The 57,671-nt window shown below is 59.1% G+C and carries 48 protein-coding genes and 1 pseudogene (2 of these 49 cut by a window edge); 33 read left to right on the top strand and 16 right to left on the bottom strand.

The features are described from left to right. A protein-coding gene (locus KBP52_RS12815) for a class I SAM-dependent methyltransferase (RefSeq protein WP_176091694.1) crosses the window boundary here: on the top strand, nucleotides 1-42 show its final stretch. It extends 738 nt beyond the left edge of the window; 42 of the gene's 780 nt are visible here — the last part of the coding sequence; its start codon lies off the left edge, out of view; it ends in the stop codon at nucleotides 40-42. A 115-nt stretch (nucleotides 43-157) separates the two neighbouring features. On the opposite strand, the gene KBP52_RS12810 is transcribed toward KBP52_RS12815, so the two are convergent. Next, nucleotides 158-793, bottom strand: coding sequence for a TetR/AcrR family transcriptional regulator (locus KBP52_RS12810; protein WP_212622883.1), 636 nt, complete (start codon nucleotides 791-793; stop codon nucleotides 158-160). 94 nt (nucleotides 794-887) lie between these two features. Between KBP52_RS12810 and KBP52_RS12805 the strand changes: the two genes are divergently transcribed. The 3 genes from KBP52_RS12805 to KBP52_RS12795 all read left to right on the top strand — a co-directional run bounded on the left by KBP52_RS12805 (nucleotide 888) and on the right by KBP52_RS12795 (nucleotide 7,891). After that, on the top strand, nucleotides 888-1,988 hold the full coding sequence (locus KBP52_RS12805) for an efflux RND transporter periplasmic adaptor subunit (RefSeq protein ID WP_212622882.1): 1,101 nt from the start codon (nucleotides 888-890) through the stop codon (nucleotides 1,986-1,988). A 6-nt stretch (nucleotides 1,989-1,994) separates the two neighbouring features. Then, nucleotides 1,995-5,063, top strand: coding sequence for an efflux RND transporter permease subunit (locus KBP52_RS12800; protein WP_212622881.1), 3,069 nt, complete (start codon nucleotides 1,995-1,997; stop codon nucleotides 5,061-5,063). A 1,436-nt stretch (nucleotides 5,064-6,499) separates the two neighbouring features. Next, on the top strand, nucleotides 6,500-7,891 hold the full coding sequence (locus KBP52_RS12795) for a Fic family protein (RefSeq protein ID WP_212622880.1): 1,392 nt from the start codon (nucleotides 6,500-6,502) through the stop codon (nucleotides 7,889-7,891). Here KBP52_RS12795 and KBP52_RS12790 read toward each other — a convergent pair. The 3 genes from KBP52_RS12790 to plsB form a co-directional block, all read right to left on the bottom strand. Continuing rightward, nucleotides 7,888-8,577, bottom strand: a complete 690-nt coding sequence (locus KBP52_RS12790; protein WP_016985113.1) for a DUF4197 domain-containing protein — start codon at nucleotides 8,575-8,577, stop codon at nucleotides 7,888-7,890. The two genes, KBP52_RS12795 and KBP52_RS12790, sit on opposite strands and share 4 nt — an antisense overlap. Nucleotides 8,578-8,617: 40 nt before the next feature. Further along, nucleotides 8,618-9,016, bottom strand: coding sequence for a YbaY family lipoprotein (locus KBP52_RS12785; RefSeq protein ID WP_016985112.1), 399 nt, complete (start codon nucleotides 9,014-9,016; stop codon nucleotides 8,618-8,620). Between the two features lie 131 nt (nucleotides 9,017-9,147). Next, complete coding sequence (plsB, locus tag KBP52_RS12780; protein ID WP_212622879.1) at nucleotides 9,148-11,649, bottom strand: glycerol-3-phosphate 1-O-acyltransferase PlsB; 2,502 nt, start codon at nucleotides 11,647-11,649, stop codon at nucleotides 9,148-9,150. Between the two features lie 238 nt (nucleotides 11,650-11,887). On the opposite strand from plsB, the gene KBP52_RS12775 reads away from it, so the two are divergent. Further along, the gene (locus KBP52_RS12775) at nucleotides 11,888-12,097 is read left to right on the top strand and encodes a cold-shock protein (protein WP_007908870.1); all 210 of its coding nucleotides are present in this window, start codon (nucleotides 11,888-11,890) and stop codon (nucleotides 12,095-12,097) included. A 130-nt stretch (nucleotides 12,098-12,227) separates the two neighbouring features. On the opposite strand, the gene KBP52_RS12770 is transcribed toward KBP52_RS12775, so the two are convergent. The 4 genes from KBP52_RS12770 to KBP52_RS12755 all read right to left on the bottom strand — a co-directional run bounded on the left by KBP52_RS12770 (nucleotide 12,228) and on the right by KBP52_RS12755 (nucleotide 17,471). Next, a complete protein-coding gene (locus KBP52_RS12770; RefSeq protein WP_212622878.1) occupies nucleotides 12,228-12,605 on the bottom strand; it encodes a hypothetical protein in 378 nt (125 codons plus the stop codon). A 75-nt stretch (nucleotides 12,606-12,680) separates the two neighbouring features. Next, nucleotides 12,681-13,490: a putative RNA methyltransferase gene (locus KBP52_RS12765; protein ID WP_064120730.1), complete on the bottom strand. Its 810-nt coding sequence runs from the start codon at nucleotides 13,488-13,490 to the stop codon at nucleotides 12,681-12,683. After that, nucleotides 13,490-14,641: a succinyl-diaminopimelate desuccinylase gene (gene dapE, locus KBP52_RS12760; RefSeq protein ID WP_116028736.1), complete on the bottom strand. Its 1,152-nt coding sequence runs from the start codon at nucleotides 14,639-14,641 to the stop codon at nucleotides 13,490-13,492. The genes KBP52_RS12765 and dapE overlap by 1 nt, the downstream gene beginning before the upstream one ends. A 238-nt stretch (nucleotides 14,642-14,879) precedes the next feature. Next, nucleotides 14,880-17,471: a glycosyltransferase gene (locus tag KBP52_RS12755; RefSeq protein ID WP_212622877.1), complete on the bottom strand. Its 2,592-nt coding sequence runs from the start codon at nucleotides 17,469-17,471 to the stop codon at nucleotides 14,880-14,882. A 214-nt stretch (nucleotides 17,472-17,685) separates the two neighbouring features. Between KBP52_RS12755 and tcdA the strand changes: the two genes are divergently transcribed. After that, on the top strand, nucleotides 17,686-18,504 hold the full coding sequence (gene tcdA / locus KBP52_RS12750) for a tRNA cyclic N6-threonylcarbamoyladenosine(37) synthase TcdA (protein WP_116028737.1): 819 nt from the start codon (nucleotides 17,686-17,688) through the stop codon (nucleotides 18,502-18,504). Nucleotides 18,505-18,606: 102 nt separating this feature from the next. Here tcdA and KBP52_RS12745 read toward each other — a convergent pair whose 3' ends face one another. From KBP52_RS12745 to KBP52_RS12730, 4 genes are all read right to left on the bottom strand, one after another. After that, complete coding sequence (locus KBP52_RS12745) at nucleotides 18,607-19,011, bottom strand: SufE family protein (RefSeq protein ID WP_212622876.1); 405 nt, start codon at nucleotides 19,009-19,011, stop codon at nucleotides 18,607-18,609. Next, nucleotides 19,008-20,213 (bottom strand): cysteine desulfurase, encoded by a 1,206-nt coding sequence (locus KBP52_RS12740; protein ID WP_212622875.1) that lies wholly within the window; start codon nucleotides 20,211-20,213, stop codon nucleotides 19,008-19,010. The genes KBP52_RS12745 and KBP52_RS12740 overlap by 4 nt, the downstream gene beginning before the upstream one ends. Before the next feature lie 133 nt (nucleotides 20,214-20,346). Further along, nucleotides 20,347-21,381, bottom strand: coding sequence for a 2,3,4,5-tetrahydropyridine-2,6-dicarboxylate N-succinyltransferase (gene dapD, locus KBP52_RS12735; RefSeq protein ID WP_212622874.1), 1,035 nt, complete (start codon nucleotides 21,379-21,381; stop codon nucleotides 20,347-20,349). A 33-nt stretch (nucleotides 21,382-21,414) separates the two neighbouring features. Further along, entirely contained in the window at nucleotides 21,415-21,777 is a 363-nt protein-coding gene (locus KBP52_RS12730; RefSeq protein ID WP_116028741.1) for an ArsC family reductase, read from the bottom strand. A 78-nt stretch (nucleotides 21,778-21,855) separates the two neighbouring features. On the opposite strand from KBP52_RS12730, the pseudogene KBP52_RS30750 reads away from it, so the two are divergent. Continuing rightward, nucleotides 21,856-21,942: pseudogene (locus KBP52_RS30750) on the top strand (metal ABC transporter ATP-binding protein); the annotation flags it as partial. Between the two features lie 106 nt (nucleotides 21,943-22,048). Beyond that, a complete protein-coding gene (locus tag KBP52_RS12725) occupies nucleotides 22,049-23,680 on the top strand; it encodes a Na+/H+ antiporter (protein WP_116028742.1) in 1,632 nt (543 codons plus the stop codon). Nucleotides 23,681-23,725: 45 nt separating this feature from the next. On the opposite strand, the gene dapC is transcribed toward KBP52_RS12725, so the two are convergent. From dapC to map, 3 genes are read right to left on the bottom strand one after another with little or no spacing between them, the layout of a single operon-like run. Continuing rightward, nucleotides 23,726-24,925 carry a succinyldiaminopimelate transaminase gene (gene dapC, locus KBP52_RS12720; protein WP_212622873.1) on the bottom strand — a complete coding sequence of 400 codons (1,200 nt, stop codon included), beginning with the start codon at nucleotides 24,923-24,925 and terminating at the stop codon, nucleotides 23,726-23,728. Nucleotides 24,926-24,968: 43 nt separating this feature from the next. Then, nucleotides 24,969-27,671 (bottom strand): [protein-PII] uridylyltransferase, encoded by a 2,703-nt coding sequence (locus KBP52_RS12715; RefSeq protein ID WP_116028744.1) that lies wholly within the window; start codon nucleotides 27,669-27,671, stop codon nucleotides 24,969-24,971. 41 nt (nucleotides 27,672-27,712) lie between these two features. Then, on the bottom strand, nucleotides 27,713-28,495 hold the full coding sequence (map, locus tag KBP52_RS12710; protein WP_016985097.1) for a type I methionyl aminopeptidase: 783 nt from the start codon (nucleotides 28,493-28,495) through the stop codon (nucleotides 27,713-27,715). A 373-nt stretch (nucleotides 28,496-28,868) separates the two neighbouring features. On the opposite strand from map, the gene rpsB reads away from it, so the two are divergent. The 23 genes from rpsB to ispD all read left to right on the top strand — a co-directional run bounded on the left by rpsB (nucleotide 28,869) and on the right by ispD (nucleotide 54,991). After that, the gene (rpsB, locus tag KBP52_RS12705; protein ID WP_003222119.1) at nucleotides 28,869-29,606 is read left to right on the top strand and encodes a 30S ribosomal protein S2; all 738 of its coding nucleotides are present in this window, start codon (nucleotides 28,869-28,871) and stop codon (nucleotides 29,604-29,606) included. Nucleotides 29,607-29,796: 190 nt separating this feature from the next. Beyond that, the gene (gene tsf / locus KBP52_RS12700) at nucleotides 29,797-30,660 is read left to right on the top strand and encodes a translation elongation factor Ts (RefSeq protein ID WP_077571318.1); all 864 of its coding nucleotides are present in this window, start codon (nucleotides 29,797-29,799) and stop codon (nucleotides 30,658-30,660) included. A gap of 209 nt (nucleotides 30,661-30,869) precedes the next feature. After that, nucleotides 30,870-31,613 carry a UMP kinase gene (pyrH, locus tag KBP52_RS12695; protein WP_003222124.1) on the top strand — a complete coding sequence of 248 codons (744 nt, stop codon included), beginning with the start codon at nucleotides 30,870-30,872 and terminating at the stop codon, nucleotides 31,611-31,613. After that, the gene (frr, locus tag KBP52_RS12690) at nucleotides 31,610-32,167 is read left to right on the top strand and encodes a ribosome recycling factor (RefSeq protein ID WP_007908855.1); all 558 of its coding nucleotides are present in this window, start codon (nucleotides 31,610-31,612) and stop codon (nucleotides 32,165-32,167) included. The genes pyrH and frr overlap by 4 nt, the downstream gene beginning before the upstream one ends. Nucleotides 32,168-32,181: 14 nt before the next feature. Next, on the top strand, nucleotides 32,182-32,937 hold the full coding sequence (gene uppS, locus KBP52_RS12685; protein ID WP_007908854.1) for a polyprenyl diphosphate synthase: 756 nt from the start codon (nucleotides 32,182-32,184) through the stop codon (nucleotides 32,935-32,937). After that, nucleotides 32,937-33,743, top strand: a complete 807-nt coding sequence (locus tag KBP52_RS12680; protein WP_038357900.1) for a phosphatidate cytidylyltransferase — start codon at nucleotides 32,937-32,939, stop codon at nucleotides 33,741-33,743. The genes uppS and KBP52_RS12680 overlap by 1 nt, the downstream gene beginning before the upstream one ends. Beyond that, on the top strand, nucleotides 33,740-34,930 hold the full coding sequence (ispC, locus tag KBP52_RS12675; protein WP_116028745.1) for a 1-deoxy-D-xylulose-5-phosphate reductoisomerase: 1,191 nt from the start codon (nucleotides 33,740-33,742) through the stop codon (nucleotides 34,928-34,930). Before KBP52_RS12680 ends, ispC begins: the two co-directional genes overlap by 4 nt. A 54-nt stretch (nucleotides 34,931-34,984) precedes the next feature. Beyond that, on the top strand, nucleotides 34,985-36,337 hold the full coding sequence (rseP, locus tag KBP52_RS12670) for a sigma E protease regulator RseP (RefSeq protein WP_116028746.1): 1,353 nt from the start codon (nucleotides 34,985-34,987) through the stop codon (nucleotides 36,335-36,337). 74 nt (nucleotides 36,338-36,411) lie between these two features. Continuing rightward, nucleotides 36,412-38,787, top strand: coding sequence for an outer membrane protein assembly factor BamA (gene bamA, locus KBP52_RS12665; protein WP_212622872.1), 2,376 nt, complete (start codon nucleotides 36,412-36,414; stop codon nucleotides 38,785-38,787). Nucleotides 38,788-38,832: 45 nt separating this feature from the next. After that, nucleotides 38,833-39,336, top strand: coding sequence for an OmpH family outer membrane protein (locus KBP52_RS12660; protein ID WP_007908849.1), 504 nt, complete (start codon nucleotides 38,833-38,835; stop codon nucleotides 39,334-39,336). A 3-nt stretch (nucleotides 39,337-39,339) separates the two neighbouring features. Further along, nucleotides 39,340-40,395 (top strand): UDP-3-O-(3-hydroxymyristoyl)glucosamine N-acyltransferase, encoded by a 1,056-nt coding sequence (gene lpxD, locus KBP52_RS12655; RefSeq protein ID WP_077571322.1) that lies wholly within the window; start codon nucleotides 39,340-39,342, stop codon nucleotides 40,393-40,395. 106 nt (nucleotides 40,396-40,501) lie between these two features. Next, a complete protein-coding gene (gene fabZ, locus KBP52_RS12650; protein ID WP_003222142.1) occupies nucleotides 40,502-40,942 on the top strand; it encodes a 3-hydroxyacyl-ACP dehydratase FabZ in 441 nt (146 codons plus the stop codon). After that, a complete protein-coding gene (lpxA, locus tag KBP52_RS12645; protein ID WP_007908847.1) occupies nucleotides 40,939-41,715 on the top strand; it encodes an acyl-ACP--UDP-N-acetylglucosamine O-acyltransferase in 777 nt (258 codons plus the stop codon). Before fabZ ends, lpxA begins: the two co-directional genes overlap by 4 nt. 2 nt (nucleotides 41,716-41,717) lie before the next feature. Then, on the top strand, nucleotides 41,718-42,848 hold the full coding sequence (gene lpxB / locus KBP52_RS12640; RefSeq protein WP_212622871.1) for a lipid-A-disaccharide synthase: 1,131 nt from the start codon (nucleotides 41,718-41,720) through the stop codon (nucleotides 42,846-42,848). A gap of 11 nt (nucleotides 42,849-42,859) precedes the next feature. Beyond that, nucleotides 42,860-43,486 (top strand): ribonuclease HII, encoded by a 627-nt coding sequence (gene rnhB, locus KBP52_RS12635; protein WP_007908845.1) that lies wholly within the window; start codon nucleotides 42,860-42,862, stop codon nucleotides 43,484-43,486. Nucleotides 43,487-43,562: 76 nt separating this feature from the next. Then, on the top strand, nucleotides 43,563-47,084 hold the full coding sequence (dnaE, locus tag KBP52_RS12630) for a DNA polymerase III subunit alpha (RefSeq protein WP_077571324.1): 3,522 nt from the start codon (nucleotides 43,563-43,565) through the stop codon (nucleotides 47,082-47,084). Nucleotides 47,085-47,223: 139 nt separating this feature from the next. Next, a complete protein-coding gene (locus KBP52_RS12625) occupies nucleotides 47,224-48,171 on the top strand; it encodes an acetyl-CoA carboxylase carboxyltransferase subunit alpha (RefSeq protein WP_038357918.1) in 948 nt (315 codons plus the stop codon). Nucleotides 48,172-48,303: 132 nt separating this feature from the next. Continuing rightward, a complete protein-coding gene (tilS, locus tag KBP52_RS12620; protein ID WP_212622870.1) occupies nucleotides 48,304-49,632 on the top strand; it encodes a tRNA lysidine(34) synthetase TilS in 1,329 nt (442 codons plus the stop codon). A 274-nt stretch (nucleotides 49,633-49,906) separates the two neighbouring features. Next, nucleotides 49,907-51,538, top strand: a complete 1,632-nt coding sequence (locus KBP52_RS12615; protein ID WP_007908841.1) for a CTP synthase — start codon at nucleotides 49,907-49,909, stop codon at nucleotides 51,536-51,538. Between the two features lie 5 nt (nucleotides 51,539-51,543). After that, nucleotides 51,544-52,389 (top strand): 3-deoxy-8-phosphooctulonate synthase, encoded by an 846-nt coding sequence (kdsA, locus tag KBP52_RS12610; RefSeq protein WP_077571326.1) that lies wholly within the window; start codon nucleotides 51,544-51,546, stop codon nucleotides 52,387-52,389. Between the two features lie 158 nt (nucleotides 52,390-52,547). After that, the gene (gene eno, locus KBP52_RS12605; RefSeq protein WP_007908839.1) at nucleotides 52,548-53,837 is read left to right on the top strand and encodes a phosphopyruvate hydratase; all 1,290 of its coding nucleotides are present in this window, start codon (nucleotides 52,548-52,550) and stop codon (nucleotides 53,835-53,837) included. Between the two features lie 171 nt (nucleotides 53,838-54,008). Further along, the gene (ftsB, locus tag KBP52_RS12600; protein ID WP_007908838.1) at nucleotides 54,009-54,287 is read left to right on the top strand and encodes a cell division protein FtsB; all 279 of its coding nucleotides are present in this window, start codon (nucleotides 54,009-54,011) and stop codon (nucleotides 54,285-54,287) included. Further along, on the top strand, nucleotides 54,284-54,991 hold the full coding sequence (ispD, locus tag KBP52_RS12595; RefSeq protein ID WP_116028749.1) for a 2-C-methyl-D-erythritol 4-phosphate cytidylyltransferase: 708 nt from the start codon (nucleotides 54,284-54,286) through the stop codon (nucleotides 54,989-54,991). Before ftsB ends, ispD begins: the two co-directional genes overlap by 4 nt. 143 nt (nucleotides 54,992-55,134) lie before the next feature. Here the strand turns inward: ispD and KBP52_RS12590 are convergent, their stop codons facing one another. Beyond that, nucleotides 55,135-56,031 (bottom strand): LysR substrate-binding domain-containing protein, encoded by an 897-nt coding sequence (locus KBP52_RS12590; RefSeq protein ID WP_034156318.1) that lies wholly within the window; start codon nucleotides 56,029-56,031, stop codon nucleotides 55,135-55,137. Nucleotides 56,032-56,148: 117 nt separating this feature from the next. Here KBP52_RS12590 and KBP52_RS12585 point away from each other — a divergent pair, with 117 nt between their 5' ends. Together KBP52_RS12585 and fghA are read left to right on the top strand one after the other, a co-directional pair. Next, on the top strand, nucleotides 56,149-57,261 hold the full coding sequence (locus KBP52_RS12585) for an S-(hydroxymethyl)glutathione dehydrogenase/class III alcohol dehydrogenase (RefSeq protein WP_007908835.1): 1,113 nt from the start codon (nucleotides 56,149-56,151) through the stop codon (nucleotides 57,259-57,261). Between the two features lie 90 nt (nucleotides 57,262-57,351). Further along, nucleotides 57,352-57,671, top strand: the beginning of a protein-coding gene (gene fghA / locus KBP52_RS12580) for an S-formylglutathione hydrolase (RefSeq protein WP_176091695.1). The gene runs 532 nt beyond the window's last position; 320 of the gene's 852 nt are visible here — the first part of the coding sequence; it begins with the start codon at nucleotides 57,352-57,354; its stop codon lies beyond the right edge, outside the window.

Here is a 57,671-nt window from a genome sequence, read left to right as displayed (position 1 = left end):
AGCCGGTATGACATTTACCCAAAGAAAGCGCTCAAACCTTAAAACCGAGTCGCTCCTATCGCGAGCAGGCTCACTCCTACAATTGATCTGTGGTGCACACAAATCCACTGTAGGAGTGAGCCTGCTCGCGATAGGGCCAGCCCAAACAGCGCAGAAGCTAAGGTTTGTACGCCCGCATAAACAAAGCCACCACTTCCTGAATATGGCTCTCTGCAGCCTCTTCGCTCAACGGCTCCCCACAGCCATACAACAAGCGAAAATTCCCCGCACCCTTGATCAGGCAGAAGAAGTGCTCGGCGGCATTGCGCGGCAGATCGATGCTCAGCGCGCCTGTCTCGTTAATACGCGTCAACAGCCGCTCCATGCCCTGCACCATGCGCTGCGGGCCGGCCTCGAAGAAGATCAGCGACAGCTTCGGGTCCTGACTGCCGAGTGCCATGATCAAGCGGTGCAAGTTCACCGACTCATCACTGTTGATCAGGTGATGAAAGCCTCGCGCAATGTTCAGCAACACATTTTCCACGGCGATGCCTTCGGGCAATTCGAAGAACAATGGCGGCAATTGCTCCTCGCATTTGGCCACCACGGCGGCGGAGAACAGCGTCTCCTTGTCGTTGAAATGGCTGTAGACCGTCAGCTTCGACACGCCCGCTTCGCTGGCGACCGCGTCCATGCTGGTGTTGGCATAGCCATGACTCAGAAACAGAATTTTCGCCGCGTCGAGGATTGCCTGGCGCTTGGCCAGATCCTTGGGACGGCCCGGACCGTTTGGAGCTGAAAGATTGTTCGACATTCTTCGCTTTTAATACTGGACTGGTGAGTTTGCTATTAATAACATACCCGCCAGTATAATTATTCCAAGCACCATTAGCGAAAGGTCCGTCACCATGTTCCGCCATGCGTTGTCCCTCGCGTTGCCAGTGAGTCTGGCGTTCCTTTTGTCAGCGTGTGGTCAGGAAGAGGCGACGCAAGTCACCGTGCGACCGGCCATGGTGGTGCAGCCAGAGCCTTCGGCGCAGGCCATGGAAAGTTATCCGGGCGAGGTACGCGCGCGCTATGAACCCGATCTGGCCTTTCGTATTGGCGGCAAAGTCAGCCGACGACTGGTCGATGAAGGTCAGCGCGTGAAGGCTGATCAGCCACTCGCCGAACTCGATCCGCAAGATGTACGCCTGCAACTGGAAGCTACCCGCGCCCAGGTCGCCGCCGCTGAAGCCAATCTCAATCTGGTGCGTGCCGAGCGTGATCGCTACAAAACCTTGATGGATCGGCAGATGGTCAGCCGCTCGGCTTACGACAATGCCGAAAACCTTTACCGCTCCGGTGAAGCCCGCCTCAAACAAATCAAAGCTGAATTCAACGTGTCGACCAATCAGGCCAGTTACGCGGTACTGCGTGCGCCGCAGGATGGCGTGGTGGCCAAGCGTTCGGTCGAGGTGGGACAGGTCGTCGCCGCCGGGCAAACCGTGTTTACCCTCGCCACCGATGGCGAGCGCGAAGTGCTGATCAGCCTGCCGGAGCAGAGCTTCGGCCGCTTCAAGGTCGGTCAGCCGGTGACTGTTGAATTGTGGACGCAGCAAAACCAGCGCTTCGCTGGGCAGATACGCGAACTGTCGCCCGCCGCCGATCCACGCTCGCGCACCTTTGCCGCGCGCATCTCCTTCGCCGGCGGCAAAGTCCCGGCCGAACTGGGTCAGAGCGCCCGTGTGTTCGTGCAGTCGGCCGACAGCGTTTCCCTGTCGGTGCCGCTCTCGGCACTCACCGCCGAAAACGGCGCGACCTACGTCTGGGTCGTCAATAGCAACAACACCTTGAAGAAAACCCCGGTGCGCATCGGCCCGTTCGGCGAGAAAAGCGTGCCGGTACTCGAAGGCTTGAACGCCAGCGACTGGGTAGTCGCCGCCGGTGTGCATGTGTTGCTCGAAGGGCAGCAGGTGCGTCCGGTGGATCGCTCCAACCGTGTGGTCAATCTGGCGGACAAGGAGTAAGTCCCGATGCGCTTCAACCTTTCCGAATGGGCGCTGCGTAATCGCCAGATCGTACTGTTCCTGATGCTTCTTCTGGCCATCGTTGGTGCGTTGTCCTACACCAAACTCGGCCAGAGCGAAGACCCGCCGTTCACCTTCAAGGCGATGGTCATCCAGACCCGTTGGCCGGGGGCGACCGCGCAGGAAGTCTCGCGTCAGGTCACCGAACGCATCGAAAAGAAACTGATGGAAACCGGCGAGTACGAACGCATCGTGTCGTTCTCGCGCCCCGGCGAATCGCAGGTGACGTTCATTGCCCGTGACTCGATGCACTCCAAGGAAATCCCCGACCTCTGGTACCAGGTGCGCAAGAAGGTCAGCGATATTCGTCAGACCTTGCCGCCGGATATTCAGGGGCCGTTCTTCAACGATGAATTCGGTACCACGTTCGGCAATATCTATGCGCTGACCGGCGACGGTTTCGATTACGCGGTGCTCAAGGATTACGCCGACCGTATCCAGATCCAGCTGCAGCGGGTCAAGGATGTCGGCAAAGTCGACCTGCTCGGTTTGCAGGACGAGAAAATCTGGGTCGAGCTGTCCAACGTCAAACTGGCGACCCTTGGCTTGCCGCTGGCGGCGGTGCAACAGGCATTGCAGGAGCAGAACGCGGTGTCGACCGCCGGTTTTTTTGAAACCGGTAGCGAGCGCTTGCAGCTACGGGTTTCGGGGAATTTTCAGACAGTCGATGAGATAAAAAACTTCCCGATCCGCGTCGGCGATCGTACGTTCCGCATCTCCGATGTCGCCGATGTGCGTCGCGGTTTCAACGATCCACCGGCGCCGCGCATGCGCTTCATGGGCGAGGATGCGATTGGTCTCGCCGTGGCGATGAAGGATGGCGGTGACATTCTGGTGCTCGGCAAAGCGCTGGAAGGCGAGTTCTCGCGTATCCAGAAAAACCTCCCGGCCGGCATGCAACTGCGCAAGGTCTCCGACCAACCGGCGGCGGTGAAAACCGGGGTCGGTGAGTTTGTTCAAGTACTGGTCGAAGCGTTGGCGATTGTCTTGCTGGTGAGCTTCTTCTCCCTCGGCGTGCGCACCGGCATGGTGGTGGCACTGACCATTCCGCTGGTGCTGGCGATGACCTTCGCCTGCATGTATTACCTCGGCATCGGCCTGCACAAGATATCTCTTGGCGCGTTGGTGCTGGCACTGGGTTTGCTGGTGGACGATGCGATCATTGCTGTGGAAATGATGGCGATCAAAATGGAGCAGGGCTTCGACCGTATTCGTGCGGCGAGTTATGCCTGGACCAGCACGGCGTTCCCGATGCTCACCGGTACGTTGATCACTGCCGCCGGGTTCCTGCCGATTGCCACGGCGCAGTCCGGCACCGGCGAATACACCCGCTCGATCTTTCAAGTGGTGACCATCGCGTTGCTCGCGTCCTGGGTGGCAGCGGTGGTGTTTGTGCCGTATTTGGGGGAAAAACTCCTGCCGGATCTGGCGAAAATTCATGCGGCCAAACATGGCACTGGCGATGGACAGCCAGATCCGTATGGCACGCCGTTTTATCAGCGGGTTCGGCGGCTGGTGGAGTGGTGCGTGATGCATCGCAAGACCGTAATCGTGCTGACGGTGGGGCTGTTTATCGCCTCGGTGATGTTGTTCCGCTTCGTCCCGCAGCAGTTCTTCCCGGCCTCCAATCGACTGGAGTTGATGGTCGATCTGAAACTGGCCGAAGGTGCGTCGTTGGCCAATACCACTGGCGAGGTCAAACGGCTGGAGGCGATGCTCAAGGATCACGCCGGCATCGACAATTACGTGGCTTACGTCGGCACCGGATCGCCGCGTTTCTATCTGCCGCTGGATCAGCAATTGCCGGCGGCGAGCTTCGCGCAGTTTGTGGTGTTGGCGAAAACCATTGAGGAGCGTGAAGCGCTGCGCAGTTGGTTGATCGAAACGCTCAACGAACAGTTCCCGGCGCTGCGTTCGCGGGTTACTCGCTTGGAAAACGGCCCACCGGTTGGCTATCCGGTGCAGTTCCGCGTCACCGGTGAGCACATCGAGGAAGTCCGCGCGTTGGCGCGCAAAGTGGCGGCCAAGGTTCGTGAGAACCCGCATGTGGTCAATGTGCATCTGGATTGGGAAGAGCCGAGCAAGGTGGTCTATCTGAACATCGATCAGGATCGCGCTCGGGCGCTGGGTGTGAGCACGGCCAATCTGGCCAAATTCCTGCAGAGTTCGTTGACCGGATCGAGTGTCAGTCAGTATCGCGAAGACAATGAGTTGATCGAGATTCTGCTGCGCGGCACGGTGCATGAGCGCACTGAATTGTCGTTGCTGCCGAGTCTGGCGGTGCCGACGGATAACGGCCGCAGTGTGGCGTTGTCGCAGATTGCCACGCTGGAATATGGCTTTGAGGAGGGGATTATCTGGCACCGCAATCGCCTGCCGAACGTGACCGTGCGGGCGGATATTTATGGCAAGGAGCAGCCGGCGACGTTGGTCAAGCAGATCATGCCGACGCTGGATTCTATTCGTGCCGAGTTGCCCGATGGTTATCTGTTGGATGTCGGCGGCACGGTGGAGGATTCCGAGCGTGGGCAAAAATCGGTGAATGCTGGGGTGCCGATGTTCATCGTCGTGGTGCTGACGCTGTTGATGGTGCAGTTGCGCAGTTTTTCGCGCACGGCGATGGTGTTTTTGACGGCGCCTTTGGGGTTGATCGGGGTGACGCTGTTTTTGATGGTGTTCCGTCAGCCGTTCGGGTTTGTGGCGATGTTGGGGACGATTGCGTTGTCCGGGATGATCATGCGTAATTCGGTGATTCTGGTGGATCAGATTGAGCAGGATATTGCTTCGGGGCTTAAGCCTTGGCAGGCGATTATCGAGGCTACGGTTCGACGCTTCAGGCCGATTGTGTTGACGGCGTTGGCGGCGGTTTTGGCGATGATTCCGTTGTCGCGGAGTGTGTTTTTTGGGCCGATGGCGGTGGCAATCATGGGCGGGTTGATTGTTGCGACGGCGTTGACGCTGTTGTTTTTGCCGGCGTTGTATGCGGCTTGGTTCCGGGTGCGTAAGGACGCTTGATTGTTTTGTGACGTGGCGGCCTCCGGGCCGACCATGCTCTGGTTGTTCTTTGTGAATATCCGTTGCTTCGGGGGCTGCCGCTGGCGGTTTCGCTCTTACAGCGAGTCCCTTTGGCAAACGCCCCAAAGGAACCAAAGGTCTGTGCCCTGACGTTCGGCCCGCTCGCTGGGGCTCGGGGTTCCTTCGCTCCGGGATCGATCCGGGGGCATCGCTTCCGATTTGCTTCGCTGCACCTCCTTTCGATGTGTTCGACTTCGTCGAACGGTCGCTGCGCTCCCACCCCCGGATCAATCCCTCCACTCAGCCTGCCGACGGGCCTTCAGATCAAGATCAAAAGCCGCAGCCGAGCTAACGCTCATCCTGTTGAGTGGTGAGGAGCAGAAGCGATCTGCTCTCGCTTTTCTGTGGGAGCGAGCCTGCTCGCGAAGGCGGCCTGACAGCCGACCTGTTTTCCGCAGGTGTACTCAATCCAACTGTAGGAGTGAGCCTGCTCGCGAAGGCGGCCTGACAGCCGACCTGTTTTCCGCAGGTGTACTCAATCCAACTGTAGGAGTGAGCCTGCTCGCGAAGGCGGCCTGACAGCCGACCTGTTTTCCGCAGGTGTACTCAATCCAACTGTAGGAGTGAGCCTGCTCGCGAAAGCGGCCCGACAGCCGACCTGTTTTCCGCAGGTGTACTCAATCCAACTGTAGGAGCGAGCCTGCTCGCGAAGGCGACCCGACAGCCGACCTGTTTTCCGCAGGTGTACCCCATCCAACTGTGGGAGCGAGCCTGCTCGCGAAGGCGGCCCGACAGCCGACCTGTTTTCCGCAGGTGTACCCCATCCAACTGTGGGAGCGAGCCTGCTCGCGAAGGCGGCCCGACAGCCGACCTGTTTTCCGCAGGTGTACCCCATCCAACTGTAGGAGCGAGCCTGCTCGCGAAGGCGGCCCGACAGCCGACCTGTTTTCCGCAGGTGTACCCCATCCAACTGTAGGAGCGAGCCTGCTCGCGAAAGCGGCCTGACAGCCGACCTGTTTTCCGCAGGTGTACTCAATCCAACTGTGGGAGCGAGCCTGCTCGCGAAGGCGGCCTGACAGCCGACCTGTTTTCCGCAGGTGTACTCAATCCAACTGTAGGAGCGAGCCTGCTCGCGAAGGCGGCCCGACAGCCGACCTGTTTTCCGCAGGTGTACCCCATCCAACTGTAGGAGCGAGCCTGCTCGCGAAAGCGGCCTGACAGCCGACCTGTTTTCTGCAGATGTACTCAATCCAACTGTGGGAGCGAGCCTGCTCGCGAAGGCGGCCTGACAGCCGACCAGTCTCTAGCTGACGACCATAGCCCGCTCTGCCTCCGCCACTTCCTACATTTTTTTCAGAAACCTCCGATATTGAGTCTGGGTGCCGCGAGTGCTGTACTCAAGCCTCTGCTTTTCCAGAGTCCTTGAGTCCGCCTTGATGAAAAAGCCTCCACCCTTGAAGGGCCGATCCGACCCGGTGTTTGACTTATTGGTGCGCCCGCCCCACAAACATCGTCTGGCTGATTATCTTGCGCTGCTCAAGCCGCTCGATGATCAAGGTCGTTATCTGCCATTTGAAGCGTTGCGTTATCGCTGGGCGTCGGGTCTGGATGCCAGGCTGTGCTGGGCGTTGGTCAAGAAGGCGCGGGCGGCCCAGTACATTAACCTTCTGCCACTGGGCGAGCCGGCGCAGTGGGGCAAGTATCTGTTGACGCCGCTGGCACAGAAAACCATCTCCATCGTCGATCGGCAGGCCAGTACGGCCGCGCTGGAATACATGACCAGCCAGATCGGCGAGCGGGCGCATTTCAGTTATCTGCTCAATGACTTGATCGAAGACGAGGCCATCGCCAGTAGTCAGCTGGAGGGCGCGGCGACTACCACGCGCGTGGCCAAGGACATGCTCAAGCGGCAGCGTCTGCCCCGTACTCCGGATGAGCGCATGGTGTTGGGTAATTACCGGATGATGAATTTTGCCTGGGAGATGCGTTACCAACCCATGAGCGTGGAGTTGATTGCGGCGATTCATCGGGTGGGTGTCGAGGGTATCGATGACGAGCAGTATTCCCCCGGGGTGTTCAGGATCAATGACGAAGTGGTCGTTCAGGACGGGGCGGGCAACACGGTGCACCGGCCGCCACCTGCAGCAGGATTGGTGTCGCGGCTTGAGCGACTGTCGCACTGGATCAATCTGCCCGAAGGCTCACCGCAAGAGACGAGCTACCTGCATCCACTGATCAAGGCAATCACGCTGCATTTTGCTTTGGGCTACGAACATCCCTTTCGCGACGGCAACGGGCGGGTCGCCAGGGCGTTGTTTTACTGGTTCATGTTCAAGAACGAGTTTGCGGGGTTTCGCTACGTAGCGATCAGTTTGTTACTGCGTAATGCGCCGGTGAAATACGGACGTTCATACCTGCATACCGAGGCGGATGAGCTGGATCTGACGTACTTCATCGAATTCCAGTGCTCGGTGATCCAGCGAGCGGTGCTCGGGTTTACCGATGTTTACCGCAAGAGCGTGGGGTGCACCGAAGAGTTCGAGCGCAGGCTGAAGAATTGCGGCTTCTTTGATCAACTCACGGAAAAACAACGCGCGTTGTACGAGGTGGCCAAAAACGGAGTGGCGAAGGAGTTCACCGCGAGCAATGTGGCTGAGAATTTTGCTTGCTCGTATAGCGAGGCGATGTCGGCACTGGATGGATTAGACGAGTTACAGGTTTTTGAACGAAGGAAGATGGGACGGGAGTGGGTGTTCTTTTTACGTAACCCTGTCGGTGGATGGAAGCACGGGAGCGAATTCCTTCGCCCCCATGTTGTGACGGCTTAAAGCGTGCCGAACACCTTCTTCGCCAGACTGGTCGCCGCAGCAGCCGGGTTCTGGCGGATGGTTTCTTCCTGTTTGCCGATCATTTCGAACAGGCCATTCAGCGCCTGCTCGGTCACGTAGTTTTCAACGTTGGCGCTCTTCGCATCGACAACGCCAAACGCAGCGGCCTGACCCGCGAACGAGTTGTACTTCTGCGCCACGCCAACCTTGTCGGTCGCTTGCTTGACGATCGGCAGGAACTTGGCGCGGATCTGTTCGCGGCTGGATTTGTCGAGGTATTGCGTGGCCGAATCCTTGCCGCCGCTGAGGATGCCTTTGGCGTCTTCCACGCTCATTTTCTTCACGGCGTCGACGAGGATTGGCTGGGCCTGGGTCACCGCGGATTCGGCAGCCTTGTTCATCGCGGTTTCCAGTTCTTCAACCTGAGCGCCCATGCCGAAGGCTTTCATCTTGCTCGCGGCTTTGCCGAGTTTGCCCGGCAGTTCGATTTTTACGTCGGGGTTGTTGCTGAAACCGCCGGGGGTGCCCAGTTGCTTTACAGCGATTTGCGCGCCTTGGGTCAGGGCATCCTTGAGGCCGCCGGTGGCGTCCTTTTGTGACAGGTCACTGAGCGACAGGGCCAGCGCGCTGGCGGAGATCATCAGGCCTGCGCACAGGCCAGCGAAGCGAAGGGTAGGGCGGAGCATGGCGGCTTCCTTGTTGCGGAAAAGGGCTGCGGAAAATGGATTAACGAACGGCGTCGACGCGGATTTTCAGCGGCTGCGGATCGTTGCCGTCGAGTTGCACGGCGTGGTTTTCGGTGGTGATGAACATCAACTCACCGTTGACTTCAATGCGCGCGCTGACCGAGTAACGGTGGCCCGGTTTGACTTGGGCCGGATCGTAGCTCAAGTGGAAGGGCAGCGGCACCTGGCCTTTGACCGGGCCTTTTTGCTCGTCCAATACGACGGCTGGCGCGTCGGCTAGCGAGACGTCTTGCAGGCTGACGCTGAGGGTCGCGCTCGGTGGCAGGGCGATGCGCTGCAGGTAGAACACTTCACCGTCGAGGCCGACCTTGCCGGCAGGTGTGGTCGATTGGCAGGCGCTCAACAGTGTGGCGGCGGCGAGCAGGGTGAGTTTTTTCATCGGGAATTCTCCTATCAGTGTGGGAGCGACGGTGCGACGATTCGACCTGCTCGCGAAAGCGGTATTTCAGTCACTGAGATGTCGACTGACACTCTACCTTCGCGAGCAAGCTCACTCCCACCAGGTTTGCATCAGGTCTCGGGTTGGGCGACGACCTGATCGGCAGCATCTTCACTGCGATGCAGTGCAACTTGGCGGATCGACAAACGAATCTCCGCCGGCAACACGCGTTTGGCCGCGCCTTCGGCGAGTTCGCCGAGCAGTTCGTGGTAACTCAGCTTGCCGGCCTCGTCGCGACGCAGCACGTCGAGGTCGAGCATCGTCTGGATGAAGTGACGGAACAGACTCTTGTCGAAGAACTCCGGCGCATTCAGGCCGTGGAGGATCGACAGGCGCTGAGCCATGACCGTACAGAGGTCTTCCAGCTCTTCGGCGCTGATGCTGTTCTGGCCGCTGTTGAGCAGCAAGGACACGGTCATGTAGAAGCGCTGCAAGGTCTGGGCGATGCTCTTCGACAGCAGCGTCAGCAGGACGAAATGCCGCGAACTTGGCGCCGGACGCAGGTACACATCCTTCTCGAAACGCAGCAGGCCTTGCTCGACGAACGCTTCGAGCCACTGATCAACCACACCGTCCAACTCATCCAGCGTCCAGCGAATGAACAGCTCCGATTGCAGGTACGGATACAGCGCGCGGGTGTAGCGCAGGATCTGTTCGCGGCTCATGCGCGACGCGCTCTGGAAGAAGCTCGCCAGCAGCGCTGGCAACGCGAAGATGTGCAACACGTTGTTGCGGTAGTAGGTCATCAGGACGGCGTTCTGCTCGTCCAGATAGAGAATCTTGCCCAGCGCATCGTTCTGCTCGGCGAGCAGGTCCATGTCTTTCACATGCTCGATCAGCGCCCGGCCATCGCCTTCCGGCAAGGTGGTGTGCGGCGAGTACGGGACTTTGCGCAGCAGCGCCAGATACAGATCCAGCACCCGCGCCATGGCGCGATCATCCAGCGCCAGACGCGTGGTCGACAGCAGCGCCAGCGCCACTAGATTTACCGGGTTGATCGCCGCCGCTTCGTTCAAATGCTGCGCGACTTTCTCGCCGAGGCGATTGGTGGTTTCGTTGAGCCACGCCGGTTTGTACTGCGGGCCGAGTTCCTGCTGGCGCCAGTCCGGTTGCTCGGCGTCGAGGAATTCCGCCAGTTTGATTGGCTCACCGAAGTTCACTGCGACCTGACCGAAACGCTGCTTGAGCGCACCGATGACTTTGAAAATATCAAAGATCGATTCTTTCTTCTTGCTCGCGCCGCGCAGTTCGCCGAGGTAGGTGCGACCTTCCAGCACGCGCTCGTAACCGATGTACACCGGCACAAACACGATCGGCATGCGCGACGAACGCAGGAAGCTGCGCATCGTGATCGCGAGCATGCCGGTTTTCGGTTGCAGCATGCGCCCGGTGCGCGAGCGGCCACCCTCGACGAAGTACTCGACCGGGAAGCCTTTGGTGAACAGGGTGTGCAGGTATTCGTTGAACACCGAGGTGTACAGAGGATTGCCCTTGAACGTGCGGCGCATGAAGAACGCGCCGCCACGACGCAGCAGGCTGCCGATCACCGGCATGTTCAGGTTGATCCCGGCGGCGATGTGCGGCGGGGTCAGGCCGTTGCGGAACAGCAGATACGACAGCAGCAGGTAGTCGATGTGGCTGCGGTGGCATGGCACGTAGATCACTTCGTGACCCTGCGCGACTTTCTGCACGCCTTCGATGTGGTTGACCTTGATGCCGTCGTAAATCTTGTTCCAGAACCAGCTCAGCACCACTTCAAGGAAGCGGATCGCGGTGTAGGTGTAGTCCGACGCGATTTCGTTGCCGTAACGCAGGGCCTGCGCCTTGGCTTTCTCCGGCGAGATGTTTTCGCGCTCGGCTTCGTCGAGGATCGCTTGCTTGACCAACGGCTGGTTGAGCAGGCCTTTGACCAGGTTACGGCGGTGGGAAATGTCCGGGCCGATGACCGCGGCTTTGAGGTTGCGGAAGTGCACGCGCAGAATGCGCTGGGCCATGCGCACGGTGCGTTCGTGGCCCTTGTTGTGCTCGATCAGTTCACGCAGGTGGATCGGCGCGGAGAACTGCACGCGGGTTTTACGCCCCAGGACGATGATGCTCAGTAGCCGACGCAGACGTCCGGTAACGGCCCAGCTGTCGGCGAACAGCAGCTTCCACGGACTGTTTTCGCTGTCCGGCGACTGCCCCCAGAACACGCTGACCGGGATGATTTGCGCATCTTCGGCAGCATTCTGGGTGAGGGCGCTGACCAGACGGGTCAGGGTCGGCGGCGCACCGCGTTTGTCCTGGCGGCCGAGCCAGTCCGGATCCGGCGTCAGGTAGAAAAACGCTGCCGGCTCGATCAGCGAACCCACCGACACCGGCAGCACCGGACGCGGCAGGCCGGCCTTGGTGCACTCGGTGTCGAGCACGGCCAGATCGGTCAGCGAAGGGTTTTGCAGGACGTAGAACACCGGACGACTGCGGTCGAGGTTGAGGGTGAACGACGACTGGTTGATCGTCTCCGAGCGGACCCAGAGGTACAACAGTCGGCGCAGGGTGCCAAACACAAGACGGCGGAACGGGGAACGGGTCATACGGCTTCTGCATGAGTGGATAAAACCGAGCGTTTGCTCGGGAGGGCGATAGTGTGCCGGATTCACTGAAAATCGGCAAAAAAGCGGCGAAGTAATCTCCTGTTGAGACTTTTCGCACCTGTCATATACTCGGCGGTCTGTCGCCGGGGCCCTTTTATGGACGTCGGACGCAGGCTGACGTTCCTCTAAGGCTTTCCTGCGAAAAGCCTGTTCAATAATAAAAAAGGAGTATGAACAGATGGCAACACGTGAAACCGGCAACGTGAAGTGGTTCAACGACGCCAAGGGCTACGGCTTTATCCAGCGCGAAGACGGGGTGGACGTGTTCGTGCACTACCGCGCGATTCGTGGCGAAGGGCATCGGTCGCTGACCGAAGGCCAGCAGGTTGAATACGCGGTGATTACTGGCGAGAAGGGTTTGCAGGCTGAGGACGTTGTAGGCCTGTAACACAAACCTCAAGAACGCCAAAAACCATTGTAGGAGTGAGCCTGCTCGCGATTGCGCTGAATCAGTCAACATTGATATCGACTGGCACACCGCAATCGCGAGCAGGCTCACTCCTACATGGGATCGGTGTTTAGGCGGTTTTCCAGGTGATTTCTTCTTCACCGTCTTCGCTGATACGCATCCAGCGATCCGCTGTCTCTTCGCCTTCTTCTTCAACCCACGTGCCCGGCGCGCAACGCACTTCCACGTTCAGTGCAGCAAACGCTGCTCGGGCGCAGGCGATGTCGTCGTCCCATGGGGTCTGGTCGCTTTCCAGAAAAAGGCTGTTCCATTTGCCCACGGCTTTCGGCAGCCAGGTCACCGGCACGTTGCCGGCCTTGCACTTGTAAGTCTGGCCTTTCTGTACCCAGTCGCTGCACGGGCCCAGCGCGGCGCCCAGCCAGGCCGAAATGGCCTTGTGGTCGACGTCGGCGTCTTTCAGGTAAATCTCGATATCCGGTTGGCGCATGGATGTCCTCACTGCGGGTCTGAAAAATCCATTCGCGGATTTAGCCGGCCCCGGGCGTTTGCCCGGAACCAAAAGTTATTGAAGAACGAAATAATCGTAGCGCATCGACACGGTGGTCTCGAACGGCTCGGCCTGTTCGATCACCGCCGCGCGACGCTCGGCACTGGCGCGCCAGCCGTGGGGTGTCATCGCCAACAGGTTGGCGCGATCCTCGGGCTTGTCCAGCGTTAGCTTGAATTCCAGGGTTTCACTGTGCGCCAGCGCCATGCCTTGCGGCACCAGGGCCAGATGCTTGTCGTCGGTGTACTCGCGCACTTCGTCATAAAGGCGTTCGCGCAGTTCCATCAGGTGGCCGCTGGTCGGGCCGACTTTCATCAGGCCACCGCCGACACTGAGCAAACGCTTGGCTTCTTCCCAATCCAGTGGACTGAAAACGCTGGCGAGAAACTGGCAACTGCCCGACGCCAACGGCACACGGGCCATGCTGGCGATCAACCAGCTAATCGCCGGGTTGCGCTTGCAGGCGCGTTTGACCGCCTCGCGGGAAATATCCAGCGCGTAGCCATCAGCGTTCGGCAAGGCCTCGGCAATCTGCGCGGTGTAGTAACCCTCGCCACAACCGATGTCGACCCAGCGATCCGGCGCATAACTCGCCGCCAGTTCGGCCAGACGCTTGGCCACCGGCGCGTAATGCCCGGCATTCAGAAAGTCCCGGCGCGCCTCGACCATGGCCTGGTTGTCGCCAGGGTCGCGGCTGTTCTTGTGCTGCACCGGCAGCAGGTTCAGGTAACCCTGGCGCGCACGGTCGAAGCGGTGGCCGGCGGGGCAGACCACGCCATTGTCCACCGCATTCAGCGGTTCATTGCAGATGGGGCAAGCGAGCATCAGGCGAGCAACTTGATCAGGGTCTGGTAGTAGATCTCGGTCAGTACGTCGAGATCCGCCGCCAGCACGCGTTCGTTGACCTGGTGAATGGTCGCGTTGACCGGGCCCAGTTCAACAACCTGCGTGCCCATGGTCGCGATGAAACGGCCATCGGAAGTACCACCGCTGGTCGACGCTTTGGTCTCACGGCCGGTGATGTCCTTGATGCTCGCCGACACCGCGTCGAGCAGCGCACCCGGTTCGGTGAGGAACGGCAGGCCGGACAGCGCCCAGTCGATGTGCCAGTCCAGATCGTGCTTGTCGAGAATGTCAGCCACGCGTTTCTGCAGGCCTTCAACGGTCGACTCGGTGGAGAAACGGAAGTTGAACACCGCCACCAGATCACCCGGAATCACGTTGGTCGCGCCGGTGCCGGAGTTGACGTTGGAAATCTGGAAGCTGGTCGGCGGGAAGAAATCGTTACCGTGATCCCAATGCTCGGCGGCCAGTTCGGCCAGCGCCGGAGCGGCGAGGTGGATCGGGTTCTTCGCCAAGTGTGGATAGGCGACGTGGCCCTGAATGCCTTTGACGGTGAGCTTGGCGCCCAACGAACCGCGACGGCCGTTCTTCACCACGTCGCCGACCAATGTGGTGCTCGACGGTTCGCCGACGATGCACCAGTCCAGACGCTCGTTACGCGCGGCCAAACGCTCGACCACCGCTTTAGTGCCGTGGTGCGCCGGGCCTTCTTCATCGCTGGTGATCAGGAACGCGACCTTGCCCTTGTGGTTCGGGTAATCGGCGACGAAACGCTCAGCGGCGACGGTCATCGACGCCAGGCTGCCTTTCATGTCTGCCGCGCCACGGCCGCAGAGCATGCCGTGTTCGTCGATCAGTGCGTTGAACGGGTCGATCTGCCATGCGGTGACCGGACCGGTCGGCACCACGTCGGTGTGGCCGGCGAAGCACAGCACGGGGCCGTCGTTGTTGCCGTGGGTCGCCCAGAAGTTATCCACATCTTCGATGCGCATCGGCTCGAGAGTAAAACCGGCATCGCCCAGGCGCTGCATCATCTGCTTCTGGCAATCGGCGTCGACCGGCGTCACGGACGGACGGCGGATCAGGTCGATGGCGAGTTGGAGGGTCGGCGAAAGGTCGGCGTGGGCCGTCATGGAAAACTCCGGGGTCATGAATTTGAGCGAGGGCCAATGTGGGAGCGAGCCTGCTCGCGAATGCGGTGTATCAGGCAACATAAGGGTTGAATGTTACAAAGCCTTCGCGAGCAAGCTCGCTCCCACAGGGATTGGGTTCGGTCGGTTACACCGCGTATCACGCCAAGCCCCGCAAAATGGCGGTTATCTTAAAGCAAAACGGCGACCATTGGCCGCCGTTTAGTGCATCGATGAGGATTTAGACGACCGGCGCCGGCTCAGGCGCAGCGGCCGGTTTCGGCAACGACGACAGGAACGCCATGATCAGCGCCGCCAGATACGGCAGCGACTGCACCAGCAACATCACCACCCAGAAACGCATGTCGTTGCTTGGCATGCCATTGACCAGGAAGATCCCCAGCGCCGCGCCCCACAACAGCAGCATGATGAACAGCTCTTCGCGCGCTTCGGAAATCGCCACCCAGAAGCCGTGGTTATCGGCGTTTTTCGGCGTGCGGAAGAACGGAATGCTGCTGGTGAAGAAACCGTACAGCACCGCTTTGGCGATGGTGTGCGACAACGCCAGCCCGGCCAGTGCCGCGCAGAATGCATCCTTCAGGTTCACGCCGACCGCGCGACGGTAGAGGAAGATGATCTTGCCGACCTTGAACACGAACAGCGCCAGTGGCGGGATTGCGAAGATCAGCAGCGGCGGATCGACCCGTTGCGGCACGATGATCATTGCCGCCGACCACAACAGCGCACCGACGGTGAAGAAGATATTCATGCCGTCCGCGACCCACGGCAACCAGCCCGCGAGGAAATGATAACGCTGGCCACGGGTCAGCTCGGTGTCCTTGCCGCGCAACAGGCTGCCGGTGTGGCGTTTGATGATCTGAATCGCGCCGTAGGCCCAACGGAAACGCTGTTTCTTGAAGTCGATAAACGTATCCGGCATCAGGCCCTTGCCGTAGCTGTCGTGGTAATACGCCGCCGACAGGCCTTTTTCGAACACGCGCAGACCGAGTTCGGCATCTTCACAGATGCACCAGTCGGCCCAACCCAATTCTTCCAGCACCGAACGACGGGTCATGGTCATGGTGCCGTGCTGAATGATCGCGTCACGGTCGTTACGGGTGACCATGCCGATGTGGAAGAAACCTTTGTATTCGGCGTAGCAGAGCTTCTTGAAGGTGCTTTCGTTCTGGTCGCGATAATCTTGCGGCGATTGCACCACAGCGATTTTCGGGTCGGCGAAGTGCGGCACCATGTGCTTGAGCCAGTTCGGATGCACGCAGTAATCGGAGTCGATCACGGCGATCACTTCGGCATCTTTGGCGGTGTGCGGGATCAGGTAGTTCAGCGCACCACCCTTGAAACCGGCCAGCGGCGAGACGTGAAAGAACTTGAAGCGCGGGCCGAGGGTTTCGCAGTAATCGCGCACCGGCTCCCATACCGCCGGATCCTTGGTGTTGTTGTCGATGATCAGGACTTCGTAGTCCGGATAATCGAGCGCTGCCAGTGCGTCGAGGGTCTGTTTGACCATCTCCGGCGGCTCGTTGTAGCACGGCACGTGGATCGAGACTTTCGGGCGATAGCTGGAGTCGCCCTCGACCGGCAGGAATTCACGCCGACGTTTGTGAATCCACACCGCCTCGGCCAGCTCATGCGCCTCCGTCAGCAAGACGATAAACACCCCGAGCGCGCCGAGCGCCAAGAGGAACCCGACCGTCAGACTGAACCACGTGCTGTATTGCAGGCTGTAGTCGTAACCGATCCATACCAGCACCGAACCGCAGAGGAAGGCGATAAAGGTCAGGAAGATCCGCCCGCGCTGACGCAGGGCCGAGCCGTCGATCATCAGCAAGGTCAGCGACAACAGCGCCAGCACCACCGAACCGATCGCCAGCACGCGCCATTGCGGGATCGCGACCACCGGGCCTTCGAAGTTGAATTTCTGCTGGCGCGCGGCGTTGAACACGCCCCAATAGGCGCCGACCGAACCTTCGTCGCTGGCCTTCCACGGCTGGTCAAACGCTTCGATCACGAAGTAGTTGAAGCCTTGGCGATTGAGCTTGTTGACCAGGGTACGCAGGTAAATCGCTTGATCCGCCGGCGACGCATCGGCGCCACCGCGCATGCGACCGTTGCTCGGCCAGCCGACCTCGGAGAGCAGCAGCGGTTTTTTCGGGAACATCTTTTTCAGGTCGCGGGCACGGTCGAACACGAACTGCCCGGCCTTGTCGACCGGGATGAACTCCCAGTACGGCAGAACGTGGGCGGCGATCAGGTCAACGTGCTTCGCCAGCTCTGGATGTTCTTCCCAGACGTGCCATTGCTCGGAGGTGGTCACCGGCACTTTCACCGCAGCGCGCACGCGATCAAGCAATACGCTCAGCTCTTGGGCGGTGATTTCCTTGCGGAAGATCGCTTCGTTACCGACCACCACGCGCACCACACTGCGTGAGGTATTGGCCAGTTCGATCGCGCGGGTGATTTCCCGTTCGTTGCGTTCCTGGTCGGGGCTGATCCAGATCCCCAGGGTCACGCGCAGGCCGAACTCTTCAGCCAGTTTCGGGATGTCTTGCAGCGAACCGTCGACCGAGTAGATGCGGATGTTGTCCGTCAACTTGCTCATGATCTCCAGATCGCGGCGCATTTCGTCGTCAGATGGATACTGATCTTTCTGCGGATATTGTCCCTGCTGGAACGGCGAATAGGAGAAACCGGAGATCTGCTCCGGCCAGTTCGGCGCGGAAACCGGGCGATTGATCAGCGCCCAGAAACCGGTGAACAGGGCAGCGATTGCCAGAACCACCACCAGGTTGAGTCCAAATTTACGCGATGACATAGCTATTTCGGGTTCCAAAGGCTGTGGAACGGAGGATCGGTCGGCTAGACGCCCGAGGGGCGCGCATCCTACACCGGCAGTTCGCAAGTCGTACATCAGACAGGGAAATGCCCGACATTGGGCAGCCGACTTTGACTTAAGTTCTTACACTTGTAGCTCGAAGCTTAAAACTTGTCGCTGTGTAGCCCTATAATGCGCGCCGGTTTTTGGGGTAATGGTCATGAGTACAGAAGATCCGCGGTTTGCAGGCATTGCCCGTTTGTATGGCATCGAGGGCTTGGCGCGCCTGCGCGCGGCCCATGTGGCGATCGTCGGCGTCGGTGGCGTCGGTTCCTGGGCGGCGGAAGCCATGGCCCGTTGTGGCGTCGGCGAGATTTCGCTGTTCGACCTCGATGACGTCTGCGTCAGTAACGCCAACCGTCAGTTGCACGCGCTGGACAGCACCGTCGGCAAGCCCAAGGTCGAAGTGATGGCCGAGCGTCTGCGCGGGATCAACCCGGATTGCACCGTGCACGCGGTGGCGGATTTCGTTACTCGCGACACCATGGCCGAATACATCACGCCGAATATTGATTGCGTGATCGACTGCATCGACGCGGTCAACGCCAAGGCTGCGCTGATCGCCTGGTGCAAGCGCCGCAAGATCCAGATCATCACCACTGGCGGTGCGGGCGGGCAGATTGATCCAACGTTGATTCAGGTGTGCGATCTAAACCGCACCTTCAACGATCCATTGGCGTCGAAAGTGCGCTCGACGCTGCGGCGCGATTATGGCTTCTCGCGCACCGTGACCCGCCATTACAGCGTGCCGTGTGTGTTTTCCACGGAACAACTGCGTTATCCGAAGCCGGATGGCAGCATTTGCTTGCAGAAGAGTTTTGTCGGCGATGGCGTGAAACTGGACTGTGCCGGCGGGTTTGGTGCGGTGATGATGGTTACGGCGACGTTTGGCATGGTCGCGGCGACCAAGGCTGTGGACAAGATTGTCGCCGGTGTTCGGCGCCCGGCTGACCGAGTCAAACCTCAGATTTGATGGTGGGGCTTATGGCCTTATCGCGAGCAGGCTCACTCCTACAGGGGAACGCATTCCAATTGTAGGAGTGAGCCTGCTCGCGATGGCTGCGAAGCAGCCGCTTTAAAGCGCCAACTCATTCATTCGCTGGAGCACGGCATTCAGGCCATTGCTGCGCGATGGCGATAGCTGGCGCGACAGGCCGAGCTGATTAAACCAATCCGGCAAATCGATTTGCTTTAAATCAGCCACCGACAAACCGTTAACCCGCAACAGCAACAACGCCACCAACCCACGAATCATCCGCGCATCGCTGCTGGCGCTGAATTGCCAGTGACCGTCGTGCAACGATCCCACCAGCCACACCTGACTTTCACAGCCATGCACCCGGTTGGCCTCGCACTTATCCGCATCACCAAGCGGCGGCAGACGATCACCAAACTGCATCAACAACCGCGCCCGCTGTTCCCAGCCGGCCGCGCTCTGAAAGATCTGCAACGCCTCTGCCGCTTCGATCGGCAAACTCATCGCAACAACTCCAGCGCCTGATCCAGCGCTTCAAAGAAGCGTTCCAGATCTTCCGAGTCGTTGTACAGCGCCAGCGACACACGAATCGCTCCGGCCAGTTCAAAGCTTTTCAGCAATGGCATGGCGCAGTGGTGCCCGGCGCGCACGGCAATACCTTGCTCAGTCAGCAAGTGCGCCAAATCAGCGTTATGCACACCTTCAACGACAAAACTCGCCAGCGCCAGTTGTGGATTGCCGAGCAAGCGAATGCCATTACGCGCCCCGAGTCCACGCAGCAAATAGTCATGCAGCGCGGCTTCATGGGCAGACACCGCGTCCTGATCCAGACCCGCCAGATAATCCAGCGTCGCGCCGAGGCCGATCACACTGGCAATTGGCGGCGTGCCCGCTTCAAAACCCAGTGGCGCCGGGCGAAAGCGCGCGTCGTGATAATTGGCTTCCAGCACCATCTCACCGCCGAACTGCCAGGGCTTCAACTGCTCAAGTGCTGCATTGCGCCCGAATAGCACGCCGAGGCCATCCGGGCCATACAGCTTGTGACTGGAAAACACATAAAAGTCGCAACCCAGCGCCTGCACGTCATGCCGACCATGAACCACGCCCTGCGCGCCATCGACCACGGTCAGCGCGCTCTGCGCCTTGGCCATGCCCAGCAACGCCGGCAATGGCTGCCATGCACCGAGCACGTTGGACAGCTGACTGACCGCCAGCAAGCGCGTGCGCGGGCCGATCAGGTGCACAGCGGCAGCAAGGTCGATCAGACCGTCGGCATCCAGCGGCAGGATCACCAGCTTCAGATTGCGCCGTTGCGCCAGTTGCTGCCACGGCAGCAGGTTGGCGTGATGCTCCAGGGCGCTGATGACAATTTCATCGCCCGGGTGGAAAAGATGTTCGAGGCCATAGGCCAGGAGATTCAGCGCACTGGTGGCGCCGTGGGTAAAGACGATCTGCCCGCTGTCACCGGCATTCAGCCACTGGGCGACCTTCAGCCGACTGTCTTCGAACGCCTGCGTCGCGTGAGCGCCGGGCAGGTGTTGCGCGCGATGCACATTGGCCGCGCCATTGGCGTAGTAATGCGTCAGCGCGTCGAGCAGGGCTTGGGGTTTTTGCGTGGTGGCAGCGTTGTCCAGATAAGTCTGGTCTTGCCGTTGCAGCGCGGCGATGGCCGGGAAATCGGCGCGCCACGGGGAGGGAATCATCACGGTCTTTAGCCCTGGTGAAGAGGGGCGGGATGTACGCCAAATCCTGTAGGAGTGAGCCTGCTCGCGATGGCGTCCGTGAGGGCGCTAAAAGCATCGCGAGCAGGCTCACTCCTACAATGGATTATCCAAGCACTTAGTTGTGAGCGTGCAGCGCTTCGTTCAGTTCGATCGCCGACTTGTGAGTTTTGCACTCCACAGCACCGGTTTCCGAATTGCGACGGAACAGCAGGTCAGTCTGACCAGCCAATTCACGCGCTTTCACAACCTTGACCAGGTTGTTGTTTTCGTCGAGCAGCGCCACCTTGGTACCGGCGGTCACGTACAGGCCCGACTCAACGGTGTTGCGGTCGCCTAACGGGATACCGATACCGGCGTTGGCGCCGATCAGGCAGCCTTCGCCGACCTTGATCACGATGTTGCCGCCGCCCGACAGGGTGCCCATGGTCGAGCAGCCGCCGCCCAGGTCCGAGCCCTTGCCGACGAACACGCCAGCCGACACGCGGCCTTCGATCATGCCCGGGCCTTCGGTGCCAGCGTTGAAATTGATGAAGCCTTCGTGCATGACGGTGGTGCCTTCACCGACGTAAGCGCCCAGACGCAGACGCGCGGCGTCAGCGATACGCACGCCGGCCGGAACCACGTAGTCGGTCATTTTCGGGAACTTGTCCACCGAGAACACTTCCAGCAGCTCGCCACGCAGACGGGCTTCCAGTTGCATTTCCGCCAGTTCGCTCAGGTCAACAGCACCTTGGCTGGTCCAGGCAACGTTTGGCAGCAGCGGGAAGATCCCGGCCAGGCTCACGCCGTGCGGCTTGACCAGACGGTGCGACAGCAGGTGCAGCTTGAGGTAGGCCTCAGGCGTCGAGGTCAACTGTGCGTCTTCGGCCAGCAAAGTGGCGACCAGCGGCTTGTGGCTTTCAGCCAGACGGGTCAGCAGCTTGCCTTGCACGGCGTCGATGCTTTTCACGGCTTCGGCCAGTTGCGCAGCCTGAGCGGTGGTGAAGGTGATGGCCTGGTTGCCTTCGGTGTAACCGAGGATCGGCGCAACCGCCGCGACCAGCGCGGCCGATGGATTGAGCAGTGGCTGTGCGTAGAACACTTCCAGCCACGCGCCTTGACGGTTTTGAGTGCCGACACCAAAGGCGATGCTGAACAGGGAATTGGACATGTAAATACACCTCTACAAAGAGTGACGGGCTGCTTACTTCAGAGCGGCCGCGTAGATATCTGGCTTGAAGCCAATCAGGGTTCGGTCACCGAGATCGAGCACCGGGCGCTTGATCATCGAGGGTTGAGCGAGCATCAGTTCGATGGCTTTCGACTGGTCGAGATCGGCTTTGCGTTCGTCGTCGAGTTTGCGAAAGGTCGTGCCTGCGCGGTTCAACACCGTTTGCCAGCCATGTTCGTCACACCATTGGGTCAGGTGTTCACGGTCGATGCCGGCGGTTTTGTAATCGTGAAAGTCGTAACTGACAGCGTGTTCATCGAGCCAGGTGCGCGCCTTCTTCATGGTGTCGCAGGCTTTGATGCCGAAAAGGCGCAACGTTTTACTTGAAACGGTCAAGGAATCGCCCCCTTTACAGGTGCTAGAGAAAAAAGGTGTCGGATTATGCCATGACCCTTCGGTGAATACGCAAAACCTGTGGGAGCGAGCCTGCTAGCGAAGGCGCCATATCAGGCGACATCGATATTGAATGATCCACCGTATTCGCGAGCAGGCTCGCTCCCACATGGGGACTGCGTTCCAGCAGTGCGACATAGGTGCAACGGTCAGATTCATCCTAAGCGGCTAATATGGCAGTTCAACGCTGTCGATTGTCTGAGATTTCCGCTTTATGCAAACCGCTTACACCGTCCTGATCCTGCTGATGCTGGTCAGCGTCTCGCGGCTGGTCGGACGGGTCATCCCGTTGCCACTGCCGCTGGTACAAATCGCCGCTGGCGCCTTGCTCGCCTGGCCGACCCTCGGTCTGCATGTGGCCCTCGATCCCGAATTGTTCCTGTTTCTGTTCCTGCCGCCCCTGCTGTTTTCCGATGGCTGGCGCATGCCCAAGCGCGAGTTCTGGCACCTGCGCGGGCCGATCCTGACGCTGGCGGTGGGGCTGGTGCTGTTCACCGTGGTCGGCGCTGGGTACTTCATTCATTGGTTGTTGCCGTCCATTCCTCTGCCGGTGGCATTTGCCTTGGCGGCGGTGTTGTCGCCTACGGATGCCGTGGCGGTGTCGGCCATTTCGCAAAACCGTTTGCCGACCCCGCTGATGCATATATTGCAGGGCGAGGCGCTGATGAACGATGCCTCGGGTCTGGTGACCTTCAAGTTCGCCCTGGTAGCGGCCATCACGGGCGTTTTCTCGCTGACCAACGCCAGCCTGACCTTTGTCGTGGTGGCGCTCGGCGGGTTGGCGGTCGGTGTGGCCTTGAGCTGGCTGGTCGGGCGCTTGCGGGCGTGGATGATCGCCCGTGGCTGGGATGACCCGGCTACCCATGTGGTGTTCATGTTGCTGTTGCCGTTCGCGGCCTATGTGCTGGCGGAACGACTTGGTGTGTCGGGCATTCTCTCGGCCGTGGCGGCGGGGATGATGCAGAGTTGGCTAGATCTGCTGCCTCGGCAGACCAGCACTCGACTGCTTAATCGCAGCGTCTGGTCGCTGCTGGAGTTCGCATTCAACGGCTTGATCTTCCTCCTGCTTGGCCTGCAATTGCCGGACATCATCAAAGCTGTGGTCAGCCATGAACCGACGCTCTGGCCAACGTTGTTCTATCGCTGCCTCGATGTCGTGGCGATATTCTTCGCGCTGGTGTTACTGCGGTTTATCTGGGTGCAAAGCATCTGGCGATTATCTGTGCTGCTGCGCCGTTTGCGTGGCAAGGGCGAGCTGACGCAAGTCCCGACCGCGCGCTCCTGCTGGTTGCTGACCGTCGGCGGTGTGCGCGGTGCGGTGACGCTGGCCGGTGTGATGTCAGTACCGATGTTGATGGGGGCGGACGCGTTTCCCGAGCGTGATCTGCTGATTTTCATCGCTGCCGGAGTGATTCTGCTGTCGCTGGTTTCGGCTTGTATCGCGCTGCCTCTGCTGTTGCGCGGCATCGAAAAAAGCCCGGACGACAAGCGGCGCCAGGAAGTGCGTGATGCCTGGCGCAAAACCGCAGAAGCGGCGATTCATGCGCTGGAGACCGAGGAAACCACCCCGCAGGACGCCGCTCAGGCTGCGCTGTCGGCCGAGTTGAAGGCGCGGATCATGTCCGAGTATCGCCATCAGCTCGATGTCTTCAACGACTCCGCCGAAGCGCAGGCCTTGGCGTTCCAGATGGATCTGCTCGAGCGTCGCATGCGCCTGAAAGCGCTCAGGGCACAGCGCCTGGAACTGTATAGCCTCAGTCGACATCACCAGATCGGTGATGACGTCCTCAGAGAAGTGTTGGCCGATCTGGATCTGAGTGAGGCCAATCTGGGGAAGGTCAAATAACTCATCAAGAGCCCGCACAGGATTCCTTGTGCGGGCTCTTGATGATTACTTCTGGCGAGTGATGAAGGCGCGAATCCGTTCGGCGGCTTCGACACATTCGGCCAGCGGCGCAACCAGCGCCATGCGCACACGGCCAGCGCCCGGGTTGACGCCATCGACGTCGCGGGACAGATAAGAACCCGGCACCACGGTCACGTGCTCCTGCTCGAACAGATCGTGGCAGAACGCGGCGTCATCACCTTGCACGCTCGGCCACAGATAGAAGCTGCCGTCCGGACGCTGCACGTCCATCACCGGGCTAAGGATTTCCAGCACCGCATCGAATTTCTCGCGATACAGCGCACGGTTGGCGCGCACATGCACTTCGTCATTCCACGCCGCCACGCTGGCCAGTTGCGTTTGTACCGGCATCGCGCAGCCGTGGTAGGTGCGATACAGCAGGAAGCCTTTGAGGATGTCGGCATCACCGGCGACGAAACCGGAACGCAGGCCCGGCAGGTTGGAGCGCTTGGACAGGCTGTGGAACACCACGCAGCGTTTGAAATCCTTGCGGCCCAGTTCGACGCAAGCAGTCAGCAGGCCCGGCGGCGGGGTTTGCTCATCGAAGTACAGTTCGCTGTAGCACTCGTCGGCGGCGATCACGAAATCGTACTCGTCGGCCAAAGCGATCAGCTTTTTCAGGGTATCGACCGGGATCAGTGCGCCGGTCGGGTTGCCTGGCGAGCAGAGGAAGAGGATCTGGCAGCGTTTCCAGATGTCTGGCGAAACGGCATCGAAATCCGGATTGAAGCCATTTTCGTCGAGGCATGGCAGGTAGTGCGGCTTGGCCCCGGCGAGGAACGCGGCGCCCTCGTAGATCTGGTAGAACGGGTTCGGGCTGACCACCAGTGCGTCGTCGCCACGGTTGACCACGGTCTGGGTGAACGCGAACAGCGCTTCACGGGTGCCATTGACCGGCAGCACGTTGCGCGCCGGATCGATCCAGCCGCTTGGCACGCCGAAACGACGCTCGCACCAACCGCCAATCGCCTCACGCAGTGCCGGGATGCCGAGGGTGGTCGGGTATACGGCCATCTGATCCAGACTGTTCGCCAGGGCTTCGGCGACGAAGCTTGGCGAACGGTGTTTCGGCTCGCCGATCGACAGGGCGATCGGGCGTTTGTCCGGGTTCGGCGTCACGCTGCCGAGCAGAGCGCGGAGCTTTTCGAACGGGTACGGCTGGAGCTGGTTCAGAGCGTTGTTCATTGGGGCTGGGTCTCTCGCAAAGCCATTTGAATCCGGGGCGCCATCAAATACTGATGCGCGACAGTTTGATATCGGGTTCCTGATTGACGCTCAGTTGCTCAACGATCGCATCCTGCAAACGGCTGCACAGCAACGGGTCGGACAACGGTTGGTTGTGGGCGTCGGTGATGAAGAACACGTCTTCCACCCGCTCGCCGAGGGTCGCAATCTTGGCGTTCTGCAGCGACAGGTCGAATTCGAGGAAAATCCCGCCGATCCGCGCCAGCAGGCCCGGCCGATCGGGCGCGGTCAATTCCAGCACGGTCACCGGACGCTGGGCATCGTTGTGAATGGTGACCTGTGGCGCAAAGGCGAAATGCTTGAGCTGGCGCGGCACCCGGCGCTGGATGATCGTCGGGTAATCGTCGGGATTGCGCAGGGCCTCGGTCAGGCCTTCGCGGATCTGTTTGACCCGCGTCGGGTTGTCGCCGATGGACTCGCCCTCGTTGTCGAGCACGATGTAGGTGTCGAGGGTGAACTGGCTGCTCGAGGTGATGACCCGGGCGTCGTGAATGTTCAGGTTGAGCTGATCCATCGCCGCCACGGTCACCGCGAAGAAGTCGTGCTGGTCCGGTGCATAAATGAAGATCTGCGTGCCGCCCTCGAACTCGCGCTGGGTGGTTTCCTTGATCAGCACCAGCGGTCCGCCATCGACCGGCTGCTGGAGGATCGCGTCGCTGTGCCAGGCCACGTCACCGGCGGTGTGGCGCAGGAAATAGTCATCGCCCAACTGCGCCCACAACTGCTCGACATCGTCCGGATCGGTGCCGCCGCGCACCAGAATATCCAGTGCGGCGCTTTGGGTCTGGCGGATCTGCTCTTCGCGATCCACCGGGTTTTCCAGGCCGCGACGCAAGGCACGTTTGGTCTCGGTGTAGAGCTGGCGCAACAGGCTGGCGCGCCACGAGTTCCACAGCGTCGGGTTGGTCGCGTTGATGTCGGCCACGGTCAGCACGTAGAGATAGTCGAGACGGGTTTCATCGCCGACAGCCAGGGCAAAGTCGTGGATCACTTGCGGGTCGGACAAGTCCTTGCGCTGGGCGGTGGTCGACATCACCAGATGGTTCTGCACCAGCCAGACGATCAGGCGGCTGTCCCACACCGGCAACTGATGGCGCTGGCAGAACGCTTCGGCATCGACCGCGCCGATCTCCGAGTGATCGCCATGCCGGCCCTTGCCGATGTCGTGGTACAGGCCGGCCATGTAGATCAGTTCAGGCTTGGGCAGTTTGGCCATGAGCTTGGCCGCCAACGGAAATTTTTCCGAGACCTGGGTGTACTGCAATTTGCGCAGGTGCTTGATCAGGTTCAGCGTGTGCGCATCGACCGTATAAATGTGGAACAGGTCGTGCTGCATCTGCCCGACGATAAAGCCGAACTCCGGCAGATAGCGCCCGAGAATGCCGTAACGGTTCATCCGTCGCAGGTTGCGGTGAATGCCGATCTTGCACTTGAACAGCTCGATGAACAGGCTGGTGTTGCGAATATCGTTGCGGAAGTTGTCGTCGATCAGGTGACGGTGCTCGCGCAGCAGACGAATGGTGTCGGCGCGCACGCCTTTGATTTCCGGCTGCTGCGCCATCAGCACGAAGATCTCGAGCATGGCGAACGGCGTGCGGCGGAACACGTTGTCGTTGCGTGCCTCGATATAGCCGTCATGCAGTTGGAAGCGCGAGTTGATCGGCTGTGGCGGCGCTTCGTCTTCCGGCGCGAGGATGACTTCCTCGAAGTGCTGGATGATCAGGTCGCTGAGCTGGGCGATGCTCATGACCACGCGGAAATACTGCTGCATGAAGTTTTCGACGGCCTGTTTGGCGTCGTCACCTTCAAACCCGAGCAGCCCGGCGATGGTGCGTTGATGATCGAACAGCAAGCGGTCTTCGGAGCGACCGGCGAGCATGTGCAGGGCGTAGCGCACTTTCCAGAGGAATTCCTGGGAGGAGGCGAGCAACGCGTTTTCACTCTCGACCAGGAAACCTTCGCCAGCGAGTGCGCGCAAGTTAAGGGTGCCGTACTGACGTCGGGCCACCCACAGAATCGTCTGAATATCCCGCAGGCCGCCGGGCGAGCCTTTGACGTTGGGTTCCAGGTTGTATTCGGTGTCGTTGTATTTGTGGTGGCGGGCCTTCTGTTCGGCGCGCTTGGCCAGGAAGAACTCCTTGGCCGGCCACATGTGTGCGGTGCTGGTAACGTCGAGCATGCGCTGACGCAGGCGCTCGGGGCCGCAGATGGTGCGGCTTTCCATCAGGTTGGTGACCACGGTCAGGTCAGCGCGGGCTTCTTCGGCACATTCATCGACCGAGCGTACGCTTTGACCGACTTCCAGGCCGATATCCCACAGCAGCGTCAGAAAGCGCTCGATGGAGTCGCGGAAAACTTCGTGATCGGCGCTGTCCAGCAGGATCAGCAAATCGATGTCGGAATACGGGTGCAGTTCACCGCGACCATAACCGCCGACCGCGACCAGCGCGATGTCGGCGTCTTCGCTCCAGTTGAACTGCTCCCAGGCCTTTTGCAGGATGTTGTCGACGAACCAGGCGCGATCTTCGATCAGGCGGCGAATGTCGCGACCCTGGCGAAAGCGCGTGTCGAGGACCTCGCGAGCCTGGCGGATCGCCTTCTTGAACGCCGCGATAGGACTCGCTTTGAGGGCCAGTTCAGCCTGGAACTGGCCGCGGTCGAAGAGTTCGGGATCCACCTGCGGCATCGATTGGCTTTCCTTCTATAAGGCTGGGAGCGTTGTCTGGATCAGGCCGAGATGCGCGGGATGGTGTCGTCGGCGCGCAGGGTGAAGATCTCGTAGCCGGTGTCGGTCACCAGCAGGGTGTGTTCCCACTGCGCCGAGAGCTTGCGGTCCTTGGTGATCGCGGTCCAGCCATCGCCCAATACTTTGGTGTCGGCCTTGCCCTGGTTGATCATCGGCTCGATAGTGAAGGTCATCCCGGCCTTCAGTTCCATGCCAGTGCCGGCGCGGCCGTAGTGGAGGATCTGCGGCTCTTCGTGGAAAACCTTGCCGATGCCGTGACCGCAGAACTCGCGAACCACCGAGAAACCGTTCTTCTCGGCGTGCTTCTGGATCACTTCACCGATGTCGCCGAGGCGGCAGCCGGGTTTGACGATCTCGATCGCCTTGTACATGCATTCCTGGGTGATCTGCGACAGGCGTTCGGCCCAGACCGGTACTTCGCCGACGTGGAACATGCGGCTGGTGTCGCCGTGGTAACCGTCCTTGATCACGGTGACGTCGATGTTCAGGGTGTCGCCGTTTTTCAGCGGCTTGTCATTCGGAATGCCATGGCAGACCACGTGGTTGATCGAGGTGCAGATCGACTTCGGGTAGCCCTTGTAGTTGAGCGGGGCGGGGATGGCTTGCTGCACATTGACGATGTAGTCGTGGCAGATCTGGTTCAGCTCATCGGTGGTCACGCCTGGTTTGACATGTTCGGCAATCATTTCCAGCACATCGGCGGCCAGTTTGCCGGCGACGCGCATGCCAGCGATGTCCTCGGGAGTTTTGAGGTTGACGGTCATACAGGCTCTCTCTGCGCTCGGCGGCGCTTGCTGATACGGATAGGGTGGCCGGTGTTCGATCGGCGACCCTGAAAAACGCGATTCTAACAGACGCACGGCGCAATTCAGCGCCCGCGTGCATCGCTTCTCTCTATACAATGGTGCGTTCGGGGCGGATTCCAAGGGGGCTGCGCCCATGTCCTTGGTGCGAATACAGATTCCGGGTTCCGTTTCTGCGCACCCTGTGGTATAAAATGCGCCGCTTTCCGGGGATACCCCGAAAAGCTTAAATCCACACACGTGTCGACACGATGACCTGGGTGCTTTTGGCTTTATGCCACTGGTTGGTCATTGGGATACGTGGAGGCCAAACCCGACTTATTAAGGAACTATCATGTCCCAAGTCAATATGCGCGATATGCTGAAGGCCGGTGTGCACTTCGGTCACCAAACCCGTTACTGGAATCCGAAAATGGGTAAGTACATTTTCGGCGCGCGTAACAAGATTCACATTATCAACCTTGAAAAAACCCTGCCAATGTTCAACGAAGCTCTGACTTTCGTAGAGCGTCTGGCCCAGGGCAAAAACAAGATTCTGTTCGTCGGCACCAAGCGTTCCGCTGGCAAGATCGTTGCTGAAGAAGCAGCACGTTGCGGTTCGCCGTACGTCGATCACCGCTGGTTGGGCGGCATGCTGACCAACTTCAAAACCATTCGTGCTTCCATCAAGCGTCTGCGTGACCTTGAAGTTCAAGCCGAAGACGGTACTTTCGCCAAGCTGACCAAGAAAGAAGCGCTGATGCGCTCCCGTGATCTTGAGAAGCTGGATCGTTCGCTGGGCGGCATCAAGGACATGGGCGGTCTGCCAGACGCACTGTTCGTGATCGACGTTGACCACGAGCGCATCGCGATCACCGAAGCCAACAAGCTGGGCATCCCGGTAATCGGCGTTGTCGACACCAACAGCAGCCCGGAAGGCGTTGACTACATCATCCCAGGCAACGATGACGCAATCCGCGCTATCCAGCTGTACATGGGTTCGATGGCTGACGCAGTAATCCGTGGTCGCAACAATGTTGCTGGCGGCACTGTAGAATTCGCAGCTGAAGAAACTCAGGCTGCAGCTGAGTAATTAACGCCCTGGCGTTGACTCAGTAAGCAAAAAGGGGGCTTGGCCCCCTTTTTGCCACCTCGAAAACCATTTGTTGGCGCCCACGGCACTGTTTGTAATGTGCGGCAGCTAACAGGGGTGGTTCGGGAAGAATTGAACGCCCGTTCGATCGGGTGGAATGGTTGAAAACCTATCCAAGAGGAATTTGAAAATGGCAGCAATTACTGCAGCGTTGGTTAAAGAACTGCGCGAGCGTACCGGCGAAGGCATGATGGACTGCAAGAAAGCCCTGGAAAAGGCTGACGGCGACATCGAAAAAGCCATTGATGACATGCGTGCTTCGGGCGCGATCAAGGCTGCGAAGAAGGCTGGCAACGTTGCCGCTGAAGGCGCAATCGCAATCAAGGACGACGGTAAAGCTGCCGTTATCCTGGAAGTGAACTCGCAGACCGACTTCCTGGCTCTGCAAGACGACTTCAAAAACTTCGTTGCTGCCAGCGTTGAAAAAGCTTTCGCTGACAAGCTGACCGACGCTGCTCCGCTGATCGCTTCGCAAGAAGCTGCTCGTGAAGCACTGGTTGCCAAAGTAGGCGAAAACGTCAACATCCGTCGTCTGACCCGTATCGAAGGTGACGTTGTAGGTTCGTACCTGCACGGCAACAAGATCGGTGTTGTTGTGGCTCTGAAAGGCGGTGACGTCGAGCTGGCCAAAGACATCGCGATGCACGTAGCTGCAAGCAACCCTGAGTTCCTGCTGCCTTCGCAAGTTTCGGACGAAGCGATCGAGCGTGAAAAAGCTGTGTTCCTGCAGCTGAACGAAGAGAAGATCAAAGGCAAGCCAGAAAACATTGTTGAGAACATGGTCAAAGGCCGTATCAGCAAGTTCCTGGCAGAAGCAAGCCTGGTTGAGCAGGCGTTCGTCAAGAACCCTGAAATCAAGGTTGGCGAGCTGGCCAAGAAAGGCGGCGCAGAAATCGTTTCCTTCACCTACTACAAAGTGGGCGACGGCATCGAGAAGCCAGTAGACAACTTCGCTGAAGAAGTTGCTGCTCAGCTGGCTGCCGCCAAGCAGTAAGACGGTTTTTCAACTGTCGCCGAAAGAGGCTGCCCGCTAACGCGCGCAGCCTCTTTTCAGATGGGGTTGCCAATTTTTTATTGGTTTCCACTTGGAACTGACTTACAAAGCCATGTTCCGATGGCGCTGAAGCAGCGCCAAGCTAGAGTGAACGCCAGCTGTAAACAGCTCGCAAAGAATTTTTAAATACGCCGCAGGAGAGATTCGCAATGGCTCAGCAGGGCAGTGGTTATCAGGCTCGCTATAAACGCATTCTACTCAAGCTTAGCGGCGAGGCCCTGATGGGCTCGGAAGAGTTCGGGATCGATCCAAAAGTGCTGGATCGCATGGCGCTGGAAGTCGGCCAGCTGGTCGGCATCGGCGTACAGGTCGGTCTGGTGATCGGTGGTGGCAACCTGTTCCGTGGCGAAGCCCTGAGCAAAGCCGGTATGGATCGGGTCACAGGCGACCACATGGGCATGCTGGCCACTGTGATGAACGCCTTGGCCATGCGCGATGCGCTGGAACGTGCCAATATCTCGGCCATCGTGATGTCGGCCATTTCCATGGTTGGCGTGACCGATCACTATGATCGCCGCAAAGCCATGCGCCACCTGAACTCCAAAGACGTCGTGATTTTCGCAGCCGGTACCGGCAACCCGTTCTTCACCACGGATTCGGCAGCCTGCCTGCGTGCAATCGAAATCGATGCCGACGTCGTGCTGAAAGCGACCAAGGTCGATGGCGTTTACACCGCTGACCCGTTCAAAGACCCGCATGCCGAGAAGTTCGATCATCTGACTTATGATGAAGTGCTGGATCGCAAGCTGGGTGTAATGGATCTGACCGCTATTTGCCTGTGCCGCGACCACAAGATGCCGCTGCGCGTATTCAACATGAACAAGCCCGGTGCCCTGCTGAACATCGTCCATGGCGGCGCTGAAGGCACCCTGATCGAGGAAGGTCAACAATGATCAACGAAATCAAAAAAGACGCTCAAGAGCGCATGCAAAAATCCCTGGACTCTCTGGCCCACGCATTCGGTCAGATTCGTACCGGCAAGGCTCACCCAAGTATTCTGGGTAGCGTGATGGTGCCGTACTACGGCGCAGACACCTCCATCACCCAAGTGGCCAACATCACTGTAAAAGATTCGCGCACCCTGCAAGTCGTTGCGTTCGAGCGCAACATGCTCGCAGCGGTCGACAAGGCAATCCAGAGCGCTGGCCTGAACCTCAACCCGACCAACCTGGGCGAGTTGTTGCTGATTTCCATGCCTGCCCTGACTGAAGAAACCCGCAAGGGCTTCACCAAACAGGCGCGCAGTGCTGCCGAAGACGCGCGTGTTGCCGTGCGCAACATTCGTCGTGACGCCTTGGGCGAGCTGAAAAAACTGGTCAAGGACAAAGAAATCAGCGAAGACGAAGAGCGTCGTGCCGCAGCCGATATTCAGAAGCTCACCGACAAGGCCGAGGCTGATATCGACACGGCTACCAAGCAAAAAGAAGCGGATCTGATGGCCGTATAAGGTTCGAGCTTTTAATGGACAAGACCAAGCAGACTGCGCCGTCCGCGGTGCCGCGCCATGTCGCGATCATCATGGATGGCAACAATCGCTGGGCGAAAAAACGCTTTATGCCGGGTGTCGCCGGGCATAAAGCGGGCGTGGATGCTGTGCGTGCGGTAATTGAGGTGTGCGCCGAGGCCAAGGTCGAAGTGCTCACCCTGTTCGCGTTTTCCAGTGAGAACTGGCAGCGTCCGGCCGATGAGGTCAGTGCCTTGATGGACTTGTTCTTCAAGGCATTGCGTCGTGAGGCCAAGCGCCTCAACGACAACAACATCAGCCTGCGCATCATTGGCGATCGTTCGCGCTTTCATCCGGAGCTTCAGGCGGCAATGCGTGAAGCCGAGGCGATGACGGCGGGTGCCAACCGTTTCATCCTGCAGATCGCCGCCAATTACGGTGGCCAGTGGGATATCGCGCAAGCTGCACAGCGTCTGGCGCGTGAAGTTCAGGCCGGGCACCTGCGTCCGGAAGACATCACTCCTGATCTGCTGCAAACCTGTCTGGCGACCGGCGATCTGCCATTGCCTGACTTGTGCATTCGTACCGGTGGTGAGCACCGCATCAGCAACTTCTTGCTGTGGCAACTGGCTTACGCCGAGTTGTACTTCTCCGACCTGTTCTGGCCGGACTTCAAACACGATGCCATGCGCAATGCGCTGGCCGATTTCGCTTCGCGCCAGCGTCGCTTCGGTAAAACGAGCGAACAGGTCGAAGCTGGAGCCCGGGTTTAATGCTTAAACAACGAATCATCACTGCACTGATCCTGCTGCCGATCGCCTTGTGCGGGTTTTTCCTGCTGGAAGGCTCCGGTTTTGCCTTGTTTATCGGTCTGGTTGTGACTTTGGGTGCCTGGGAATGGGCGCGTCTGGCTGGCTTCACCGGGCAAGCGTTCCGCGTGGGTTTTGCCGCCGTGGTCGCGTTCATGTTGTTCATCATGTACATCCTGCCCGGGCTTGCCCCGTGGGTGCTGGGTGCGTCTGTATTGTGGTGGGCGGCGGCGACCTGGCTGGTGCTGACCTATCCGCGCTCCAGCGTGCATTGGTCGAGTGCGGCAACCAAACTGGTCATCGGCCTGCTGATTCTGCTGCCGGCCTGGCAAGGCCTGGTGCAAATCAAACAGTACCCGCTGGGTAACTGGCTGATCATGGCTGTGATGGTGCTGGTCTGGGGCGCCGATATCGGTGCCTACTTCTCTGGTCGCAAATTCGGCAAGCGCAAGCTGGCTCCGCAAGTCAGCCCAGGCAAGAGCTGGGAAGGCGTCTACGGTGGTCTGGCGCTGAGTTTGCTGATTACAGCGATTGTCGGTCTGGTGCGTGACTGGACCGTCGCCGAGCTGCTTAAGGGCTTGATCGGCGCTGCGCTGATCGTCTTTATCTCGGTTGTCGGCGATCTGACCGAAAGCATGTTCAAGCGTCAGTCCGGCATCAAGGACAGCAGTAATCTGCTGCCCGGTCATGGCGGCGTGCTTGATCGTATCGACAGTCTGACCGCGGCAATCCCGGTATTTGCCGTGCTGCTGTGGATGGCGGCACCGTGAGTCGTCCTCAACAGATTACCGTTCTCGGTGCGACGGGCTCGATCGGTCTGAGCACGCTGGATGTCATTGCTCGTCATCCTGAGCGTTATCAGGTCTTCGCGTTGAGTGGTTTCACGCGCCTCAGTGAGCTTTTTGCTTTGTGCGTGCGCCATGTGCCGCAATTTGCCGTGGTGCCCGAGGCTGCTGCCGCGCGCGGCTTGCAGGACGATTTGCGTGCCGCCGGTTTACCGACCCGTGTGCTGGTGGGGGAGGAGGGCCTGTGTCAGGTCGCTGCTGCTCCGGAAGTCGATGCGGTGATGGCGGCGATCGTCGGTGCGGCAGGTCTGCGCCCGACCCTGGCGGCTGTCGAGGCTGGCAAGAAGATACTCCTCGCTAATAAAGAGGCGCTGGTGATGTCCGGCGCCTTGTTCATGCAGGCGGTGCGCAAGAGCGGTTCGGTATTGTTGCCGATCGATAGCGAACACAACGCGATTTTCCAGTGCATGCCACAGGATTTTGCCCGTGGATTGAGTTCGGTGGGTGTTCGTCGGATTTTACTCACAGCCTCTGGTGGCCCGTTCCGACAGACACCGATGAGTGAGCTGGCGCATGTTTCACCTGATCAGGCGTGTGCACACCCGAACTGGTCCATGGGGCGCAAGATCTCGGTCGATTCGGCCAGCATGATGAACAAGGGGCTCGAGCTGATCGAGGCCTGTTGGCTGTTTGATGCAAAACCTTCGCAGGTCGAGGTGGTGATTCACCCGCAGAGCGTCATTCACTCACTGGTCGATTATGTCGACGGTTCGGTGCTGGCGCAGCTGGGCAATCCCGACATGCGTACACCGATCGCCAATGCCTTGGCCTGGCCGCAGCGAATTGATTCCGGTGTCGCACCGCTGGATCTGTTCGCCATCGCGCGGCTGGACTTCGAGGCGCCGGATGAAGAGCGCTTCCCTTGCCTGCGTCTGGCACGGCAAGCTGCCGAGGCTGGCGACAGTGCGCCAGCGATGCTCAATGCGGCCAACGAAGTGGCAGTGGCAGCGTTTCTCGACGGACGGGTCCGTTACCCGGAAATCGCGAGTATCATCGAGGAGGTCTTGGATCTCGAGCCGGTGGTTGCGCTGGCAGATCTCGAAGCTGTGTTTACGGCAGATGCCAAGGCACGAGTTCTGGCAGAACAGTGGTTGAAGCGTCACGATCGATAGAATTTGCAACACAATGGCTACACGCGGCACTGAACAGGATTGCGGAGAAAGTAGATGAGCGCGCTCTATATGATTGCCGGCACCCTGATCGCCTTGGGTGTGCTGGTCACCTTTCACGAATTCGGCCATTTCTGGGTCGCGCGTCGCTGTGGCGTCAAGGTTCTGCGTTTCTCCGTAGGCTTCGGCATGCCGCTGCTGCGCTGGCACGACAAGCAGGGCACCGAGTTTGTGGTTGCCGCGATTCCGCTGGGCGGCTACGTCAAAATGCTCGACGAGCGTGAGGGTGAAGTTCCGGTTGATCAGCTAGATCAATCGTTCAACCGCAAATCCGTACGCCAGCGTATCGCCATTGTTGCGGCCGGGCCCATTGCCAACTTTCTGTTGGCGTTGGTGTTCTTCTGGGTATTGGCGATGCTCGGCAGCGAGCAGATTCGCCCGGTCATTGGTGCAGTTGAATCCGGCAGTATCGCCGCCAGTGCCGGTTTGAACGCTGGTCAGGAAATTGTTGCTGTCGATGGTGAGCCGACTACCGGTTGGGCCGCCGTCAATCTGCAATTGGTGCGACGCCTTGGTGAAAGCGGTTCTCTGCAGTTGCTGGTGCGTGAGCAAGGCTCGTCGGCGGATACGCCGCGTGAGCTGAAGCTGGACAATTGGCTCAAAGGCGCAGATGAGCCGGATCCGATTCGTTCTCTGGGTATTCGCCCGTGGCGCCCGGCGTTGCCGCCGGTGTTGGCTGAGCTTGATCCGAAAGGCCCGGCCCAGGCGGCCGGCCTGAAGACTGGCGATCGCCTGTTGGCCCTCGACGGTCAGGCGCTGAATGACTGGCAGCAAGTGGTTGATACCGTTCGTACGCGTCCTGATACCAAAATCATGCTGCGTATCGAGCGTGACAGTGCTCAAATCGACGTCCCTGTAACCCTGGCAGCGCGCGGTGAAAGCAAATCGCCTAGCGGATATCTGGGTGCGGGCGTAAAAGCTGTCGACTGGCCACCGGAGATGATCCGCGAGGTCAGTTATGGTCCGTTGGCCGCGATTGGCGAGGGTGCCCGTCGCACTTGGACCATGAGCATTCTGACACTCGATTCACTGAAGAAAATGCTGTTCGGCGAGCTCTCGGTAAAAAACTTGAGTGGACCGATAACCATTGCTAAAGTGGCGGGCGCTTCTGCCCAGTCGGGCGTCGCTGATTTCCTGAATTTCCTTGCTTATCTGAGTATTAGCCTGGGAGTTCTGAATTTGCTGCCCATTCCTGTACTGGATGGGGGGCATTTGTTGTTTTATCTGATCGAGTGGGCGCGTGGTCGTCCCTTGTCGGATCGGGTGCAAGGTTGGGGGATACAGATCGGTATCAGTTTGGTGGTCGGGGTGATGTTGCTTGCTCTGGTCAACGATCTGGGTCGACTGTAACGCTTCGCTGAATTGCGAATCTGCCGCATTTTGCGGCAGTTTGTTTATTGCCAGTTGGAATAAGAAAGGACTTCATGAAACGTCTGCTGCTAACTGCGGTTCTCACCGTATTGATGATCGCCGAAGTTCACGCCGAGTCCTTCACTATCTCTGATATTCGCGTCAATGGCCTCCAGCGGGTCTCCGCGGGTAGCGTCTTTGGTGCCTTGCCGTTGAACGTCGGTGAGCAGGCGGATGATCGTCGCCTGGTGGAATCCACTCGTGCGTTGTTCAAAACCGGTTTCTTTCAAGATATCCAGCTGGGCCGCGAAGGCAACGTTCTGGTCATCACGGTCGTCGAGCGTCCGTCGGTCGCCAGTATCGAAATCGAAGGCAACAAGGCGATCTCGACTGAAGACCTGATGAAAGGTCTCAAGCAATCCGGTCTGGCCGAAGGCGAGATCTTCCAGCGCGCCACCCTTGAAGGCGTGCGTAACGAACTGCAGCGTCAGTACGTCGCGCAAGGTCGCTACTCGGCTACGGTCGATACCGAAGTGGTATCGCAACCGCGTAACCGTGTCGGCCTGAAAGTGAAGATCAACGAAGGCACTGTTGCGGCCATTCAGCACATCAACGTGGTGGGCAACACGGTTTTCCCTGAGGAAGACCTGACCGACCTGTTCGAACTGAAAACCACCAACTGGCTGTCGTTCTTCAAGAACGATGACAAGTACGCCCGTGAAAAGCTTTCCGGTGACCTGGAGCGTCTGCGTTCCTACTACCTGGACCGTGGCTATATCAACATGGATATCGCTTCGACCCAGGTGTCGATCACCCCGGACAAAAAACACGTCTACATCACCGTCAACGTCACCGAAGGCGAGAAGTACACCGTTCGTGACGTCAAGCTCAGTGGTGATCTGAAAGTCCCTGAAGATCAGGTCAAGTCCCTGCTGCTGGTGCAGAAGGGGCAGGTGTTCTCGCGCAAACTGATGACCACCACGTCCGAGCTGATCACCCGTCGTCTGGGTAACGAGGGCTACACCTTCGCCAACGTCAACGGTGTTCCTCAGCCACACGATGACGACCACACTGTGGACATCCTGTTTGCTGTCGATCCGGGCAAGCGTGCCTACGTCAACCGCATCAACTTCCGTGGCAACACCAAGTCCGAAGACGAAGTGCTGCGTCGTGAAATGCGTCAGATGGAAGGTGGCTGGGCTTCGACTTACCTGATCGACCAGTCCAAGACCCGTCTTGAGCGTCTGGGCTTCTTTAAAGAAGTCAACGTCGAAACCCCGGCTGTTCCGGGTGTCGACGACCAGGTTGACGTGAACTATGCCGTTGAAGAACAGGCTTCCGGTTCGATTACCGCCAGTGTCGGTTTCGCCCAGAGCGCCGGTCTGATCCTCGGTGGTTCGATCACCCAGAACAACTTCCTTGGTACCGGTAACCGCGTCAGCATCGGTCTGACCCGCAGCGAATACCAGAGCCGCTACAACTTCGGCTACGTTGACCCGTACTGGACTGCCGATGGCGTGAGCCTGGGTTACAACGCGTTCTATCGCACCACTGACTACAAAGACCTCGACGTCGACGTAGCAAGCTATGCGGTAGACAGCCTGGGTGCCGGCGTGAACGTTGGCTACCCGATCAGCGAGACTTCGCGTCTGACCTTTGGCCTGTCGGTTCAGCAGGACGAGATCAAGACCGGTACCTACACCGTTGACGAGATTTTCGACTTCGTAAACAAGGAAGGCGACAAGTACCTGAACTTCAAGGCGTCGGCCGGCTGGTCCGAATCGACCCTGAACAAAGGCGTGCTGCCGACCCGTGGTCGTTCCCAGAGCCTGACCCTGGAAACCACCGTGCCGGGCAGCGATCTGTCGTTCTACAAACTCGATTACCGTGGTCAGCTGTTCCAGCCGATCAGCGAAAACTACACCCTGCGTCTGCACACCGAGCTGGGTTATGGCGATGGCTACGGTGGAACCGACGGCTTGCCGTTCTATGAAAACTACTATGCTGGTGGTTTCAACTCGGTTCGTGGCTTCAAGGACAGTACGCTTGGCCCGCGCAGTACGCCGAGCCGTGGTAACAACCCGGGTACGCTGGCTGACCCGGATCAGGATCCACTGCCGTTCGGTGGTAACGTCCTGATCCAGGGTGGTGTCGAGGTTCTGTTCCCGCTGCCATTCGTGAAAGATCAGCGTTCCCTGCGTACTTCGGTATTCTGGGATGTGGGTAACGTATTTGACTCGCAGTGCAAGGACACTACCAATGCGAACGGCTCGACGTCGAACACCAAGTGCAACGACATCAGCCTGAGCAACATGGCCAGTTCCGTTGGTGTGGGTGTGACCTGGGTCACCGCACTGGGTCCTCTGAGCTTCGCGTTGGCCATGCCGATCAAGAAGCCGGATGAGGCTGAAACTCAAGTGTTCCAATTCTCCCTCGGCCAGACGTTCTAAGTGTCTGACCCAAGATAACGACAATGGATTTTGTAGGAGTGCATCGTGCGTAAGTTGACTCAATTGGTTCTCCTGGCCTCCTTGATGGTGGCAGGCCCGGCATTTGCCGACATGAAAATTGCCGTTCTGAACTATCAGATGGCTTTGCTGGAATCCGACGCTGCGAAGAAATACGCCGTGGATGCCGAGAAGAAGTTCGGTCCGCAACTGACCAAGCTGAAAACGCTGGAAAGCAGCGCCAAGGGTATTCAGGATCGTCTGATGGCCGGTGGCGACAAAATGCAGCAAGGTGAGCGTGAGCGTCTGGAGTTGGAATTCAAGCAAAAGGCCCGCGACTTCCAGTTCCAGTCCAAAGAGCTGAACGAAGCCAAAGCTGTTGCCGACCGCGAAATGCTCAAGCAACTGAAGCCGAAGCTGGACAGCGCAGTGGAAGAAGTCATCAAGAAAGGTGGTTTTGACCTGGTGTTCGAGCGTGGCGCAGTCATCGATGTCAAACCTCAGTACGACATCACGCGCCAGGTAATCGAGCGCATGAATCAGCTGAAGTAACCCATGACCGTGACTATCAAGCTCGGCCAGTTGGCCGAGTTCCTCGGCGCCACCCTGCGTGGCGACCCTGAGACGAAAATTACTGGGCTAGCCACTTTGCAAGAGGCTGGCCCAGCTCAGTTGAGCTTTCTGGCAAACCCTCAATATCGCAAATACCTGGCGGGCTCGCAGGCAGCTGCATTGCTGCTCAAAGAAGCTGATGCCGAAGGTTTTGCCGGTAATGCGTTGGTGGTGCCGGATCCTTACCTGGCTTACGCGCGAATCTCTCATCTGTTCGATCCCAAGCCAAAAGCCACTGCGGGTATTCATCCGTCAGCGGTCATTGCGGCGGACGCGGTGGTTGATCCAACCGCCAGCATCGGCCCATTTGTGGTGATCGAGGCCGGTGCGCGAATTGGTGCGCAAGTGACGCTGGGCGCGCATTGCGTCGTCGGAGCCCGCAGCGAAATCGGTGAAGGCGGCTGGCTTGCCCCGCGCGTGACGCTGTATCACGACGTGCGCATCGGCAAGCGTGTGGTGATTCAGTCCGGTGCCGTACTCGGCGGTGAAGGCTTCGGCTTTGCCAACGAAAAAGGTATCTGGCAGAAAATCGCGCAGATCGGTGGCGTGACCATCGGCGACGATGTCGAGATTGGCGTGAACACCGCCATCGACCGCGGCGCTCTGGCCGATACCGTGATCGGCAATGGTGTGAAGCTCGACAACCAGATCCAGATCGCCCACAACGTTCAGGTTGGTGATCACACCGCCATGGCCGCGTGTGTTGGCATTTCCGGTAGCACCAAAATCGGCAAGCACTGCATGCTCGCTGGCGGTGTTGGCCTGGTCGGCCACATTGATATTTGCGACAACGTTTTCCTGACCGGGATGACCATGGTGACCCACTCGATTACCGAGCCAGGCGCCTATTCTTCCGGCACAGCCATGCAACCGGCGGCCGAATGGCGCAAAAGCGCGGCCCGCATCCGTCAGCTCGATGACATCGCGCGACGGTTGAAACAGCTGGAAAAGCGCGTAGGGGAAGTGACCCCTGACGGCAATGCTTCATCAGATGGCTGATACCATTTCCATATCAAGTGTGCACAGCCTCTAGACTGCCTCCTTGATTTGCTAGAGGAGTGCGCTTCAGTCGCGCTCCCAATCTTTACATAGGCTTCCCCCCGAAATGATGGACATCAACGAGATTCGCGAATACCTGCCTCACCGTTACCCGTTCCTGCTGGTGGACCGGGTGGTGGAACTGGACACTGAAGGCAAGCGCATTCGCGCCTACAAGAATGTCAGCATCAATGAACCGTTCTTCAATGGTCACTTCCCGGCGCATCCAATCATGCCGGGCGTACTGATCATCGAAGCGATGGCTCAGGCTGCCGGGATCCTCGGTTTCAAAATGCTCGATGTGAAGCCTGCCGATGGCACGCTTTATTACTTCGTCGGTTCCGACAAGCTGCGCTTCCGCCAGCCGGTGTTGCCGGGCGATCAACTGATTCTTGAAGCCAAGTTCATCAGCTGCAAGCGTCAGATCTGGAAGTTCGAATGCCAGGCTTCGGTCGATGGCAAGCCGGTCTGCTCGGCTGAAATCATCTGCGCGGAACGCAAGCTATGAGTTTGATTGACCCTCGCGCAATCATCGATCCATCGGCCGTCCTGGCTGATGGCGTCGAGGTCGGCCCGTGGTCGATCATCGGCGCAGGTGTGGAAATCGGCGAGGGTACCGTGATTGGGCCGCATGTAATCCTCAAAGGCCCGACCCGCATCGGCAAGCACAATCGCATCTACCAGTTTTCCTCGGTAGGCGAAGACACGCCCGATCTGAAATACAAAGGCGAAGAAACCCGTCTGGTGATCGGTGACCACAACGTCATCCGCGAAGGCGTGACGATCCACCGTGGCACCGTTCAGGACCGTTCGGAAACCACGCTGGGCGATCACAACCTGATCATGGCCTATGCCCATATCGGTCACGACAGCGTCATCGGCAACCACTGCATTCTGGTCAACAACACCGCGTTGGCCGGCCATGTGCACGTGGATGACTGGGCGATCCTCTCCGGGTTTACTCTGGTTCATCAGTATTGCCACATTGGCGCTCACAGCTTTTCCGGCATGGGCACCGCCATCGGCAAGGACGTTCCGGCGTTCGTCACCGTGTTCGGCAACCCGGCCGAAGCGCGCAGCATGAACTTCGAAGGCATGCGCCGTCGCGGTTTCAGTGAGGACGCGATCCACACCCTGCGTCGCGCTTACAAAACCGTCTATCGCCAAGGCCTTACGGTTGAACAGGCATTGGCCGAGTTGGCCGAGCCTGCTGCGCAGTTCCCGGAAGTCGCGATATTCCGTGACTCCATTCAGTCGTCGACTCGCGGCATCACTCGCTGATCATGGCCAATCTGCGTATTGCGCTGGTGGCGGGTGAAGCTTCCGGTGACATTCTCGGCGCCGGCCTCATGCGCGCGCTCAAGGCACAGCATCCGGCGGTCGAGTTCATCGGCGTCGGTGGTCCGTTAATGCAGGCCGAAGGCCTGACGTCCTACTTTCCCATGGAACGCTTGTCGGTCATGGGCCTGGTGGAAGTTCTCGGCCGGCTGCGCGAATTGCTCAAACGCCGCAAAGACCTGATCGCCACGCTGATCGCCGAGAAGCCAGACGCGTTCATCGGTATCGACGCGCCGGACTTCAATCTCAACATTGAATTGAAGCTACGTCAGGCCGGGATCAAAACCGTGCATTACGTCAGCCCTTCGGTGTGGGCGTGGCGGCAGAAGCGTGTGCTGAAGATCCGCGAAGGCTGTGACCTGATGCTGACGCTGCTGCCGTTCGAAGCAAAATTTTACGAAGAGATGGGCGTGCCAGTGCGGTTCGTCGGTCACACCCTGGCCGATACCATTCCATTGGAGGCCGATCGTGCTGCGGCCCGTGCCGAGCTGGGCCTGCCCGACGGCCCGCTGGTGGCGTTGATGCCCGGCAGTCGCGGCGGCGAAGTGTCTCGACTGGGTGCGCTGTTCCTTGATACTGCCGAACGCCTGCGTGCGTTGCGCCCGGGTTTGCGCTTTGTCATCCCGTGTGCCAACCCGGAGCGCCGCGCGCAACTTGAAGAGTTGCTTGCCGGCCGTGATCTGCCGGTGACCTTGCTCGACGGCAAATCCCATCTGGCCCTGGCCGCGTGCAACGCCGTGTTGATCGCCTCCGGCACCGCTACCCTTGAGGCGCTGCTATACAAGCGCCCGATGGTAGTGGCGTACCGTTTGGCGCCGCTGACGTTCTGGATTCTCAAGCGCATGGTCAAGAGCCCGTACGTGTCCCTGCCGAACCTGCTAGCCCAGCGTCTGCTGGTCCCGGAATTGTTGCAGGATGATGCGACGGTCGAAGCACTGGCGCAGACCCTGTCGCCATTGATCGAAGGTGGCGAAGAACAGACGCGCGGCTTTGATGAGATTCACCGCACATTGCGGCTGGACGCCTCCAATCAGGCGGCGGACGCCGTCCTTAACCTGATCGGTCAGACACGATGAGCAAGACAAGCATGCAGATGGGCCTGGATTTCACCTTGGTCGCCGAAGTTGAAGAACTGGTGGCCGGCGTTGATGAAGTCGGTCGTGGCCCTTTGTGCGGTGCGGTGGTGACGGCGGCGGTGATCCTTGATCCGAACCGGCCGATTCTCGGCCTCAACGACTCGAAGAAACTCACCGAAGCCAAGCGCGAAAAGCTCTACGACGAAATCATCGAGAAGTCCCTGAGCTGGTGCATTGCCCGCGCCGAAGTCGAAGAAATCGACGAGCTGAACATTTTGCACGCAACCATGTTGGCCATGCAGCGCGCGGTGGCCGGCCTGCACATTCAGCCAAAACTGGCGATGATCGACGGCAACCGCTGTCCGCAACTGCCGATGCGCGCCGAAGCGGTGGTGCAGGGCGACGGCAAGGTCCCGGCTATCGCTGCGGCGTCGATTCTGGCCAAAGTCAGTCGCGACCGTGAAATGGCTGCGTTCGAATTGATCTACCCGGGTTACGGCATCGGTGGCCATAAAGGCTACCCGACGCCCGTTCATCTGGAAGCGTTGGTGCGTCTTGGCCCTACGCCGATTCACCGGCGCTCGTTCGCCCCGGTGCGTCAGGCTTATGAAGCGCTGGAAGGCCTGACACAGGTTTAGTCGCAAGGCTGATGTTTTGTTCGAGGCCCGGTACAATCCGGGCCTTGTTGTCTCTATGTAACTGGACAGGATCACTATGCCGGCTTCATTCGTTCATCTACGCCTGCACACTGAATACTCCCTGGTCGACGGGCTGGTACGGATCAAGCCGCTGGTCAAGGCGCTGACGGCCATGAACATGCCGGCGGTCGCGGTCACCGACCAGAACAACATGTGTTCTCTGGTCAAATTCTATAAAAACACCATGGGCGCCGGCATCAAGCCGATTTGCGGCGCCGACCTGTGGCTGTCGAACAAGGACCCGGACGCACCGCTGAGCCGGCTCAGCCTGTTGGTGATGAACGCCAAGGGCTATCGCAACCTCACCGAGTTGATCTCGCGCGGTTTCATCGAAGGTCAGCGCAACGGCATGATCATTGTCGAGCGTGAGTGGGTTGCTGAAGCCAACGAAGGCCTGATCATGCTGTCCGCCGCCAAAGAAGGCGAGATCGGCATGGCCATGATCGGCGGCAATCCGGCCGAAGCCGAAGTGCTGGCGCGTGAATGGATGGCGGTGTTCCCGGATCGTTTCTATCTGGAAATCCAGCGCACCAACCGTCCTAACGATGAAGAGCAACTGCACGGTGCCGTCGCCCTCGCCGACAAACTCGGCGCGCCGCTGGTGGCGACCAACGATGTACGTTTCATCAAGCAGGAAGATTTCGCCGCCCACGAAACCCGCGTGTGCATCGGTGAGGGCCGCGCCCTCGACGATCCGCGGCGTTCGAAGAATTACAGCGATCAGCAATACCTGAAAAGCGCCGAGGAGATGATCGAGCTGTTCAGCGATATTCCCGACGCCATCGAAAACACCGTCGAGATCGCCAAGCGCTGCAACATCGAAGTGAAACTGGGCACTCACTTCCTGCCCAACTTCCCGATCCCCGATGGCATGACCATCGACGAGTATTTCCGAAAAGTCTCCTTCGACGGTCTCGAAGAACGCTTGTCGGTGCTGCTGCCCAAAGACACCACCGAAGACTATGAAGCCAAGCGTCAGGTCTACGTCGACCGCTTGAATTTCGAGCTGGATATCATCATCCAGATGGGCTTCCCCGGTTACTTCCTGATCGTTATGGACTTTATCCAGTGGGCCAAGAACAACGGCGTACCGGTAGGTCCCGGCCGTGGGTCGGGTGCCGGATCGCTGGTGGCCTACGTGCAGAAGATCACCGACCTCGACCCGCTGGAATACGACCTGCTGTTCGAACGTTTCCTTAACCCGGAACGGGTCTCGATGCCCGACTTCGACGTCGACTTCTGCATGGACGGTCGTGACCGCGTGATCGACTACGTGGCCGAGAAGTACGGTCGCAACGCGGTAAGCCAGATCATCACCTTCGGTTCCATGGCCGCCAAGGCTGTGGTGCGCGACGTGGCGCGGGTGCAGGGCAAGTCCTATGGCCTGGCGGATCGTCTGTCGAAGATGATTCCGTTCGAAGTCGGCATGACCCTGGAAAAAGCCTACGAGCAGGAAGAGATCCTCCGTGACTTCATCAAGGTCGATGAAGAGGCTGCGGAAATCTGGGAGATGGCACGCAAGCTCGAAGGCGTTGTGCGTAACGTCGGTAAACACGCCGGTGGTGTGGTTATCGCACCGACCAAACTGACTGACTTCTCGCCGATCTATTGCGACGAGGCCGGTGACGGTCTGGTAACCCAGTTCGACAAGGACGACGTTGAAGCGGCCGGTCTGGTGAAGTTCGACTTCCTCGGTCTGCGCACGCTGACGGTGATCGACTGGGCGCTGAAAACCATCAACCGCGACCGGGCCAAGGTCAACGAGCCGCCGTTGGACATTGCGTTCATCCCGCTCGACGACAAGCCTACGTATACGTTGTTGCAAAAAGCTGAAACCACAGCGGTGTTCCAGCTTGAGTCCCGAGGTATGAAAGAGCTGATCAAAAAGCTCAAGCCCGACTGCCTGGAAGACTTGATCGCACTGGTGGCCCTGTTCCGTCCGGGCCCACTGCAATCGGGCATGGTTGACGACTTTATCAACCGTAAGCACGGTCGCGCCGAGCTGGCGTATCCGCACTCCGATTACCAATACGAAGGCCTCAAGCCTGTGTTGGCGCCGACTTACGGCATCATCCTGTATCAGGAACAGGTGATGCAGATTGCCCAGGTCATGGCCGGTTACACACTAGGTGGTGCGGACATGCTCCGTCGCGCCATGGGTAAGAAAAAGCCCGAAGAAATGGCCAAGCAGCGCGGCGGCTTCATTGAAGGTTGCAAGACCAACAATATTGACGCTGATCTCGCGGGTAACATTTTTGACCTGGTGGAAAAATTCGCCGGTTACGGTTTCAACAAGTCTCACTCCGCCGCTTATGGTCTGGTTTCCTATCAGACCGCTTGGCTGAAAACGCACTACCCGGCGCCGTTCATGGCTGCGGTACTGTCGGCGGATATGCACAACACCGACAAGGTCGTGACCTTGATCGAAGAAATTCGCACCATGAAGCTGCGTCTCGACGCGCCGGATGTGAATACTTCGGAGTTCAAGTTCACGGTGAACGATGAGGGCCGGATCATTTATGGCCTGGGCGCGATCAAAGGCGTAGGCGAGGGGCCGGTTGAGGCGATCACTGAGGCGCGTCTGGCAGGGCCGTTCAAGGATCTGTTCGATTTCTGCGCCCGGGTCGACCTCAAGCGCATCAACAAACGCACGCTCGACGGCTTGATTCGCAGCGGTGCTCTGGATCGCCTTGGCCCGTACTTCCACGATGAGCAAAAAGCCTACCAGGCCAACATCGACCGCAACCGCGCGGTGCTGCTGACGGCCATGGAAGAGGCGATCAAGGCCGCCGAACAAACTGCACGCACTCAGGACAGCGGGCACTCGGACCTGTTCGGTGGACTGTTCGTCGAAGAAGACGCTGACGTTTACGCCAACCATCGCAAGGCCAAGGAGTTGACGCTCAAGGAGCGGCTCAAAGGAGAGAAAGACACCCTGGGCCTGTACCTGACCGGTCACCCGATTGATGAATACGAAGGTGAAATCCGTCGTTTCGCCCGCCAGCGCATCATTGATCTGAAACCGGCGCGAGATACCCAGACCGTCGCGGGCATGATCATTGCGCTGCGGGTCATGAAGAACAAGAAGGGCGACAAGATGGGGTTCATCACCCTGGATGACCGCTCTGGACGCATCGAGGCCTCGCTGTTTTCCGAGTCGTTCCATGCGGCGCAGTCGTTGTTGCAGACTGACGCGATGGTGGTCGTCGAAGGCGAGGTCAGCAATGACGACTTCTCCGGGGGGCTGAAGCTGCGGGTCAAGCGCGTGATGAGCATGGAAGACGCCCGCACCAACCTGGCCGAAAGCCTGCGTCTGAAGCTTCAGACTCAGGACTTGAAAGGCGATCAGCTACGCTGGTTGGGCGATCTGCTCAAGCGTCACCGCGGCGCTTGCCCGATCACCATGGAGTACACCAGCCCGGATGCGAAGACCTTGCTGCAGTTTGGCGAGACGTGGCGAATCGACCCGGCGGATGCCTTGATTCAGGCTCTGCGTGACCAGTTCGGGCGAGACAACGTCTTCCTCCAATACCGTTGACCGGCGAGTGCCATTATTGCGCTTGCCCGCAACCTGAATTTTTAATCTCGACCTCAGCGCGCCTCTCCCTTAAGGTAGGGCGCGAATAGACAACCGGCCGGCCCAAGCTCATTTGGGACACGACCCAAGACGGACGCCTATGAACCCGAATTTTCTAGATTTCGAACAGCCGATCGCCGACCTGCAAGCCAAGATCGAAGAGTTGCGCTTGGTCGGTAATGACAATTCGCTGAATATCGGCGATGAGATCTCCCGCCTGCAGGACAAAAGCAAAACGCTGACCGAAGACATCTTCGGCAAGCTGACCAGCTGGCAGATCGCACGCCTGGCGCGTCACCCGAAACGCCCGTACACCCTCGACTATATCGAGCACATCTTCACCGAGTTCGACGAACTGCACGGCGACCGTCACTTCTCTGACGACGCGGCAATCGTTGGCGGTATCGCCCGTCTGGAAGATCAGCCGGTGATGATCATCGGTCACCAGAAAGGCCGTGAAGTCCGTGAGAAGGTGCGCCGCAACTTCGGCATGCCGCGTCCGGAAGGCTACCGCAAGGCTTGCCGCTTGATGGAAATGGCCGAGCGTTTCAAGATGCCGATCCTGACCTTCATCGACACCCCGGGTGCTTACCCTGGTATCGACGCTGAAGAGCGCAACCAGAGCGAAGCAATTGCCTGGAACCTGCGCGTGATGTCGCGCCTGAAGACCCCGATCATCGCCACCGTTATCGGTGAGGGTGGTTCCGGTGGTGCACTGGCGATCGGCGTCTGCGATCAGTTGAACATGCTGCAATACTCGACCTACGCGGTGATCTCGCCCGAAGGTTGCGCTTCGATTCTGTGGAAAACCGCTGAAAAGGCGCCGGATGCTGCTGAAGCGATGGGCATCACCGCTGAGCGTCTGAAAGGCCTGGGCATTGTCGACAAGGTGATTGGCGAGCCTCTGGGCGGCGCGCACCGTGATCCGGCTGCCGCCGCTGCGTCGATCCGTGCCGAGCTGAGCTCGCAACTGGCGATGCTGAAGAAGTTCGATAACGAAGCGCTGTTGAAGCGTCGTTATGATCGACTGATGAGCTACGGTCTCTAAGTCGAACGCAATACCTCTGTAGGAGTGAGCCTGCTCGCGATGAGGGCGTAACATTCAACCAATGTGTTGGCTGTCACACCGCTATCGCGAGCAGGCTCACTCCTACATTTGTTTTGGGGCAAAGAGTTAGATATGGGTCAGTCCATGATTGATTTGCCTTCCCGGCTTCTGCGCAACCTTGAGCCTTGGCGCAATGCCGCTCATTGGCGCATTGCCTTCTCTGGTGGTCTCGACTCCACCGTCCTGCTGCATCTGCTCGCCGATCTCGCAAAAACCGAATCTCTCCCCCCGTTAAGCGCTGTTCATATCCATCACGGTCTTCAGGCTGCGGCTGATGCGTGGCCACAACACTGCCAGTCTGTCTGTGATGCGCTGGGGGTGCCGTTGCTGATTGAGCGGGTGAGGGTGCAGCCGGGTGCGAGTCTGGAGCGAGCGGCGCGGGATGCGCGGTACGCCGTGTTCGGTTCACTGACGCAAGCCAATGATCTGTTGCTGACAGGTCAGCATCGCGATGATCAGGCGGAAACGCTGTTGTTTCGACTCATGCGTGGTGCCGGTGTGCGCGGATTGGCGGGGATACCTGCACAGCGGCCAGTGGGGCAGGGCATGCTGATTCGCCCGTTGCTGGACGTCTCTCGTTCCGAACTGGAGGCGTATGCGCAGGCTCATCAATTGCGCTGGATTGAAGACCCGTCGAATCAGGATCGACAGTTTTCGCGCAATTACCTGCGGCATCAGGTCATGCCGTTGCTGACCGAGCGCTGGCCGCAAGCGCAGGCGAGCATGGTCCGCAGCGCCGCGCATCTGCGTGAGGCCAAGGGACTGCTTAATGAGTTGGCGCAGATCGATCTGACAACCGCCGCCACCGCGCATGATTTCGAATGGCTGGGGCTGCCTTCGCTGGAACTGGCGCCGCTGGCTGCGCTGTCTGCTGCGCGTCAACGAAATGTAATCAGCCATTGGCTCGAACCGCTGACCCGTTTGCCCGACACTGACCATTGGTCGGGTTGGACCGATCTCTGCGAAGCCGGCCACGACGCTTCGCCCGTTTGGCGCCTGGCCGACGGTGAGTTGCACCGAAGCGCCGGTCGTGTGTGGTGGCTCAGCGGTGACTGGCTGCGTTCACCAGTGATCGGGTGCGAGTGGCAGAGCCCGGCGTCAGCGCTACGCTTGGCCGATAACGGACGTGTCATGCTCAGCGGGCAGACTCCTTCCGTGCCGCTGCGCATTGCCTATCGTCAGGGCGGTGAGGTCATGCATCTGGGGGGGCGCGGTCACCGTGATCTCAAGCGCCTGCTCAATGAGCGCGCGGTGCCGGGCTTCGTCCGTGGCAGATTGCCGCTGCTGTTTCGCGACGATGAATTGCTCGCGGTGGCGAACCTGCCGGGGCTTGATGGCAATGAGCTGGACGGCTGGAAATTGCATTGGCAGCCAACAGACGAAGATCAAGGTTTGAGCTGAAAGGAGCATTCCGGTAGACTACGCTCCCTTCTTGATACAACTTCTGTGGATTCGCCTGAATTGCAGGAGTTGCCGATTACCAAGCAGTCTTTGCTGGGCGATTCCAAAAAATGTGTAGCGAGCAACGTACCGGTGTTTCACCTGCCGGTCTGTCCCAACGCGGCGGTTTTTTTGAAAGGTGCACTGTGATTAATGCAGGTGATCGGGGGCTTCGGCCTTCCTTCGCTTTCCCCGGCGGCTCGTACCGCTTTAACGCAGACTTCTAGGGTTTTTCATGACGCGCTACATATTCGTCACGGGCGGTGTTGTTTCTTCATTGGGGAAAGGCATTGCATCGGCTTCATTGGCAGCCATCCTGGAGGCGCGGGGACTTAAGGTCACCATGCTGAAGCTGGATCCGTACATCAACGTCGATCCGGGCACCATGAGCCCGTTCCAGCACGGTGAAGTGTTCGTCACCCACGACGGCGCCGAAACCGACCTGGACCTGGGTCACTACGAGCGGTTCATCCGCACGACCATGACCCAGAACAACAACTTCACCACTGGCCGTGTCTACGAGCACGTGCTGCGCAAAGAGCGCCGTGGTGACTACCTGGGTGCGACCATCCAGGTGATCCCGCACATCACCGACGAAATCAAGCGCCGCATCATCAAAGGTGCCGGTGACGCTGACGTGGCGATGGTTGAAATCGGTGGCACTGTTGGTGACATCGAGTCGCAACCGTTCCTCGAAGCCATCCGCCAACTGCGTTTCGAAGTCGGCGCCAAGCGCGCGATGCTGATGCACCTGACGCTGGTGCCGTACATCGCCACCGCTGGCGAGACCAAGACCAAACCAACTCAGCACTCGGTAAAAGAGCTGCGTTCGATCGGTCTGCAGCCGGACGTGCTGGTATGCCGTTCCGATCACCCGATCGATATCTCGTCGCGTCGCAAGATCGCTCAGTTCACCAACGTTGAAGAACGTGCAGTGATCGCGCTGGAAGACGCCGACACCATCTACAAGATCCCGGGCATCCTGCATTCGCAGGGTCTGGACGATTTCGTCGTTGAGCGTTTCGGTCTGCAATGCGGCAGCGCTGATCTGTCCGAGTGGGAAGCGGTGGTTGACGCCAAGCTGAACCCGGAACACGAAGTGACCATCGCCATGGTCGGCAAGTACATGGAGCTGCTGGACGCCTACAAGTCGCTGATCGAAGCGATGAGTCACGCCGGCATCAGCAACCGCACCAAGGTCAACCTGCGTTACATCGATTCCGAAGACATCGAAAACCAGGGCACTGCGCTGCTCGAAGGTGTCGACGCGATCCTCGTACCGGGCGGCTTCGGTCTGCGCGGCGTGGAAGGCAAGATCACTGCGGTTCAGTACGCTCGCGAAAACAAGGTTCCGTACCTGGGTATCTGCCTCGGTATGCAAGTGGCGGTCATTGAGTTCGCCCGTAATGTGATGGGCTGGAAAGACGCCAACTCCACCGAGTTCGATCGCGCCAGCGGCCATCCGGTTGTCGGTCTGATCACCGAGTGGGAAGACGCTACCGGTGCCGTTGAAGTGCGTACCGAGTCGTCCGACCTGGGTGGCACCATGCGCCTCGGCGCTCAGGACTGCCTGCTCGAAGCCGGCTCCAAGGTGCACGACTGCTACGGCAAGGACGTGATCGTCGAGCGTCACCGTCACCGTTACGAAGTGAACAACAACCTGCTGCCACAACTGATCGAAGCCGGCCTGAAAATCTCTGGTCGCTCCGCTGATGCTGCGCTGGTTGAAGTGGTTGAAGCGGCCGATCACCCATGGTTCGTTGCTTGCCAGTTCCACCCAGAGTTCACCTCGACACCACGCGATGGCCATCCGCTGTTCAGCGGTTTCGTCAAGGCAGCGTTGGCTCAACACCAGAAGAAGGCGTAACCCCGATGGCTCAAAAGATCATCCGCGTCGGCGATATCGAGATTGCCAACGACAAACCCATGGTGCTGTTCGGCGGCATGAACGTGCTGGAAAGCCGTGACATGGCCATGCAGGTTTGCGAAGAGTACGTAAAAGTCACCGAAAAACTCGGTATCCCTTACGTGTTCAAAGCCAGTTTCGACAAGGCCAACCGTTCTTCTGTGACCTCCTACCGTGGTCCTGGCCTGGAAGAGGGCATGCGCATCTTCCAGGACATCAAACAAGCCTTCGGCGTGCCGATCATCACCGACGTCCACGAGCCTGAGCAGGCCGCGGTCGTCGCTGAGGTTTGCGACATCATTCAACTGCCGGCCTTCCTGTCGCGCCAGACCGATCTGGTTGTCGCGATGGCCAAGACCAACGCAGTCATCAACATCAAGAAAGCCCAGTTCCTCGCGCCTCAGGAAATGAAACACATCCTGAACAAGTGCGTGGAAGCGGGTAATGATCAATTGATCCTCTGCGAGCGTGGTTCGAGCTTCGGCTACAACAACCTCGTGGTCGACATGCTCGGCTTCGGCATCATGAAGCAGTTCGAGTATCCGGTATTTTTCGACGTGACCCATGCGCTGCAAATGCCTGGCGGTCGCGCCGACTCCGCCGGCGGTCGCCGTGCACAGGTTCTGGATCTGGCCAAGGCTGGCATGAGCCAGGGCTTGGCGGGTCTGTTCCTCGAAGCGCATCCGGATCCGGACAACGCCAAATGCGACGGCCCTTGCGCCTTGCGTCTGGACAAACTGGAGCCATTCCTGGCCCAGCTCAAAGCTCTGGACGAACTGGTGAAGAGTTTTCCGACGGTAGAAACCGCGTAAACCTCAATTCTCCGGTAAAGTACCGCACGATTTGTCGCTCATGCCCTCGGGCATGAGCGTTATCGTCTGCAAGCCTGCCCGCTGCACCCCCCCTTGCCGACGGTAAAAAGATTTCCTCTAGCTGCGTCGTTTTCGTCAACTTTGGAGTGTTTACAACAATGGCAAAAATCGTCGACATCAAAGGTCGTGAAGTTCTCGACTCCCGTGGCAATCCCACCGTGGAAGCGGACGTGCTTCTCGACAACGGCATCATCGGCAGCGCTTGCGCGCCGTCCGGTGCATCCACTGGCTCGCGTGAAGCGCTCGAGCTGCGTGATGGCGACAAGAGCCGTTATCTGGGCAAGGGCGTGCTCAAAGCGGTAGCCAACATCAACGGTCCGATCCGCGATCTGCTGCTGGGCACCGACCCAAGCGACCAGAAAGCCCTGGATCACGCGATGATCAAGCTCGACGGTACTGAAAACAAGGCAACTCTGGGCGCCAACGCCATCCTCGCGGTGTCCCTGGCTGCGGCCAAGGCTGCTGCACAGGACCAGGACCTGCCGCTGTACGCACACATCGCCAACCTCAACGGCACTCCGGGTGTCTACTCGATGCCGGTACCGATGATGAACATCATCAACGGTGGCGAGCACGCCGATAACAACGTCGACATCCAGGAATTCATGGTGCAGCCGGTTGGCGCCAAGTCTTTCTCGGAAGGTCTGCGCATGGGCACCGAGATTTTCCATCACTTGAAAGCTGTGTTGAAGGCCCGTGGCCTGAGCACTGCCGTTGGCGACGAAGGCGGTTTCGCACCGAACCTGGCGTCCAACGAAGACGCGTTGAAAGTGATCTCCGAAGCTGTGGCCAACGCCGGTTACAAGCTGGGCACCGACGTGACCCTGGCGCTGGACTGCGCGGCCAGCGAATTCTACGAAGACGGCAAGTACAACCTGTCCGGCGAAGGCCAGGTGTTCACCGCTGAAGGTTTCGCTGACTATCTGAAAGGTCTGACCGAACGTTATCCGATCATCTCGATCGAAGACGGTCTGGACGAGTCCGACTGGGCTGGCTGGAAAATCCTCACCGACAAGATCGGCGAGAAGGTTCAACTGGTAGGCGACGACCTGTTCGTGACCAACACCAAGATCCTGAAAGAGGGCATCGATAAAAACATCGCCAACTCGATCCTGATCAAGTTCAACCAGATCGGCACCCTGACCGAAACCCTGGAAGCCATCCAGATGGCCAAGGCTGCCGGTTACACCGCCGTGATCTCGCACCGTTCGGGCGAAACCGAAGATTCGACCATTGCCGACCTGGCTGTGGGCACCTCGGCTGGCCAGATCAAGACCGGTTCGCTGTGCCGTTCCGACCGCGTTTCCAAGTACAACCAACTGCTGCGTATCGAAGAGCAGTTGAATGGCAAGGCCAAGTACAACGGTCGCAGCGAGTTTCGCGGCTAAGTACAAATCGATGGAAGGACACCGGATTGTGTCGAAAAAGTCGTGACAGCGATGGATTTGCCACTAATCTGATGCCTTAACAGCACAAGCCTGGGTCTTCCAGGCTTCGTGCTATCAGATGCTTCAAAGTTTTGGCGTGGCTGTCTTTTTTCACTGGATACCTGATATTCGATGCGCAGTCCTTACTGGTTGTTTCTCGTTTTGCTCTTGCTACTGGCCGGTCTGCAGTACCGCCTGTGGGTGGGCAATGGCAGTTTGGCGCAGGTCGCCGAGCTGAATCAGCAGATTGCTGATCAACATGCCGAGAACGAAGGTTTGCTGGAGCGCAACCGGGTGATGGACGCTGAAGTCAGCGAGTTGAAAAAGGGCATGGAGACCGTTGAAGAGCGGGCTCGTCACGAACTGGGCATGGTCAAGGACGGCGAAACCCTTTACCAGTTGGCCCAATGATCAATTCCCTGCCGGCCTTCTGGGCCGTGATTCCTGCCGCGGGCGTCGGTGCCCGAATGGCCGCGGACCGTCCCAAGCAATACCTGCAACTGGGCGGGCGCACAATTCTCGAACACAGCCTCGGCTGTTTCCTCGATCACCCAAGCCTTAAAGGGCTGGTGGTCAGTCTTGCTGTTGATGATCCTTATTGGCCGAACCTGGCGAGCGTCAACGATCCGCGTATTCAGCGGGTTGATGGCGGGGCCGAGCGTTCCGGTTCGGTGCTCAATGCCTTGCTGCATTTGCATGCGCAGGGTGCCGATGATGAGGATTGGGTGCTGGTGCACGATGCGGCACGGCCGAATCTGAGTCGCGAAGATCTCGACAAGTTACTCGATGAACTGGCGGATGATCCGGTCGGCGGTTTGCTCGCCGTCCCTGCGCGCGACACGTTGAAGCGCGTCGATAAGCATGGGCGCGTTGTGGAAACCGTGGATCGTAGTGTGATCTGGCAAGCCTATACGCCGCAGATGTTCCGCCTCGGTGCGTTGCATCGGGCGTTGGCGGACAGTCTGGTGGCGGATGCGGTGATTACTGACGAAGCTTCGGCGATGGAGTGGGCTGGCCTGGCGCCGCGACTGATTGAAGGGCGGGCGGATAACCTCAAGGTCACCCGGCCTGAAGATCTCGAATGGTTGCGTCAGCGTTGGGCGAATCGCCGCTGAGTGCAGTGGTGCTTGTCAGATTGCCTTCGCGAGCAGGCTCGCTCCCACATTTGATTTGTGCCAGCCACACGTTTCGCATCCACTGAAAATCCCCTGTGGGAGCGAGCCTGCTCGCGAAAGCGATAGTTCAGGCAACCCATCGCTCAACTCCGATATTCGGGCCGCTCAGCCAACCCTTCCTTGAGAAAATCCACCAACTTGCGCACCTTCGGCGACAAATGCCGCTGCTGCGGGTACAACGCCCACACCGCCGTATTCGGCGGCTGATGCGCCTCCAGCAACGAAATCAGTGCACCACTGTGCAGATGCTCCAGCACGTAATAATCCGGCAACTGACACAACCCCACTCCCTGCAACGCCGCATCCAGCACCGCCTGCCCGCTGTTGCAGCGCCAGTTGCCCTGCACGCGCTGGGAAAACTCGCGCCCGTTTTGCTCAAGCTGCCAGATGTCCGAGCTACCGATCAGGCAATTGTGCCGACTCAATTCCGACAAACTATGTGGGCGACCATACCGCTCAACGTAGGACGGTGAAGCGCAGAGAAACATTCGCCGTGGCGCCAGTCGTGTCGCAACCAGCCGCGAATCCTGCAAGCGACCCAGGCGAATCGCCAGATCCAGACCTTCATGCACCAGATCGAGCTGGCGATTGCTCAATTCGATATCGATGCGCAGCTGCGGATACAGCCCCATGAAACGCGTGACCAGCGGCACGATAAAGCGCTCGCCGTAGGCGACGGCGCAGGTCATGCGCAGCATGCCTTTCGGTTCACTGGTCAGATCACCGACTGCACGCAAGGCTTCTTCGCGACCGTCCTGCAAGCGTTGGCAGTGCTGAAGAAATGTCTGACCGGCTTCGGTCAGCGTTACGCGCCGAGTACTGCGATAAAGCAGACGCGTCTGCAGCCGTTCTTCCAGGCGTACGATTTGGCGACTGATATGCGAGGACGAAACCCCAAGACGTTCGGCAGCGGCGGTGAACTGGCTGCATTCAGCAACGGCGACGAATTCGTCGATGCCTTCCCAGCGGTTTTCGGACATCGGGATTATCCCTGTGTGGCAATAATGTTTTGCTTTTGTCTGGATTATTCATCGTAAGGCTGTGTATTACACTCCTTGTCTGGTTTTTTTATTTATTGGATTCACTGGAGAGTCAGCATGATCAAGTCGCGCGCCGCCGTTGCCTTTGAGGCCAAGAAGCCGCTGGAAATCGTAGAAGTCGATGTCGCCATGCCCAAGGCCGGTGAAGTGTTGCTGCGCGTCGTCGCTTCCGGGGTTTGCCACACTGACGCTTACACCCTGTCCGGTGCAGATCCGGAAGGCATCTTCCCGTCGATTCTCGGCCACGAAGGTGGCGCCATCGTTGAAGCCATCGGCGAGGGCGTGACCTCGGTTGCCGTGGGCGATCACGTTATTCCGCTGTACACCCCGGAATGCGGCCAGTGCAAATTCTGCAAATCGGGCAAGACCAATCTGTGTCAGGCAATTCGCGCAACGCAAGGCAAAGGCTTGATGCCGGACGGCACTTCGCGCTTTTCCTACAAGGGCGAAACGATTTTCCACTACATGGGTACGTCGACGTTCTCGGAATACACCGTGTTGCCGGAAATCTCCGTGGCCAAGATCTCCAAGGATGCGCCACTGGAAAAAGTCTGCCTGCTGGGCTGCGGCGTCACCACCGGTATCGGTGCCGTGCTCAACACCGCCAAGGTCAAACCGGGTGACACCGTGGCCATCTTCGGTCTGGGCGGCATTGGTCTGTCTGCGGTGATCGGCGCGGTGAAAGCCAAGGCTGCGCGCATCATTGCCATCGACATCAACCCGGCCAAGTTCGAGATCGCCAAGCAACTCGGCGCCACCGACTGCGTGAACCCGAAAGACTTCGATCGCCCAATCCAGGAAGTGATCGTCGACATGACCGATGGCGGCGTCGACTTCTCCTTCGAATGCATCGGCAACGTGCAACTGATGCGCGCCGCACTCGAGTGCTGCCACAAAGGTTGGGGTGAGTCGGTGATCATCGGTGTGGCCGGTGCCGGCCAGGAAATCGCGACCCGTCCGTTCCAGTTGGTCACCGGTCGCGTCTGGCGCGGTTCGGCATTCGGCGGCGTGCGCGGTCGTACCGAGTTGCCAAGCTATGTCGACATGGCTCAGAGCGGCGAGATTCCGTTGGATACTTTCATCACCCACACCATGGGCCTGGAAGACATCAACAAGGCGTTCGACCTGATGCACGAAGGCAAGAGCATCCGTACCGTCATTCATTTCTAAAAGCAGCCCCAAGTTACAAGCTTCAAGCTGCAAGCAAAGGCGCTTTTGCCTTTTCTTGACGCTCGAAGCTTGCCACTTGCAGCTGGGAGAATCCCCATGAGTCTGGAAAACATCTCCTGTCAGAAGAGTTTCGGCGGTTGGCACAAGCGCTATCGCCATCGCTCTGATGTGCTCGGCTGCGACATGGTGTTTGCCGTGTACCTGCCGCCGCAGGCGGAGCAGGGCGGCAAGCTGCCGGTGTTGTACTGGTTGTCGGGCCTGACCTGCACCGATGAGAACTTCATGCACAAGGCCGGCGCGATGCGCATGGCTGCCGAACTGGGTTTGATCATCGTTGCGCCGGACACCAGTCCGCGCGGCCCTGATGTACCGGGCGATCCGGATGGTGCGTGGGATTTCGGTCTCGGCGC

The sequence above is a fragment of the Pseudomonas sp. SCA2728.1_7 genome (assembly GCF_018138145.1).
Taxonomy (GTDB): domain Bacteria; phylum Pseudomonadota; class Gammaproteobacteria; order Pseudomonadales; family Pseudomonadaceae; genus Aquipseudomonas; species Aquipseudomonas koreensis_A.
Note: the sequence above shows the minus strand (reverse complement) of the source record. Positions and strands in the feature narration are given on the sequence as shown.

Coding starts and splice junctions, on each gene's coding strand:
- KBP52_RS12810 (WP_212622883.1), bottom strand. CDS start 793: ATGTCGAACAATCTTTCAGCTCCAAACGGTCCGGGCCGTCCCAAGGAT.
- KBP52_RS12805 (WP_212622882.1), top strand. CDS start 888: ATGTTCCGCCATGCGTTGTCCCTCGCGTTGCCAGTGAGTCTGGCGTTC.
- KBP52_RS12800 (WP_212622881.1), top strand. CDS start 1,995: ATGCGCTTCAACCTTTCCGAATGGGCGCTGCGTAATCGCCAGATCGTA.
- KBP52_RS12795 (WP_212622880.1), top strand. CDS start 6,500: ATGAAAAAGCCTCCACCCTTGAAGGGCCGATCCGACCCGGTGTTTGAC.
- KBP52_RS12790 (WP_016985113.1), bottom strand. CDS start 8,577: ATGCTCCGCCCTACCCTTCGCTTCGCTGGCCTGTGCGCAGGCCTGATG.
- KBP52_RS12785 (WP_016985112.1), bottom strand. CDS start 9,016: ATGAAAAAACTCACCCTGCTCGCCGCCGCCACACTGTTGAGCGCCTGC.
- plsB (WP_212622879.1), bottom strand. CDS start 11,649: ATGACCCGTTCCCCGTTCCGCCGTCTTGTGTTTGGCACCCTGCGCCGA.
- KBP52_RS12775 (WP_007908870.1), top strand. CDS start 11,888: ATGGCAACACGTGAAACCGGCAACGTGAAGTGGTTCAACGACGCCAAG.
- KBP52_RS12770 (WP_212622878.1), bottom strand. CDS start 12,605: ATGCGCCAACCGGATATCGAGATTTACCTGAAAGACGCCGACGTCGAC.
- KBP52_RS12765 (WP_064120730.1), bottom strand. CDS start 13,490: ATGCTCGCTTGCCCCATCTGCAATGAACCGCTGAATGCGGTGGACAAT.
- dapE (WP_116028736.1), bottom strand. CDS start 14,641: ATGACGGCCCACGCCGACCTTTCGCCGACCCTCCAACTCGCCATCGAC.
- KBP52_RS12755 (WP_212622877.1), bottom strand. CDS start 17,471: ATGTCATCGCGTAAATTTGGACTCAACCTGGTGGTGGTTCTGGCAATC.
- tcdA (WP_116028737.1), top strand. CDS start 17,686: ATGGTCATGAGTACAGAAGATCCGCGGTTTGCAGGCATTGCCCGTTTG.
- KBP52_RS12745 (WP_212622876.1), bottom strand. CDS start 19,011: ATGAGTTTGCCGATCGAAGCGGCAGAGGCGTTGCAGATCTTTCAGAGC.
- dapD (WP_212622874.1), bottom strand. CDS start 21,381: ATGTCCAATTCCCTGTTCAGCATCGCCTTTGGTGTCGGCACTCAAAAC.
- KBP52_RS12725 (WP_116028742.1), top strand. CDS start 22,049: ATGCAAACCGCTTACACCGTCCTGATCCTGCTGATGCTGGTCAGCGTC.
- dapC (WP_212622873.1), bottom strand. CDS start 24,925: ATGAACAACGCTCTGAACCAGCTCCAGCCGTACCCGTTCGAAAAGCTC.
- KBP52_RS12715 (WP_116028744.1), bottom strand. CDS start 27,671: ATGCCGCAGGTGGATCCCGAACTCTTCGACCGCGGCCAGTTCCAGGCT.
- map (WP_016985097.1), bottom strand. CDS start 28,495: ATGACCGTCAACCTCAAAACTCCCGAGGACATCGCTGGCATGCGCGTC.
- rpsB (WP_003222119.1), top strand. CDS start 28,869: ATGTCCCAAGTCAATATGCGCGATATGCTGAAGGCCGGTGTGCACTTC.
- tsf (WP_077571318.1), top strand. CDS start 29,797: ATGGCAGCAATTACTGCAGCGTTGGTTAAAGAACTGCGCGAGCGTACC.
- pyrH (WP_003222124.1), top strand. CDS start 30,870: ATGGCTCAGCAGGGCAGTGGTTATCAGGCTCGCTATAAACGCATTCTA.
- frr (WP_007908855.1), top strand. CDS start 31,610: ATGATCAACGAAATCAAAAAAGACGCTCAAGAGCGCATGCAAAAATCC.
- uppS (WP_007908854.1), top strand. CDS start 32,182: ATGGACAAGACCAAGCAGACTGCGCCGTCCGCGGTGCCGCGCCATGTC.
- KBP52_RS12680 (WP_038357900.1), top strand. CDS start 32,937: ATGCTTAAACAACGAATCATCACTGCACTGATCCTGCTGCCGATCGCC.
- rseP (WP_116028746.1), top strand. CDS start 34,985: ATGAGCGCGCTCTATATGATTGCCGGCACCCTGATCGCCTTGGGTGTG.
- bamA (WP_212622872.1), top strand. CDS start 36,412: ATGAAACGTCTGCTGCTAACTGCGGTTCTCACCGTATTGATGATCGCC.
- lpxD (WP_077571322.1), top strand. CDS start 39,340: ATGACCGTGACTATCAAGCTCGGCCAGTTGGCCGAGTTCCTCGGCGCC.
- fabZ (WP_003222142.1), top strand. CDS start 40,502: ATGATGGACATCAACGAGATTCGCGAATACCTGCCTCACCGTTACCCG.
- lpxA (WP_007908847.1), top strand. CDS start 40,939: ATGAGTTTGATTGACCCTCGCGCAATCATCGATCCATCGGCCGTCCTG.
- lpxB (WP_212622871.1), top strand. CDS start 41,718: ATGGCCAATCTGCGTATTGCGCTGGTGGCGGGTGAAGCTTCCGGTGAC.
- rnhB (WP_007908845.1), top strand. CDS start 42,860: ATGCAGATGGGCCTGGATTTCACCTTGGTCGCCGAAGTTGAAGAACTG.
- dnaE (WP_077571324.1), top strand. CDS start 43,563: ATGCCGGCTTCATTCGTTCATCTACGCCTGCACACTGAATACTCCCTG.
- KBP52_RS12625 (WP_038357918.1), top strand. CDS start 47,224: ATGAACCCGAATTTTCTAGATTTCGAACAGCCGATCGCCGACCTGCAA.
- tilS (WP_212622870.1), top strand. CDS start 48,304: ATGGGTCAGTCCATGATTGATTTGCCTTCCCGGCTTCTGCGCAACCTT.
- KBP52_RS12615 (WP_007908841.1), top strand. CDS start 49,907: ATGACGCGCTACATATTCGTCACGGGCGGTGTTGTTTCTTCATTGGGG.
- kdsA (WP_077571326.1), top strand. CDS start 51,544: ATGGCTCAAAAGATCATCCGCGTCGGCGATATCGAGATTGCCAACGAC.
- eno (WP_007908839.1), top strand. CDS start 52,548: ATGGCAAAAATCGTCGACATCAAAGGTCGTGAAGTTCTCGACTCCCGT.
- ftsB (WP_007908838.1), top strand. CDS start 54,009: ATGCGCAGTCCTTACTGGTTGTTTCTCGTTTTGCTCTTGCTACTGGCC.
- ispD (WP_116028749.1), top strand. CDS start 54,284: ATGATCAATTCCCTGCCGGCCTTCTGGGCCGTGATTCCTGCCGCGGGC.
- KBP52_RS12590 (WP_034156318.1), bottom strand. CDS start 56,031: ATGTCCGAAAACCGCTGGGAAGGCATCGACGAATTCGTCGCCGTTGCT.
- KBP52_RS12585 (WP_007908835.1), top strand. CDS start 56,149: ATGATCAAGTCGCGCGCCGCCGTTGCCTTTGAGGCCAAGAAGCCGCTG.